Origin of the sequence: Streptomyces sp. NPDC023838 (assembly GCF_040639555.1) — a bacterium.
GTDB lineage: Bacteria > Actinomycetota > Actinomycetes > Streptomycetales > Streptomycetaceae > Streptomyces.
In genome coordinates this window covers 110,365-167,337 of the sequence record NZ_JBFAAD010000007.1, presented here as the reverse complement: position 1 = coordinate 167,337, position 56,973 = coordinate 110,365, and the positions used below count along the sequence as shown (strand labels likewise).

At 71.6% G+C, this 56,973-nt stretch carries 48 protein-coding genes and 1 pseudogene (2 of these 49 cut by a window edge); 19 read left to right on the top strand and 30 right to left on the bottom strand.

The window, feature by feature from the left end; all coding sequences use genetic code 11:
• On the top strand, positions 1 to 1,490 hold the 3' portion of the coding sequence (locus AB0G17_RS11665) for an alpha-L-arabinofuranosidase C-terminal domain-containing protein (RefSeq protein ID WP_361379385.1). 1,159 nt of this gene lie to the left of the window's left edge; 1,490 of the gene's 2,649 nt are visible here — the last part of the coding sequence; its start codon lies off the left edge, out of view; its stop codon occupies positions 1,488 to 1,490.
• Between the two features lie 70 nt (positions 1,491 to 1,560).
• On the opposite strand, the pseudogene AB0G17_RS11660 reads toward AB0G17_RS11665, so the two are convergent.
• Positions 1,561 to 1,932, bottom strand: a pseudogene (locus tag AB0G17_RS11660) (phytanoyl-CoA dioxygenase); the annotation flags it as partial.
• A 177-nt stretch (positions 1,933 to 2,109) separates the two neighbouring features.
• Between AB0G17_RS11660 and AB0G17_RS11655 the strand changes: the two are divergent.
• The 3 genes from AB0G17_RS11655 (at position 2,110) to AB0G17_RS11645 (ending at position 5,858) form a co-directional block, all read left to right on the top strand.
• Complete coding sequence (locus tag AB0G17_RS11655) at positions 2,110 to 3,879, top strand: NlpC/P60 family protein (protein ID WP_361379382.1); 1,770 nt, start codon at positions 2,110 to 2,112, stop codon at positions 3,877 to 3,879.
• Between the two features lie 219 nt (positions 3,880 to 4,098).
• Positions 4,099 to 4,656 (top strand): hemerythrin domain-containing protein, encoded by a 558-nt coding sequence (locus AB0G17_RS11650; protein WP_361379379.1) that lies wholly within the window; start codon positions 4,099 to 4,101, stop codon positions 4,654 to 4,656.
• A 74-nt stretch (positions 4,657 to 4,730) separates the two neighbouring features.
• Complete coding sequence (locus AB0G17_RS11645; RefSeq protein ID WP_361379376.1) at positions 4,731 to 5,858, top strand: enolase C-terminal domain-like protein; 1,128 nt, start codon at positions 4,731 to 4,733, stop codon at positions 5,856 to 5,858.
• Positions 5,859 to 5,927: 69 nt separating this feature from the next.
• On the opposite strand, the gene AB0G17_RS11640 is transcribed toward AB0G17_RS11645, so the two are convergent.
• Complete coding sequence (locus tag AB0G17_RS11640; protein WP_361379373.1) at positions 5,928 to 6,527, bottom strand: cupin domain-containing protein; 600 nt, start codon at positions 6,525 to 6,527, stop codon at positions 5,928 to 5,930.
• A 462-nt stretch (positions 6,528 to 6,989) separates the two neighbouring features.
• Here AB0G17_RS11640 and AB0G17_RS11635 point away from each other — a divergent pair, with 462 nt between their 5' ends.
• Positions 6,990 to 7,979 (top strand): VOC family protein, encoded by a 990-nt coding sequence (locus AB0G17_RS11635; RefSeq protein ID WP_361379370.1) that lies wholly within the window; start codon positions 6,990 to 6,992, stop codon positions 7,977 to 7,979.
• A gap of 30 nt (positions 7,980 to 8,009) precedes the next feature.
• On the opposite strand, the gene AB0G17_RS11630 is transcribed toward AB0G17_RS11635, so the two are convergent.
• From AB0G17_RS11630 to AB0G17_RS11600, 7 genes are all read right to left on the bottom strand, one after another.
• A complete protein-coding gene (locus AB0G17_RS11630) occupies positions 8,010 to 9,161 on the bottom strand; it encodes an MFS transporter (RefSeq protein ID WP_361379824.1) in 1,152 nt (383 codons plus the stop codon).
• Positions 9,162 to 9,415: 254 nt separating this feature from the next.
• Positions 9,416 to 10,264, bottom strand: a complete 849-nt coding sequence (locus tag AB0G17_RS11625) for a cytochrome c oxidase assembly protein (RefSeq protein ID WP_361379367.1) — start codon at positions 10,262 to 10,264, stop codon at positions 9,416 to 9,418.
• 38 nt (positions 10,265 to 10,302) lie between these two features.
• A complete protein-coding gene (locus tag AB0G17_RS11620; RefSeq protein ID WP_361379364.1) occupies positions 10,303 to 10,824 on the bottom strand; it encodes a DUF2243 domain-containing protein in 522 nt (173 codons plus the stop codon).
• Between the two features lie 120 nt (positions 10,825 to 10,944).
• Positions 10,945 to 11,835 carry a hypothetical protein gene (locus tag AB0G17_RS11615; protein WP_361379361.1) on the bottom strand — a complete coding sequence of 297 codons (891 nt, stop codon included), beginning with the start codon at positions 11,833 to 11,835 and terminating at the stop codon, positions 10,945 to 10,947.
• On the bottom strand, positions 11,832 to 13,877 hold the full coding sequence (locus AB0G17_RS11610) for a PEP/pyruvate-binding domain-containing protein (protein ID WP_361379358.1): 2,046 nt from the start codon (positions 13,875 to 13,877) through the stop codon (positions 11,832 to 11,834). The genes AB0G17_RS11615 and AB0G17_RS11610 overlap by 4 nt, the downstream gene beginning before the upstream one ends.
• A gap of 211 nt (positions 13,878 to 14,088) precedes the next feature.
• Positions 14,089 to 14,640: a hypothetical protein gene (locus AB0G17_RS11605; protein ID WP_361379355.1), complete on the bottom strand. Its 552-nt coding sequence runs from the start codon at positions 14,638 to 14,640 to the stop codon at positions 14,089 to 14,091.
• Positions 14,641 to 14,863: 223 nt separating this feature from the next.
• Entirely contained in the window at positions 14,864 to 15,415 is a 552-nt protein-coding gene (locus tag AB0G17_RS11600) for a GNAT family protein (protein WP_361379352.1), read from the bottom strand.
• Positions 15,416 to 15,463: 48 nt separating this feature from the next.
• On the opposite strand from AB0G17_RS11600, the gene AB0G17_RS11595 reads away from it, so the two are divergent.
• Entirely contained in the window at positions 15,464 to 16,084 is a 621-nt protein-coding gene (locus AB0G17_RS11595; protein ID WP_361379349.1) for a TetR/AcrR family transcriptional regulator, read from the top strand.
• Positions 16,085 to 16,221: 137 nt separating this feature from the next.
• Here the strand turns inward: AB0G17_RS11595 and AB0G17_RS11590 are convergent, their stop codons facing one another.
• From AB0G17_RS11590 to AB0G17_RS11555, 8 genes are all read right to left on the bottom strand, one after another.
• Positions 16,222 to 16,680, bottom strand: a complete 459-nt coding sequence (locus AB0G17_RS11590) for an N-acetyltransferase (RefSeq protein ID WP_361379346.1) — start codon at positions 16,678 to 16,680, stop codon at positions 16,222 to 16,224.
• A gap of 53 nt (positions 16,681 to 16,733) precedes the next feature.
• Complete coding sequence (gene ccrA, locus AB0G17_RS11585) at positions 16,734 to 17,960, bottom strand: crotonyl-CoA carboxylase/reductase (RefSeq protein WP_361379343.1); 1,227 nt, start codon at positions 17,958 to 17,960, stop codon at positions 16,734 to 16,736.
• 59 nt (positions 17,961 to 18,019) lie between these two features.
• Entirely contained in the window at positions 18,020 to 22,090 is a 4,071-nt protein-coding gene (locus tag AB0G17_RS11580; protein ID WP_361379340.1) for an acyltransferase domain-containing protein, read from the bottom strand.
• A gap of 196 nt (positions 22,091 to 22,286) precedes the next feature.
• On the bottom strand, positions 22,287 to 23,171 hold the full coding sequence (locus AB0G17_RS11575; protein WP_361379337.1) for a helix-turn-helix transcriptional regulator: 885 nt from the start codon (positions 23,169 to 23,171) through the stop codon (positions 22,287 to 22,289).
• 374 nt (positions 23,172 to 23,545) lie between these two features.
• Entirely contained in the window at positions 23,546 to 24,346 is an 801-nt protein-coding gene (locus AB0G17_RS11570; protein ID WP_361379334.1) for a cyclase family protein, read from the bottom strand.
• Between the two features lie 6 nt (positions 24,347 to 24,352).
• Complete coding sequence (locus tag AB0G17_RS11565; protein ID WP_361379331.1) at positions 24,353 to 26,014, bottom strand: AMP-binding protein; 1,662 nt, start codon at positions 26,012 to 26,014, stop codon at positions 24,353 to 24,355.
• Positions 26,011 to 27,255, bottom strand: a complete 1,245-nt coding sequence (locus tag AB0G17_RS11560) for a thiolase family protein (RefSeq protein WP_361379328.1) — start codon at positions 27,253 to 27,255, stop codon at positions 26,011 to 26,013. Before AB0G17_RS11560 ends, AB0G17_RS11565 begins: the two co-directional genes overlap by 4 nt.
• Positions 27,252 to 28,289 (bottom strand): fumarylacetoacetate hydrolase family protein, encoded by a 1,038-nt coding sequence (locus tag AB0G17_RS11555; protein WP_361379325.1) that lies wholly within the window; start codon positions 28,287 to 28,289, stop codon positions 27,252 to 27,254. Before AB0G17_RS11555 ends, AB0G17_RS11560 begins: the two co-directional genes overlap by 4 nt.
• 219 nt (positions 28,290 to 28,508) lie before the next feature.
• Between AB0G17_RS11555 and AB0G17_RS11550 the strand changes: the two genes are divergently transcribed.
• Together AB0G17_RS11550 and AB0G17_RS11545 are read left to right on the top strand one after the other, a co-directional pair.
• Complete coding sequence (locus AB0G17_RS11550) at positions 28,509 to 29,111, top strand: TetR/AcrR family transcriptional regulator (protein WP_361379322.1); 603 nt, start codon at positions 28,509 to 28,511, stop codon at positions 29,109 to 29,111.
• A 104-nt stretch (positions 29,112 to 29,215) separates the two neighbouring features.
• Complete coding sequence (locus tag AB0G17_RS11545; protein WP_361379319.1) at positions 29,216 to 29,830, top strand: dihydrofolate reductase family protein; 615 nt, start codon at positions 29,216 to 29,218, stop codon at positions 29,828 to 29,830.
• 64 nt (positions 29,831 to 29,894) lie between these two features.
• On the opposite strand, the gene AB0G17_RS11540 is transcribed toward AB0G17_RS11545, so the two are convergent.
• The 3 genes from AB0G17_RS11540 to AB0G17_RS11530 form a co-directional block, all read right to left on the bottom strand.
• Entirely contained in the window at positions 29,895 to 30,056 is a 162-nt protein-coding gene (locus tag AB0G17_RS11540) for a hypothetical protein (protein ID WP_361379316.1), read from the bottom strand.
• Between the two features lie 132 nt (positions 30,057 to 30,188).
• Complete coding sequence (locus tag AB0G17_RS11535; protein WP_361379313.1) at positions 30,189 to 31,196, bottom strand: aldo/keto reductase; 1,008 nt, start codon at positions 31,194 to 31,196, stop codon at positions 30,189 to 30,191.
• 353 nt (positions 31,197 to 31,549) lie between these two features.
• Complete coding sequence (locus tag AB0G17_RS11530; protein WP_361379310.1) at positions 31,550 to 33,301, bottom strand: ricin-type beta-trefoil lectin domain protein; 1,752 nt, start codon at positions 33,299 to 33,301, stop codon at positions 31,550 to 31,552.
• Between the two features lie 281 nt (positions 33,302 to 33,582).
• On the opposite strand from AB0G17_RS11530, the gene AB0G17_RS11525 reads away from it, so the two are divergent.
• Positions 33,583 to 35,907, top strand: coding sequence for a beta-galactosidase (locus tag AB0G17_RS11525; protein WP_361379307.1), 2,325 nt, complete (start codon positions 33,583 to 33,585; stop codon positions 35,905 to 35,907).
• Between the two features lie 36 nt (positions 35,908 to 35,943).
• Here AB0G17_RS11525 and gltX read toward each other — a convergent pair whose 3' ends face one another.
• Both gltX and AB0G17_RS11515 read right to left on the bottom strand, forming a co-directional pair.
• Positions 35,944 to 37,305 (bottom strand): glutamate--tRNA ligase, encoded by a 1,362-nt coding sequence (gene gltX / locus AB0G17_RS11520; protein ID WP_361379821.1) that lies wholly within the window; start codon positions 37,303 to 37,305, stop codon positions 35,944 to 35,946.
• A 165-nt stretch (positions 37,306 to 37,470) separates the two neighbouring features.
• The gene (locus AB0G17_RS11515; protein WP_361379304.1) at positions 37,471 to 38,424 is read right to left on the bottom strand and encodes an RNA polymerase sigma-70 factor; all 954 of its coding nucleotides are present in this window, start codon (positions 38,422 to 38,424) and stop codon (positions 37,471 to 37,473) included.
• Positions 38,425 to 38,597: 173 nt separating this feature from the next.
• Here AB0G17_RS11515 and AB0G17_RS11510 point away from each other — a divergent pair, with 173 nt between their 5' ends.
• Positions 38,598 to 39,083, top strand: a complete 486-nt coding sequence (locus AB0G17_RS11510; RefSeq protein ID WP_361379301.1) for a carboxymuconolactone decarboxylase family protein — start codon at positions 38,598 to 38,600, stop codon at positions 39,081 to 39,083.
• Here the strand turns inward: AB0G17_RS11510 and AB0G17_RS11505 are convergent.
• The 7 genes from AB0G17_RS11505 to AB0G17_RS11475 are packed head-to-tail and all read right to left on the bottom strand — an operon-like array spanning position 39,076 to position 45,552.
• On the bottom strand, positions 39,076 to 39,855 hold the full coding sequence (locus AB0G17_RS11505) for an HAD family phosphatase (RefSeq protein ID WP_361379298.1): 780 nt from the start codon (positions 39,853 to 39,855) through the stop codon (positions 39,076 to 39,078). The genes AB0G17_RS11510 and AB0G17_RS11505 overlap by 8 nt on opposite strands.
• A gap of 2 nt (positions 39,856 to 39,857) precedes the next feature.
• Positions 39,858 to 40,670 carry an ABC transporter permease gene (locus AB0G17_RS11500; RefSeq protein ID WP_361379296.1) on the bottom strand — a complete coding sequence of 271 codons (813 nt, stop codon included), beginning with the start codon at positions 40,668 to 40,670 and terminating at the stop codon, positions 39,858 to 39,860.
• Positions 40,667 to 41,434: an ABC transporter permease gene (locus AB0G17_RS11495; protein ID WP_361379294.1), complete on the bottom strand. Its 768-nt coding sequence runs from the start codon at positions 41,432 to 41,434 to the stop codon at positions 40,667 to 40,669. The genes AB0G17_RS11500 and AB0G17_RS11495 overlap by 4 nt, the downstream gene beginning before the upstream one ends.
• Positions 41,434 to 42,387, bottom strand: a complete 954-nt coding sequence (locus tag AB0G17_RS11490; protein ID WP_361379291.1) for an ABC transporter ATP-binding protein — start codon at positions 42,385 to 42,387, stop codon at positions 41,434 to 41,436. The genes AB0G17_RS11495 and AB0G17_RS11490 overlap by 1 nt, the downstream gene beginning before the upstream one ends.
• The gene (locus AB0G17_RS11485) at positions 42,384 to 43,448 is read right to left on the bottom strand and encodes a nucleotidyltransferase family protein (RefSeq protein WP_361379288.1); all 1,065 of its coding nucleotides are present in this window, start codon (positions 43,446 to 43,448) and stop codon (positions 42,384 to 42,386) included. Before AB0G17_RS11485 ends, AB0G17_RS11490 begins: the two co-directional genes overlap by 4 nt.
• Positions 43,445 to 44,344: a hypothetical protein gene (locus AB0G17_RS11480; RefSeq protein WP_361379285.1), complete on the bottom strand. Its 900-nt coding sequence runs from the start codon at positions 44,342 to 44,344 to the stop codon at positions 43,445 to 43,447. Before AB0G17_RS11480 ends, AB0G17_RS11485 begins: the two co-directional genes overlap by 4 nt.
• Positions 44,341 to 45,552: a pitrilysin family protein gene (locus AB0G17_RS11475; protein ID WP_361379282.1), complete on the bottom strand. Its 1,212-nt coding sequence runs from the start codon at positions 45,550 to 45,552 to the stop codon at positions 44,341 to 44,343. The genes AB0G17_RS11480 and AB0G17_RS11475 overlap by 4 nt, the downstream gene beginning before the upstream one ends.
• A 391-nt stretch (positions 45,553 to 45,943) precedes the next feature.
• Here AB0G17_RS11475 and AB0G17_RS11470 point away from each other — a divergent pair, with 391 nt between their 5' ends.
• From AB0G17_RS11470 to AB0G17_RS11445, 6 genes are all read left to right on the top strand, one after another.
• Positions 45,944 to 46,774 carry a glucose 1-dehydrogenase gene (locus AB0G17_RS11470; RefSeq protein ID WP_361379279.1) on the top strand — a complete coding sequence of 277 codons (831 nt, stop codon included), beginning with the start codon at positions 45,944 to 45,946 and terminating at the stop codon, positions 46,772 to 46,774.
• Positions 46,771 to 48,807: a hypothetical protein gene (locus tag AB0G17_RS11465; protein ID WP_361379276.1), complete on the top strand. Its 2,037-nt coding sequence runs from the start codon at positions 46,771 to 46,773 to the stop codon at positions 48,805 to 48,807. The genes AB0G17_RS11470 and AB0G17_RS11465 overlap by 4 nt, the downstream gene beginning before the upstream one ends.
• 39 nt (positions 48,808 to 48,846) lie before the next feature.
• The gene (locus AB0G17_RS11460; protein WP_361379273.1) at positions 48,847 to 49,611 is read left to right on the top strand and encodes a hypothetical protein; all 765 of its coding nucleotides are present in this window, start codon (positions 48,847 to 48,849) and stop codon (positions 49,609 to 49,611) included.
• Complete coding sequence (locus AB0G17_RS11455; protein WP_361379270.1) at positions 49,608 to 50,822, top strand: hypothetical protein; 1,215 nt, start codon at positions 49,608 to 49,610, stop codon at positions 50,820 to 50,822. The genes AB0G17_RS11460 and AB0G17_RS11455 overlap by 4 nt, the downstream gene beginning before the upstream one ends.
• Complete coding sequence (locus AB0G17_RS11450) at positions 50,819 to 51,220, top strand: NUDIX domain-containing protein (RefSeq protein ID WP_361379267.1); 402 nt, start codon at positions 50,819 to 50,821, stop codon at positions 51,218 to 51,220. The genes AB0G17_RS11455 and AB0G17_RS11450 overlap by 4 nt, the downstream gene beginning before the upstream one ends.
• A gap of 101 nt (positions 51,221 to 51,321) precedes the next feature.
• Positions 51,322 to 54,294, top strand: a complete 2,973-nt coding sequence (locus AB0G17_RS11445) for a BTAD domain-containing putative transcriptional regulator (protein WP_361379264.1) — start codon at positions 51,322 to 51,324, stop codon at positions 54,292 to 54,294.
• Between the two features lie 18 nt (positions 54,295 to 54,312).
• Here AB0G17_RS11445 and AB0G17_RS11440 read toward each other — a convergent pair whose 3' ends face one another.
• Complete coding sequence (locus AB0G17_RS11440; RefSeq protein WP_361379261.1) at positions 54,313 to 54,504, bottom strand: hypothetical protein; 192 nt, start codon at positions 54,502 to 54,504, stop codon at positions 54,313 to 54,315.
• Positions 54,505 to 54,706: 202 nt separating this feature from the next.
• On the opposite strand from AB0G17_RS11440, the gene AB0G17_RS11435 reads away from it, so the two are divergent.
• The 3 genes from AB0G17_RS11435 to AB0G17_RS11425 all read left to right on the top strand — a co-directional run.
• On the top strand, positions 54,707 to 55,330 hold the full coding sequence (locus AB0G17_RS11435) for a TetR/AcrR family transcriptional regulator (RefSeq protein WP_361379258.1): 624 nt from the start codon (positions 54,707 to 54,709) through the stop codon (positions 55,328 to 55,330).
• A 147-nt stretch (positions 55,331 to 55,477) separates the two neighbouring features.
• Positions 55,478 to 56,485: an alpha/beta hydrolase gene (locus AB0G17_RS11430; protein ID WP_361379255.1), complete on the top strand. Its 1,008-nt coding sequence runs from the start codon at positions 55,478 to 55,480 to the stop codon at positions 56,483 to 56,485.
• A 146-nt stretch (positions 56,486 to 56,631) separates the two neighbouring features.
• Positions 56,632 to 56,973, top strand: partial view of a PadR family transcriptional regulator gene (locus AB0G17_RS11425; RefSeq protein WP_361379252.1) — the 5' portion only. The gene runs 240 nt beyond the window's last position; only the first 342 of its 582 coding nucleotides appear in the window; it begins with the start codon at positions 56,632 to 56,634; the stop codon falls past the right edge of the window.

The following is a 56,973-nucleotide window of genomic DNA, read 5'->3' as shown; positions in this document are numbered from 1 at the left end:
CCACCACGTACCGCGCCTCGCTCTACGTCAAGTCGCCGTCCAGGAAGGGCAAGTTGACGGTCTCGATCGTCGGCACGGACGGCAGGGTCCACGCCACCGCGACCACGGGCGCGCTCACCAGCGCCTGGCGCAAGCACGAGCTGACCCTGCGCACGGGACCCGGCGCCCCCACGACCCTCAACGCCCGCCTGGTCGTCACCGCCGGGGCCGCCGGCACGCTCTGGCTGAGCCAGGTCTCCCTCTTCCCGCCGACGTACAAGGGCAGGCGCAACGGCCTGCGGGTGGACCTGATGGAGAAGCTCGCCGCCCTGCGCCCCGCGTTCCTGCGCTTCCCCGGCGGCAACTACCTCGAAGGCAACGTCATCGCCGACCGCTTCGACTGGAAGAAGACGATCGGCCCCGTCGAGCAGCGGCCCGGTCACCACAACTCCGCCTGGGGATACTGGTCCACCGACGGACTGGGCCTGCCCGAATACCTCCAGATGACCGAGGACCTGGGCTGCACCCCGCTGCTGTGTGTGTACGCCGGGTACTCCCTGCAAGGCGCCCACGTCACCGGCGACGCCCTGAAGCCCTTCGTGCAGGACGCCCTCGACCAGATCGAGTACATCACCGGGCCCGCCACCTCCACCTGGGGCGCCAGGCGCGCGGCCGACGGACACGCGGCGCCCTACCCCCTCAAGTACGTGGAGATCGGCAACGAGGACTGGTTCGACAAGTCCGGCTCGTACGAAGAGCGTTATGCTGCCTTTTATGACGCGATCAAGGCCCGGTATCCGGCTCTGAAGCTGATCGCCACGACACCGGTCGCCTCGCGCCCGTACGACCTGATCGACGAGCACTACTACCAGTCGCCGTCCGCGTTCCAGGCGGGCTCGCACAAATACGACGGCCGGGACCGCCACAGCCCCAAGGTCTTCGTCGGGGAGTGGGCCGCGCAGGAGGGCCGCCCCACCCCCAACCTCGACGCGGCGCTCGGCGACGCGTCCTGGGTGGCCGGGATGATCCGCAACTCCGACCAGGTCCTGATGGAGTCGTACGCGCCGCTGTTCAGCCACGTCAACGACAACACCTGGGCCACCAATCTCATCGCGTACTCCGGCCTGACCAGCTACAACTCGCCCAGCTACTACGCACAGCAGATGCTGCGCACCCGCCGGGGCACGGTGGTGCTGCCCACCGAGGTGCGCGCGCTGCCGGGCCTGAACGTCGTCACCACCCATGACCCGGGCAGCCGCCGCGTCTACCTCGCGGTGGTCAACACGAGCGGCACGGCCCGCAAGACGGCCGTCTCCCTGCGGGGGGTCGCCCGCACGGCGTCGACCGGCACCGTCACGGTCCTGACCGCGGCGGACAGGAAGGCCACCAACACCCTCGGCGACCCGGAGGCGGTGGTCCCGCACAGCCGGTCCGTCGGCGGCATCACACCCGCCTTCACGGCGACCTTCGCCCCCTACTCGGTCACGGTCCTGGAGGTGCGGACGGCCTGAGCGGCGCGGGGTGAGGAGCTGCGGCGCGTGGCCCCCGGCAGCGCGTCGCAGCGGTGCCCCGCACCGTCAACTACAACGGGGCCAGGCCGAGCCGCACCGCGCGTTCGACCGGGGAGTAGGCGCCGTCCGGGCGGTCCAGGTCCAGCGGCGCGGTCGCCATGAGGGGCGGCTGAGCCAGGAACCGAGGGACGGTGCCGTGGTGGGCCTGGGCCGCGTGGATCAGGAACGGATGGCAGAGGTAGACGTCACCGGCCCGCCCGGTGGCGAGGGCCAGGGGACGATCGGGTGCGTCGAGCCTGCCCGCCTCGTCCATGGCCGTGCACTGGGCGAACATGTTCATGCCCGCCTCACCGGCGGGCTCAAGGAACGCCGGGACGTCCAGGTGTGAGCCGACCTTGATCCTGGTCGGCGCGGTCTCGGCGTCGACGTCGGAGAAGAGGAACGTCCCGCCAGGGCCGGGTCCGGCGAATCACCTGATCTGACGCGACCAGAACGGATATGGCCTGGTTGCCTCTGGTGTCCGAACTTGGCACGCTGTAAAAGACCGCGAGTCGCTCACAACGGACGCCCCTGGGGCCCGGTGTCACCCGCCACCCGCCACTGGCTCATGATGGCCCGCATGTCCCACACTTCCAGACGCGGCCTGCTCGCCGTTTTCGCGGCCTCTGCCGCCTCCGTTCCGCTCAGCGGCCTGGCCGCAGCCCCGGCACGTGCCGCGGGTTCCACCGTTGCCGCCGGTTCCGCCGGGTCCCTCGCGGCGCCCACCGGTCTGGCCTCGCCGCGCTCCTCGGTGACGCTGCCGCCGCTGAACGCCTCCTATTTCAGCCAGCTGACGCTGAACACCCCGCTCACCGCCGCCGTACTGTCGGGCACCCCGGCCCGCACCGAGGTCACCTCCGGCGGCAAGCGCGTCGCCCTGCTGACGCACGGCGCCCGTACCGTCGTCCTGCCGGGTCCGCAGCGGACGTTCTCGGAGAACAAGAAGTCCTTCGTGGACGACTTCGGGCGCACCCTGCCGGACCTGTCGCTGCCCGTGGCGGACCGCTCGTACTGGGGCACCTCCCCGGGCGGCGGCAGCTGGTCGACCCTGGGGCCCGCCGACACCGACTACTCGGTCGTGCCGGGCGCCGGTGTCATCTCGCTCACCACCGACTTCGCCAGCCGCCACGCCACCCTGCGCGACGGCGAGATCACCGACTTCGACGTGCGGTCCGTGGCGCACTTCGACAAGGTGCCCACCGGCCAGGCGTGCTCCTACGCGCTGTCCTTCGGCTACCAGGACACCAGCAACAACTACCGGGCCCGGCTGTCCTTCCTGACGACCGGCGCGGTCGAGCTGCGCGTGGAGAAGGAGGTCGCCGACACGGTCAGCCTGCTGCCGAACACGACCGCCCTCACCCTCGCCACGGGCGTCACCGCCGGCACGGACTGGACGATCCGGGTACGCCGCGAGGGCACCCGCATCCTGGTGAAGGCCTGGCGCACGGCTTCCACGGAGCCGGCCGCCTGGACCGGCGACACCACCGACGCCACCTTCGGCAAGGGACGGGTCGGCCTGCGCGCCCTGGCCAACAACGGCTGCACCAACCTGCCGGTCAAGCTCGTCGTCAGCCGCTTCCAGATGGACGAGTCCACCTGGGCCACACCGCCGAGCGTCACCCACGGCGACTGGGTGCGGGTGCTGCCCGAGCCCTTCGACGGGAACTGGACGCCGGAGCTGGAGAAGACCATCCGCGCCTGGGCGGGCTCGACGGCGCCCGACGTCCTCGCGTACGCGGCGATGTTCCTCGCCGCCGCGCCCACGGTCGTCAGCGGCTCCGGGCCGGCCAAGGACAAGCAGGTCCTGGGCGAGGCGGGTTACGGCTACCTCGACCCGCAGGGCTACCGCTACGAGGGCGCCGACTTCCACGAGTACATGAACACCGGCTGGACCTTCCCCGACGGCACCTACACCGGCCCGTCGAGCAAGCAGGTCGGCAACCTCGACTGCTCCGGCTTCACGCGCATGGTGTACGGCTACCACATGGGCGTACCGATGGCCGCGGGCGAGGACACCTCCCACACCCGCATCCCGCGCAAGTCCCGGAACATGGTCGACTACACGCCCGGCGTGCGCATCGACCAGACCGACGGGACGAACCCGCCTGCCGCGACCCTGCTCCAGCCCGGTGACCTGGTGCTGTTCAACGCCGACTCCGGCGACGACAACCCGACCGTCACGGTGGACCACGTCGGCATCTACCTGGGCGCGGACGCGGACGGCAAGCGTCGCTTCGTCTCCAGCCGCAAGACGAACAACGGCCCCACCATGTCGGACATGGGCGGCGCATCCCTGCTGGACGGCACGGGCACGTACGCCAAGAAGCTGCACACCGTCCACCGCATCTGACGGCTGGTCCGGATTCCGGATCGAAGTCGTACGCCGGCGCCGGAGCGGAAGCGGCGTTGACGCGCAGGCCCCGCCTCCCGCCGCCGCCACGCCGACGCCGGTGCGGTGGCGGCGGGAGCCACGTGGTGTGGCTACTGTCGAGGCGGGAACCCGTGCATACCGGTCGCTCCAGCGGGCAATCGCCCCGCAACAGGCCACCCTCGCAGGAAAGGGCACCTCATGGGACACGGCGGAAACGTCATCGCGGAACTGGAGACCGACCACCGCGAGGTGGAGGAGATGTTCGACCGGATCCGCGCCCTGCCTCCGCGCGACGAGAAGCGGAAGGACGTCGCTGACGAGTTCACCATCGAACTGGTCCGTCACTCGGTCGCCGAGGAGATGTATCTCTATCCCGCGGTGCGCGAGCACGTCCCCGGCGGCGACGCGATCGCGGACAGGGAGATCAAGGACCATGCCACCGTCGAGAAGCTGCTGAAGGACCTGGAGAAGGCGTCCGTGGGCGACGCCGAGTTCGACACCCTGGTCGCCCAGGTGATCTCCGAGGTCAGTGCGCACATCGCCGACGAGGAGAAGAACCTCTTTCCGGCCCTCGCGGGCGTCTGCTCCGACGAGCAGCTGAACGACCTCGGCGACAAGATCCGTACCGCCAAGAAGGTGGCGCCCACCCGGCCGCACCCCGGCGCCCCCAGCACCCCTCCCGGCAACAAGCTCCTCGCCCCCGGAGCCGGACTCGTCGACCGCGCCCGCGACTTCGTCACCGGACGGGGCAAGTAACCCCGGGCGAACGCACAGGAGATGGAGCCGGGCGGCGGGCCCCGCGACGTCCGGCCGGACCCGAAGGGCGGTGCATGAGCGTGGGGAAGCAGAGCTCGGACGGCCCATGGGTGGACGGCATCGAGACGGCCGTCTACACCGTGCCCACCGATCTGCCCGAGGCCGACGGCACCCTGGCGTGGGACTCCACGACGCTGGTGCTGGTCCGGGCGCGCTCGGGAGACACGACGGGCCTCGGCTACACCTATGGCGCCGCGCAGACCGCCGCGGTCGTGGAGGGTCTGCTGGCCGACGCCGTCACCGGCCGACCCGTCTGGGACGTCCCGGCCGCGAACGAGGCGATGACCCGTGCCGTACGCAACGCGGGCCGCCCGGGGCTGATCGCCGGGGCGGTGTCGGCCGTCGACATCGCCCTGTGGGACCTCAAGGCACGCGTCCTCGGTGTGCCGCTCGGCCGTCTCCTCGGCGCGGCCCGGACCGAGCTCCCCGTCTACGGCAGCGGCGGCTTCACCACGTACGACGAGGAGACCCAGGCCCGTCAGCTGAGCGCCTGGGTGCACGACCAGGGCATCGCACGCGTGAAGATCAAAATCGGCGAGTCGTGGGGGCGGGCCGAAGAGCGCGACCGCGCGCGCGTGGCCCGGGCACGCGCCGTCATCGGCGACAGCGCCGAGCTGTACGTGGACGCCAACGGCGGGTACACGGCCAAGCAGGCCGTGCGCATGGCGGAGCACCTCCACGCCCAGGGCGTGACCTGGTTCGAGGAGCCCGTCTCCTCCGACGACCTGCCAGGCCTCGCCCTCGTCCGGGCGGCCGTCCCGCTGGACGTCACCGCCGGTGAATACGGCTACACGCTCGCCTACTTCGACCGAATGCTGCGCGCCGGCGCCGTGGACTGCCTCCAGGCGGATGTGACCCGGTGTGGCGGCATCACCGTCTGGCTGCGGGCCGCGGCCCTCGCGGAGGCCGCCGGCCTGGAGATCTCCGGCCACTGCGCGCCCCACGCGCACGCCCACGCGGCGGCGGCCGTCCCCAACCTGCGGCACCTGGAATGGTTCCACGACCACGTCCGCATCGAGTCCCTCTTCTTCGAGGGGACGCTCTCCCCGGCCGGGGGGACGATCAGCCCCGGCGGGAGCGACGCCCCCGGCCTCGGGCTGACCCTGAGGGAGAAGCAGGCGGAGCAGTACCGCGTTTCCTGACCTGACATGCGGTCAGGACGGCGGTGCGGCACGCCTGCACGTGCCTGATCGTGTGCGCGGTGTCGTCGGCTACGCGGGCTGGTTGGTGACGTAGAAGCCGGGGTCGTGAATGGGGGTGATCTCGGCGCTCTCGCCCTGAGCGGCCAGCCATTCCTGGCGGAGGCGGGCGGCCTCGTCGTCGGCCTGGGAAGCGGGGACGAGGCGGCCGTCGGGGGTGAGGCGCATCGGCGTGTCACCGGCGGGGCGCCAGTCGAAGCGGGCGGCGATCTTGAAAAGGTCTTCCTGAGTGAGGGGGCCGCCGTTGTCCTTCTCGGCCTGGAGGGCGGTCGGGTGGTAGTCCTCGTAACCGCCGGGCATGTGAAGGGTGAGGAAGTGGGCGCCCTCGCCGGGCGGAGTGGCCCAGGTGTGGCGCGTGCCACTGGTGATGTGGGCGAGGGCGCGCGGACGCAGCTCCACGACCTCGTCGTCGACCTGGACCAAGAGAGTGCCGGAGACGACGTAGTACGTCTCCGTGGACTCGGCGTGGGTGTGCAGCGGAGGGCCCGACCAGGCCGGTCCCTGGCGGGTTTCCACCCAGGAGGCCGCCTGGCCCGTCATCTTGCTGGAGAGGACGATCTCGAATCCACGGCGGCCTTCGGGGCGCTGGCCGGGGAGGACGATGTGCGTCATAAGAGGGCTTCTCTTTCCGCTTGATAATGGCTTGAGTTCTGATCTACCTCACAGCGGGCCTGTTCGTCTGCGGGCCCCCGTCCGCAGTCGAACGCGGACGCCCCTCCCGCCCCGGGCTGCCACCCCGGCGGCTGAGACTCCCGTCACCTGCTGGGGTTTCCCCGGGCGGCCCGGGTGATCGTTCACAGAATTCGCTCGGTGGCGAACACTCCTGTGGTGAGGTGGCCTTCCTGGCCGTTGTCCCTCTCCCAGGAGCCCGCCGCGCCCGTTTGCCGGCGGGAAATCTTCGGGGACTGCGTTTACGCCGATGCTCTGACGCGTCACGCTGATGGCCTTGCCGAACTGTTTACCGAGGAGGGCGTCTTCGAGGCACCGCTCGTGCCCGCCGACGCGGCTTGCCCGGGGGGGACTTGGCCGGGCGTGGTTGCCTGCTCGGTCACGCCACGACTATAACTCGTGACTATGACTGACGGCCGTGGAACCGCACCCTCCTGGTCACGAGCGGAAGCCTTCCTGCACGGCCGGGGAGCAGCGCGGATGCCCCATCCGGGCGGCACGCTTCTGGAACATCTCGGCCGTGTGCGCGACCTGTTGGCCGAGTGGGGAGCCGATCCCTCGACCCAGATCGCGGGGCTGTGCCACGCGACGTACGGAACCGACGGCTTCGACGAGTCCTTGTTGCCCGTCACCGAACGAGCCGTACTCGCCGAGGTGATCGGCGACAGGGCCGAGGCGCTCGTCTATCTGTACGCCAGTTGTGACCGCGGCGTGGTCTATCCGCAGCTCGGAGGCGTGGAGCCGGTGGTCTTCCGGGACCGCTTCACCGGCACGGAGCACGCGCCGGAGGAGGCCGATCTGCGCGCCTTCATGGAGATCACCGCCGCCAACGAGCTCGATGTGATGGCCCACAACGCCGAACTCGCCGCACGCCACGGGGCCCAGCTCCACCGGCTGTTCACCCGCTCGGGCGACCTGCTCTCCCGCGCCGCCCAGGAAGCCGGCGACAGGCAGCTGGGCCAGTACGCCTCCGTACCTTCCGGACCGCCGGTACGGATCACGGGAATCGACCACGTGGTGCTGACCGTCGCGGACGTGGAACGGACGGTCGCCTTCTACCAGCGCGTCCTCGGCATGCAGCCCGTCTCCTTCGGACAGGGGCGCCGCGCGCTCACCTTCGGAAGCAGCAAGATCAACCTGCACGAAGCCGGTCGCGAGCCGCTGCCGCGCGCCGCCCGCCCCACTCCCGGGAGCGCGGACGTCTGTCTGGTCACCGAGCTGCCGCAGAAGCAGGTTCTCGACCACCTGGCCGCCTGTGGCGTCCCCGTGGAAGAGGGCCCCGTTCCGCGCACCGGCGCCACCGGCCCGATCACCAGCACGTATGTGCGCGATCCCGACGGCAACTTGATCGAGATCAGTACGTACGACACGAGCGCGGCCGAACCCTGTGACTGAACGGGCTCGATCCAGCCGCAGGGGTCCCCCTCAAGCGTTCTGTCGCACCGTTCGCAGCCACAACAGCACCGCCGTGGCAGCCGCCAGCAGCGCGACGCAGCCGCTGAAGATCAGGCCCGACTGCCGCAGTCCCAGCGTGACGGCCATGATCCCCACGCCGACGACGGGGATCGAGATCGCCACGTACAGCACGACGAACAGCGCGGAGGTGATCTCCGCGCGCCGTTCGGGCGGGCTGTGCCGGCTCACGTCGGTGACACCGGCCCTGAACGACAGCCCTTGCCCCGCGCCCGCGGTCAGCGCCCCCGCCACCAGCAGGGGCAGGGAGGACGTCAGCAGCGCGGACGAGATCAGCGCCATGCCCACCACCAGGATCACGCAGCCCCAGGGCAGCGCCCGCTGGACCCCCACCCGGCCCATCAGCAACTGACCGGCCGTCGACGCCGCGAAGACCGTGAAGACCACCGTGCCGGACACCGCGGGTTCACTCACCCCCACCACCTCGCTCAGGAAGCTCGGCGCCACCGAGGTGAAGAGCCCCAAGGTGGCGAACCCCGCGAAGCCCGCCATGGCCGCCGGGACGAAGGCGGGGCGCACCGACGGCGGCACGTGCAGGGGCCGGGGGCGGCGCGACGTGCCGTCCCGGTCCCGTACCGTCTCCGGGATCAGCAGGACGCCGACGACGGCCGCCGCCACGAGTGCCAGGTCCGCGATGAACACCTGGTGGAGCGGGTCCGACGCGTACTGCGCGATCAGGCCCGCCAGCAGCGGTCCGCTGCCCAGGCCGCCCATGTTGGCCGCGGTGGCGATCAGCGTGGCGGACGCGGCCCACCGCCGGGGCGCGAGCTCCACCACGGCGGCGGTCGCGGTTCCCGTGAACAGGCCCGCGGACAGCCCCGACAGGACCCGGCCCGCGAACAGCTCCGGCAGCCCGCGCTCGAAGAGGAAGGACACCGCGCTCAGCGCCGACAACACCAGCCCGGCCAGCAGAACCGGCCGCCGGCCCACCGAGTCCGACAGCTGTCCCAACAGGAGTAGCGCCACGATGACCCCGACGGCGTACACCGCGTAGATCACCGTCACCAGGAACGAGGAGAAGCCCAACTCCCGCTGGTACATGCGGTACAGGGGAGTGGGGAGCGTCGTGCCGCACATCGCGACGACGAAGGCGTAGGCCGCCACGGCGAAGGGCCAGCCGCGCCCGGTGCCGTGCCGGTGGCCGCCGTCCGTGCCGGGGCCGGCCTCGTCCGCTCCGCGCGCGGATCCGTGGTTGTTCACCGCGACTGCCTATCAGGAACACTCCGGCGGAAGGCCGCGCGCCCCGCGCGTCGAGGGTGATGACCCACCGGCTGGGCGAAGGCGGAGCGACGACGGGGCGTCGGTCGGACCGCGTCGGCCCCGAGTTCGTGCTGGGCGCCGATACCCGTCAGGTCAGTTCACGCCTGTTCAGCAGCACGAGCGCCAACCCACCCGGTTTTCTTCTCGCGTGGGCCGTCGCGGGGGCCGTCGCAGGAGCCGGAGAGGTTCCGGCCGGTGACGGCGTACCACTGCCGGGCCAGGACGGCGGCCAGGGCGAACTCCACCACGTCGCCGCCGTAGTACATCGCCTCCGCGGCTCGCGCCAGGTCGTGGCCGGTGAAAGCCGTGCCGGGCGGGGACGTGCTGTAGAGCGTCTTGGCCAGTACCGAGTGCGCGGTGGCGGCGGCGACCAGGGTGGCGGCGCGCAGCGGCAGGCCGTAGCGGTGGCGTACGGGGTCGACTTGGCAGATGGCGAGGCTGAACAGCAGACCGGCGGCCAGGACATGGGCGTAGACGGCGGCGTGCACCCAGGGTTGGTCGTGGAGGTGGGCGAACAACCGGGTGCGATACAGCAGCCACAGACCGCCCACGTCGAGCACAGCGGCCACCGGCGGCACGACCAGCCGGCGGATCGTGCGGGAGCGGACCACCGCCCGCAGGCCGCGCCGGGCGGGGCCCGCGGGCAGGGCGCGCAGGGCCAGGCTCACCGGCCGCCCCAGCACCAGCAGCAGCGGGGCGGCCATGCCGATGACCAGATGCTGGACCATATGTGCGGTGAACTCCCCGCCCGGCATGGGCGCCAGCGCCACCACGGCCAGGCCCGCTTGGCCGGTTGTGAAGGAGACATCCCGTAACCGTGGCCACGCGTCCCCGCGACGCCGCAGCCGCCGCGCCGCCAGGAGATACCCCACTCCCGCGCTCAGGGCGCTCAGGGCGAGAACGACGGCCAGCGCCGCTGGAGCGCCCGTGCCCTGCTCAGAGGGCATCGGCATCGGCATCGGCACAGGCGTGGGCGCGGGCGCCATCAGCTCGGCTCCCGGGCCGCCGCCGCGTCGGCTGTACGCCTTTCGCGGGCACCGGCGGCCCGCACCATCACCGCGCCGACGATCAGGAAGACCACCGCCAGCACGTTCCACGTCCAGTCGTAGGGGACCAGGTCGACGTGGTAGCGGATCTGGTGCAGCTTGAGGAGTTTGTGCTGGACCGTTCCGTCGTAGAGCTGGAAGAACCCCGCGCCCAGGAGGATCCCGCCGGTCAGGCCCCGGCCGGTCAGCGCGCCGCGCCGCCGCAGGTCCGCCACCAGCACCAGGCCGATGACCACGGCGAACCAGCCGAAGGCGTGGAAGAGACCGTCGGAGACCAGGCCCACGCCCGGGGTGGACTTGTCGTAGAAGTGGTGCCAGTGCAGGAGCTGATGGAACACCGTCTCGTCGACGAACGCGGCGATCCCGACCCCGAAGAGCACCCCCGACCACGCGGATCGCTTCGGAAGGACCGTCCCGTACTCCGGGGGCGGAGTGCGACGAGGTGTCGAAGTGGTAGGCACAAGCGGCCTCCTGACGGGAAGGGGAACCGTGCTTCCTTTCCTGCGGATACCCTCCGGGCCCGCGCCCACCGCCTCCCGCCGCAGTGTGGCGCACTTCGGTCCCTGCGGCCGCGCCCTGCGTCAGTGCGTCTCCCTCCTGGTCTGATCCATGCCGACGACCTTGAAGTACGCGCGGTCGGTCGCCGTGTCCTCCAGACAGCCGCGCAGCCGCATCCGGTCGTGGTCGGCGAGAGCCGGGTGGACGACGCCCGCGTAGAGGTCGTCGCCGAGGCTGCCGAGCGGTGCGTCGTACAGCGGAACGGCGGTGGAGTGACGGCAGCGGTTCCAGATCTCGTGGGCCAGCAGCGCCTGGTACTCCTGGCCGGATACGCCCCGGGTGGCGAGGCGGACCACCACCGAGGTCGCGACGGTGTCCGGGGCGCGCTCCTCGGGGCGGGTCTCGGTCAGTTCGCCCAGGCCGAGAACGAGTGCCGACAGTGCGGTGGTTCCGGCGACGACACTGGTGATCCGGTGCCGGGTGCGGCGCCGGTCCTGGCCGGTCGTGGGCAGGGTGTCGAGGTCGGCGCCGAGGGGCGGCGCGGCGAGGACGGCGAGACGGCCGGCGACGCGGCGGTCGGCGGCCGGGCGGACCGTGCTCTGCGCGACCTTCTGTACGATCCGGGCGAGCCCCGAGAGCACGGCGCCCGCGGCCATCAGAACGGGTACGAAGACATGCGTGCGCTCCACGCGGATGTCGTCCAGCCACCGGAAACGCGTCCCGGGATCTTCCGCGCGGGGTTGTTCCAGCCGGGCCAGGACGTCCGCCTGACGCCGGTCGCCCTCGCTGATGCGTTGCTCGATTCGGCCGAGACGGCCCAGGACGACCATGCCGAGCAGCAGCACTTCTGCGACCAGCAGCAGAACCCCGCACATGATCGCGCGCTGCCACTGCCAGCGGTAGAGGTAGATCACGACGTACGAGCCCGCCCCGAGCCCGGCCGCGCCCGCGAAGAGGTGTGCCAGTCGCTTCACCGGTCGGCTGCCTCTCGCGTCAGGGTGTCTTCCACTCGGGTAGGGGGGTCCTCCAGGCGTATGTCGCCACTCGTGCCGTCGACAGCCAGGCGCGTCCCTGGAGTGAAGCGCTGTACGGCGTCGGCGGCGCCGACCACGGCGGGCACCTTGAACTCCCGTGCCAGCACGGCCAGATGGGACAGGGGGCTGCCGGTCTGGGCGACCAGAGCGGTCACGTACGGCAGCAGGGGAGCGAGGGCCGGGTCGAGGGTCCGGACGACCAGTACGGCGTCGTCGGGGCGTTCACCCCGGCCGTCCCAGGCGGTCCCGGTGGCGCGGCCGCCGGAGACGCCCTGGGCCGGGGCGGCTTCGTCGCGCGGGCGTTCGGCGACGACCACCGAGTCGTCCGCCAGACGGAAGGCGTCGGGCAGTGGCGGTGCGTCGCGGCGGGGGAGCCGCCGGGTGACGTCGGCGGGCAGGGAGTCGCCGTCCAGGGTGCTCAGCAACTCGTGCCAGCGCAGCGACGCGACGGCGCGGTGCGACAGGGTGACACGGCGTGCGGCGTCGTGGACGAGGTGCACCTGCAGTTGGTGGATCCAGCGGATGCGCAGCCGCAGTGACTCGCGTGTCGGCAGGGTGAGGTGGTTCGCATCCCTTGTCGTGCCCATGCGTCTGTGACCGTCCGCCGCGGTCGGCGGCAGTCGCAGCGGAGTCGTGAGACTCGGTGGGGTGAGCGCCAGGACGACCGGTGTGCCCGCCACGATCTCGGTGTCCGTGAGCCTCTGACCTCGGCATTCGGTCAGTGCGGCGAGCGCCGCGCCCGCGGCCGTGCGGTTGCCGCTCTCGTGCAACAACGCGCCCGCGAGGGCCTCCTGCGCGTGCAGGGCCGCCAGGGCGGAGCGGGTCCAGCGCAGCAGATCGGCCAGGTCGGTGCGCGAGAGCTCGGCCGGTGCCGGGGTTGCGGCCAACCGGCGGTCGATGTCCGCCGTGAGGTCGAGGGCGAGGTCGGGCAGGGCGCGGGTCAGCCGTCCCGTCCGCCACGCGGCCGCCAGACGGCGGGCGCCCGGCAGCGGGTTGACCCGGGCGAGCAGACGGTGGCGGGGCGGCGCGATGCCCAGCAGACGCAGGTCCGCCGCGGCCCGTCCGGCGACCGTCGTCACCACGGGGTGGGTGCGCAGCAGGCGGCGCGGTGCGCTGCCGCCGATGTCCAGCGCGGCGCGGAGCCCCCGGGCCATCGGGGCCACCCATAAGTCCTCCTCCAGCGGTTGCAGGGTGCCGGGGAGGGTTTCGGCGACGGGGCCGGGGCCGAGCAGCCGTGCGCCGCGTGCGGGCCGCGCGGTCATGGCCGTGATGGGGCGGGCCTGGAACAGCCACAGACGTCCTGCCCCGTCGAAGCCGAACTCCATGTCCTGCGGTCCACCGAAGATCTTTTCCACCCGCCGAGCGAGGCGGGCGAGGCGGTACAGCTCGGTACGGGTCAGCAGTCGCTCGCCGGTGGTGTACGGGGTCGTGGGACTCAGCAGCCGACCCGATCGGGTCAAGTGGTAGCTGGTGCCGTCCTGTTCACCGCTGACCAGTGTGTCGGGCCCGCCGCTCACGGCGCTGACCAGCATCCGGTCCATACGGCCCTCGACGGGGTCGGCGCCGAAGAGCACACCGCCCACGCGCGCGTCGAGCATGGGCTGGACGAGGACGGCCATGGGGGCGCGGGTGCCGTCGGGCCGGTCAGCGGAGTCGAGGACCGTACGTACCGCCGCGCGGAAGGCGGGCCAGTCGCGGACGTCCAGCACGGACGCGAACTGCCCCGCCAGGGAGGACTCCTGGGTGTCCTCCTGCGGCGACGAGGAGCGTACGACCAGAGGGACCGCCCCGTCGTGGGACAGCTCGCGCCAGGCGTGCCGCAGGGCCTCGGCGTCGTCACCGGCGCCGTGCGGGATGACGAACCCGGGCAGGACCGGCAGTCCGGCGGCTGTGGCACGAGCCAGGTTCGCTGCCTTGGAGCCTGCGGAGAGGGGTAGTCGGGCGGCGGGTTGGTCCAGTTCGACCCACGACAGTGCGAGCACGTTTCTCCCCCTCGGCCCGAGGCTCTTCGGAACGACCCCGTTGCTCTGTCGTTCATGTCAGTTTCCGCTTGAGTCTGCCTTGCCTGGTGGAGGAGGTGACGGCAGAGCAGTGCGGAACAAGCCACGGGGCACGACGACGTCCGCGCCGAGGTCGCGGGGTCGCGACCCGGCGCGGTGCGGGCGTCGGTCTTCGCCTCGGGGGCGGTTGGTTCTACTCCTCTTCGAAGTACGCGTTCAGCACTTCTTCGAGCTGCTCGGACCACTGCGCGAGGCTCGCCCGGTCCTCGGCCTGGACGTCGGTGCGGAACCAGCGGGGCCGGGGCAGGTGCACGGTGATCGTGAACCGCCGGCTCCAGCGCGACGTCGCGTACTCGACGGCGCTGAGCTCGTCCCACCCGAAGTCGGCCTCCTCGTCGTCGAGGCGCAGCCGGATGCCCGAGCGGTCGGCGGTGATGGACCCCCGCCGGTCGGACGCGAAGAGGACGGGCCCGCCCTCGGGGTTGGCGTCGTCGTCCACCTCCGGCGCGGCGGCCGGGCCGCGATCTTCGACCGCCGCGTCTTCCGTTTCCGTTTCCGCCTCCGTCTGCGTCTCCGCATCGGGCTGGTGCTCGGACGTGGGCTCGGGCTCAGGCGTGGGCTCGGACTTGGCCTCGGGCTTGAGCTCTGGCTCGGCCGCCGACGCGGGCATGAGCCCCGGGATGTGCGCCGGGTTCAGGGCGGCGGCGTTGAGGGCGGCGTGCTGGTCATCTGTTCGCTGGTCCACGGCGCGAAGTATGACGAACGGAGCTGTGTGAGAGCCATAAGGGGGCGTCACATCCCCCACATTCCCCACATCTCCGAGGCGGACGAGCACATGGACGAGCGCCTCGACGAGTAACGACTACCTGATCTTGTCCGGGAGTAGTCATTCCGGGGGCTTCGTGGGGGCGGTCAGTGTGCTCGCCCACGGGCCGCACGGGAGCCCGGGCAGTGGGGCGGCGCGCTCGTCACTGACGACGGACTCGCCACTCCGGGGCCAGGACCGCCCAGATCTGCTTGTCGTGGCGGGTGCCGCCGTAGAGCCACGACTCGCGCCGCAGGCCCTCCAGGGTCATGCCGAGCCGCTCGGCCACCGCGGCACTCCGCTCGTTGTCGGACCGGCAGTGCCACTCGGCGCGGTGCAGCCCGCGGGAGGTGAACGCCCAGTCCAGCAGGGCGCCGCAGGCCTGGGTGACCAGGCCGTGCCCCTCGGCGGCCGGCTCCAGCCAGCAGCCGACCTCGCAGGAGCCCGAGGCGGCGCTGAAGTCCGTGAACATCACGCCGCCGACCAGCGTGCCGTCGAGCCACAGGCCGTAGAGGCGGGCGCCGTCGGCGGCCTGGCGCTCGGCGTAGCGGTTCAGTGTGGCGCGTGCCCCCTCGACGTCGTCGGTGACGAACCCGGCCCCGACCCAGGGACGGATGTGCTCACGGGCCCGGTCCAGGTGGGCGGCGAACTCCTCGGCATGCCACACCTCCAGCGGGCGGAGGTGTGCGTTGTCCCGCAGCGGGAGGGAGAACATGCTGACCCCATTCACATAACAAGCGTTACGGTTATGTACGGTAGCAGCATGCCACGCACCAAGGGTGACCACGAAGCCCGTCGTCGCGAGGTCTCCGAAGCGGTCTGGCGGGTGCTCGCCGCGCAGGGCTTCGGCGGCCTGACCCTGCGCGCCGTCGCCGCCGAGCTCGGCGCGACCACCGGCCTGCTCACCCACTACTTCCCCGCCAAGCGCGACCTGGTCGCGCACGCCCTCGAACTGCTCGACCAGCGCACCGCCGCCCGCCCCCGGCCCGCCGGAGGCACGGGCCTGTCCGCCGTGCGGACCGCCCTGCTCGGCATCCTGCCGCTGACCGCGGAGGCCGCCGCCACCAATCGGATCTGGGTGTCCTCCTGGGACGCGGCCCTGGCCGACCCGGCGCTGAGTGGCGAGTACGCGCTCAAGTACGGGCGAAGCCGCGACAGACTGCGCGACCTGGTCGCCGCGGCCCAGGAGCTCGGCGAACTGCCACCCGGCGACCCGGCGCGCATCGCGGCCGGCGCCCAGTCGTTCGTACTCGGGCTGGTGGTACAGGCCCTCTTCGCCCCCGAGGCGTTCCCGCCCCCTCGCCAGACCGAGCTCCTCGACGACTACCTCGCGGCACTGGCCCACCGCCCGTCACCCCGCGCCGGTGGTACGGTCGCGAGGTGATGGGCGGCGGGCGCGCTCGGCGTGGCGACGACGGCTCGCTGTGGCCGTACAAGAGCCGCCGTACAAGAGCCGCCGTACCAGAGCCGCCGTACAAGAGTCGCCGTACAAGAGCGGCCCTACAAGAGCCGCCGGTCCGGTTACGTACCCGACCGGTAGTCGACGTGCTCGAACGGCCACGTCGAGGAGAGCCACGCCGACACCGCGTCGCGCAGCGGCCCGTCCAGCTCCCGGCGGTCGGCTCGTACCCAGGAACTCACCTGGGTGGCCTGGTCTTCCGTGCGCGGCGGATAGATGTATACGCAGCCGATCACCTGGTCCCCGTCGTCGAGGACGGAGTAGGTGAAGCTGGACCGCTTCGCGAAGTCGTCCGCGTGCCGGTTCAGGTCCCGGAGGTTCTCCTCCAGGCTCATTCCGGACGACGGCGGCCAACTGCTGCCCTGGAAGCCGGGGGTGGCCTGGATGTGTTCGATGCTCGACATCCAGGCCGCGTGATCGGCCTCGTTGTGGCGCGCGTTGAGGGGCTCCAGACGGAATCCCTCACCCGACAAACCCTGAGGAACGACGAAGTCGTGCGGGACGAAGGCACTGGCAGACATGCTTCGGAGCCTACCCGGGCCCTGCCGCCGCCCTCTTGGTGTTTTTTTCGGGGTCAGCCGCTCACGGCGTTGACACGGACCGCCATGTTGCCGGACGGGTGCTTGTTCTCGTACATCAACTGGTGCGCCAGGCCGGTCTCCTCGAAATCGCCGGTCCAGGACAGACACGGGTCGAGCTTCTTGCTCGCGGCGAGCTCGATGACCTGGCGGCACTGCCGGATGTTCGCGAAGTGCGATCCCTGGAGGCGCTTCTGACGCATCCACAGGAAGCGCAGGTCCACATCGCCGTTGTAACCGCTGGTACCGCCGCAGATGACCACCATGCCCGCCGTGTCACACAGATACATCGAGGTGGGAATGGTGTTCTGGCCGCTGTGCTCCAGCACAATCTTGGGCGCCCGGCGCTCGCCGAGGATGTCCCAGAACTTGGCGCCGAACGCGCGGGCGCCCTTGAGCCACTTGGCCATCGCCGCGTCGTCCGTGGTGTCCGGCAGCCGGCCCCAGTGGTCGAAGTCACTGCGGTTGATGAACCCCTCCGCACCGAGGTCGAGGCAGTGCTTGCCGCGCTCCTCGTCGGAGACCACCGCGATGGGGACACCGCCCCGGATGCGGGTGATCTGGATCGCCATCGAGCCGAGGCCGCCCGCGCCGCCCCAGATGAGCACCGGGTCGCCGGGCTCCACGGTGTGCGGGGCCCAGCCGCACAGCTGCCGGTAGGCGGTCGCACCCGTCAGGAGGAAGCAGGCGGCCTCCTCCCAGGAGAGGTTGGCCGGCTTGGGGTGGCACTGGTAGTCGCCGACGAGCGCGTACTGGGCGAAGGAACCGTAGTTCGTCTCGTAGCCCCAGGCGTTCTGGGTGGCCGAGGTCATCGGATCGGCGCCCAGACGTATGTCCGCGGCGGTCTCGTCCCAGCTGCAGCCCGAGAGCATCACCTCGTCGCCCACCTTCACGGAGGTGACGCCGTCACCCACCGCCCAGACGATGCCCGACCCCTCGGAGCCGCCGATGTGGAAGTCCTCGGGCTCACCCCGCTTCTGGCGCCCGGCGATGACGTCGTACGGGTAGCCGAGGGAGGCCCAGACGTTGTTGTAGTTGATGCCCGCCGCCATCACATAGACGAGGACCTGGCCGCGCCCCACGCGCGGTACGTCCACGACCTCCATGGCGAAACCCTGCTCCGGCGGACCGTAGCGGTCCGGGCGGATGACCGACGCGTGCATGCGTGCGGGTACCTCGCCCAACGGAGGCATCTGGCCGATGTCGTACAGGTCCTTGCTCAACTGTTCCTCCACCTTGTGGTGCTGCTGGTGCCTTGTGGTCCGGTCCGGCCGCGCGCCGGTCAGCCGGTGAACTCCGCCTCCAGCTCCCGGGCCAGGGAGGCGGTCGTGGTCTCGCGCACCAGCCGGGTCATGGGCAGGGCGACGCCCAGCTCCTTCTCCAGCCGCTTGCGCAGCTCGGTCGCCATGAGCGAGTCCATGCCGAGCTGGTTGAAGCGCTTGTTCACGTCGAGCCGGGCGACGCGCATCTTGAGCACCGCGGCGACGTGTGCCGCCACGCGGTCGACGACCGGGCGGTCGGCGGGCGGGGCGTCCTCGACGGTCTGCCCGGCCTCGGGTTGCGCCACGGCCGCGGCGCTCACCGCCACGACGGGCGCGGGGGCGGCAGCGGGCTGCGCGCCGGGGGCGACCGTACGAGCGGACGCGGCTGTACGAGTGGGTGGGGCGAGCGTGTGGGAGGGGCTCGCCGCACCGGCCTGCGAGATCCGCAGGCTGCCGCGCAGCTCGACGACGAAACCGCTGGACGGGTCGGTCAGCCGCAACTCGCCGGTCAGTTCGATGCCGCCGTCCACGCTCCGGCCGGTGACCGTGCCCCGCTCATGGACGGGTTCGGGCTCGGTGCTCATGACCTCGTCCTCCGCGCTCGCTTCGGCACCGGCGCCGACTTCCGTACCACCGCCCTGCTGGCGCATCCGCATCCGCCTGGCCTCGACCACGACGTTCTCGGCTTCGTCCAGGAGGGCCATGTCCAGGAAGAGCAGCCCGTCGGGGGTGACTTCGGAGATCCAGCACTTGCTCCACATCACGTCCGTCTGCGCCCCGAGCACGGTGACGTGGCCGACGTGCTCGGTGACGTACGACATGTCCGGCAGCAGTGCCAGAGCCGGCTGGGCGGCCGCGGCCAGCAGGGCCGGGTGCACCGGGTGGTCGGGGTGCGGCTCCAGCGCGGCGGGGCGGCGCAGCCTGCCGACGACCTCGCCCTGCCCGAGCCAGAGCTCGTCCACGACCGGGTAGAGCTCCTTGGTCCCGGCCATCCGGGCGTGGAAGGCCTCACCGTCCAAGCGCTGCGGACAGCGCTCCAGCGCGCGTGCGAGGGGTTCGTGCGCGGTGGCGGCGGCGCCGGGTGTCACGGTCGCCGTGCCGGAGGCGTGCTCGCTCTCGCGGTCGTCCTGCTCCCCGGTGACCGAGAAGCTCCAACTGCCCTCCGTGTCCGTGGGGGTGAGGGTGACGCGCAGTACGGGGGTGGGCCCGGCGTGCACCGCCAGGGCGTCCTTGACGGTCACGTCCGTGAGCAGCAGCGCGTCGGTACCCGCGCTCCGGACAGCCGCGACTCGGGCCGCTTCGGCGAACGCCGGGCCGTGCAGCAGAGCGGGGCCGTGCGCCGGGGCGTCCGCGAGGAACGGTGAATCCGACTCCAGGAGGAAGGTGTGGGAGTGGGGGAGGGATTCCAGGTCCTCCACCCAGTAGCTCTCGCGCTGCCAGGGGTAGGTCGGCAGGGGGACCAGGCGGCCGCCGTTGTAGAGGCCGTCCCAGTCGACGCGGGCGCCGCTCTCGTACACCCTGCCGAGGTGGTTCAGCAGGGTCTGGCGCTCGGGTTCGTCGCGGATGAGGGAGCCGACGGCCGTGCCGGGCAGGCCCGCGTCATCGAGGGAGTCCTGCACGGCGCTCGACAGGATCGGGTGCGGGCTGATCTCGATGAACACGGTCTCGGCGGCGCGGGCGGTGCTGAGCACGGCCTCGTGGAAGTGGACGCGGCCGCGGATGTTGCGGGTCCAGTACGAGGCGTCGAGGTCGCTGCCGTCCTCCAGCTCGCCGGTGACGGTGGAGCGCATCGGTATGCGCCCGGCCCGGGGTGCTATCTCACTCAGTTCGGCGCCGAGTTCATCGAGGAGCGGGTCCATCTGGGCGCAGTGCGAGGCGGCTTCGGCCTTCATGACGCGGCAGAACACGTCGCGGGCGTCCAGCTCTGCCTTGATCTTCTCGATGCCCTCGATCTCGCCGGCGAGCACCGTGGTGCGCGGGCCGTTGCTGGCCGCGACCGAGACGTTGACCGCGAGCTCCGCGATGAGCCGTTCGGCGTCGGCGGCGGGCAGCGCGGCCACCGACATGGTGCCGCGACCGGCGACGCGGTCGCGGATCAGCCGGGCGCGGCGGCAGACCACGGCCGCCGCGTCGGCCAGGCTCAGGGCGCCCGCGACGCACGCGGCCGCCGACTCGCCCATGCTGTGCCCGATGACCACGTCCGGTTCGACGCCCCACGCCCGCCAGGTCTCGGCGAGCGAGACCTGGACCGCCCAGAGCACCGGGTGCACGACGGCGACCGTCTCGCCCACCAGGTCACTGCCGTCGGTGAGCCGGCCGATGACGGACCAGCCGGTCTCGTTGCGGACGACGTCGTCACAGCGGATCAGTGCCGCGCTGAACGCCGGTGAGGTGTCCATGAGTTCACGGGCCATCCCGATCCACTGGGAGCCGTGGCCGGAGAAGACGAACGCGACCTGCGGGCGGCCCGCGTAGGGCGTGGCACCGTCCTCGGCCAGGGCGTCCCGCAGCCGCTCGGCCAGCGCGTCGTGGCTGTCGCCGACGACGGCGACCCGGCAGTCGTGGTGCGCGCGGCGGATCGCGGCGGTGTGGCAGATGTCCGCGATCGCGGCGCCACGGCCCGCACCGCCGGGGGAGAGGTGGTGGGCCATGTCCTGCAGCCGCTGCCGCAGGGCCTGGGGGGAGGCGGCGGAGAGGGGGAGGACGTGCGTGGTGCCGCGCTCCGGGGAGGCGGGGGTGCGGATGCCGGCGCCGTAGGACTTGGCGTCGGCATGCGCTTCAGCACGCGCTTCGGCATCGGGTTCGGCTTCGGGTTCGGCTTCGGTGAGCACGAGGTGCACGTTGGTGCCGGAGACGCCGAAGCCGCTCACCCCGGCGGTCAGCGGTCGCCCCTCCGCTTCGAGGGGTACGGCCGCGAGGTGCGGGATGTCGAGCCCCGTGGCGTCCCAGTCGATCGCGGAGGTGCGTTCGGTGACGTGGAGGCTGCGCGGGGCGGTGCGGTGCTGGAGGGCCAGTACGGTCTTGATCAGCCCGAGCACGCCCGCGGCCGAGCCGGTGTGGCCGATGTTGCTCTTCACGGAGCCCACGAGCAGCGGCCTGGCCTTGTCGCGCCCGCCCAGGACGGAGGCGATGGCGCCGAGTTCGACGGGGTCGCCCGCGCCGGTGCCGGTGCCGTGGGTCTCGATGTAGTCGACGTCGGACACCGGGATCCCGGCGTGCTCGTAGGCGAGCTGGAGCATCTGGCGCTGGCCGCTCAGCGCGGGGTTGATCATCGTGTCGCTGCCCGCGCCGTCGTTGTTCATGCCCCAGCCGCGGATGACGGCGCGGATGGGGTCGCCGTCGGCGACGGCGCGGTCGAGGGGCTTGAGCAGGACCACACCCACGCCCTCGCTGAAGACGAAGCCGTCGGCGGCGGCGTCGCCGAAGCGGCAGTTGGTCCCGAACACCCCGGCGTCCACGAACCCGTGGTTCTCGGTGTTGGCGAGCAGCAGCTGCGAGCCGCCCGCGATGGCGAGCGTGGACTCGCCCGCCCGCAGGCTCTGGCAGGCGAGCGCGATGGCCGTCAGCGAGGACGAGCAGGCGGTGTCCACGGAGAGGCCGGGCCCGGTGACGCCGAGGGCGAAGGAGACCCGCCCGGTCGTGGTGGAGCGGGAGCCGGCGCCGAGCGAGGCGTGGATGTCGGGGTGCTCGACGCGCTGCTGGAGATCCCAGTAGTGGACGTTGGTGGTGCCCACGTAGACGCCGGTGCGGGTGCCCGCGAGCCGCGCCGGGTCCTGGCCCGCGTCCTCCAGGGCCTCCCAGACGGTCTCCATGAAGAGCCGCTGCTGCGGGTCCATGCCCGCGGCCTCCCTCGGCGAGATCCCGAAGTGCTCCGCGTCGAAGCGGTCCACGTCCTTCAGGAGCCCCGACCGCACGCGCGCCCCGGGAATCTCGTACGGCCGCCCGAACCGCGTCGGCGGGACCTCGTCCACCGAGCAGACCTCGTCCATCAGGAGCTGCCAGAAAGCGTCCGGGCCGTCGGCGCCGGGAACCCGGCAGGCCATTCCGACGATCGCGATCGGTGCGGGCCGCACCGGGGTTTCTTCACCCATGGTGTACGTGACTTCCTTAACTCGGGAAGGCCGCGCGGCAGTCGGCTGCGCGGGCTCGACTCCGAGTCTCGCCAGAAGATGCGGCCATGTTCAACGGGCGGTCAGTAAATTGCCATTCACCGCGGGGAATTCCTGTCCCGCTGACATGTTGTTGCCTGCGCGCTTCCACTCGAATAGCCCGGGACACGCTCCTGACTTACGCCTGTAACAACCCCATGCTCGATGCGTAGACCCCGGCCTGGAATCGTGAACGCGCCCCGAGGAGACGCATGATGTCGGCGACTCTTCTGCGATAGGTCCGTACGGACATGTCGAGTTCCCGGGCGGCCGCCTCGTCCGTACAGCCGTCGCTCAGCAGTCGCAGGATCCGGGTCCCGGAGTCTCCGTTGAGGCATTCCTGGAGCTGTTGGTACTTCACCAGCGGGGCGGCCTGGTGCCATGCGGTCATCATGATGTCGTGGAGGGCCGAGACCACGCCGGGGGCCCGGATGACGGAGGCTTCGGCGCCGGCCGTGACCACGCCGGGCGAGCGCACGAGTGCCACCTGCCCGTCCACCACCACGGCGGCGTGCCGCACATCGGCGGCCAGTCGGACCTCGACGCCCTCGGTGCGCGCGCCGAGCTGTGCGAGGCGGCGGTCCGTGGCCACTTCCGGCGCCGCGAGGATCTGCACCCGGGCACCACCCGGACGCCGTGCGGCCAGGCGCCGTAACGCCGTTTCCAGTACGGGTAACGCGTCGCGGGAATGGGGTACGAGCATGTTCACCGAGAACTCCGCCCGTTCCACCAGAGTGTCGAGTGTGGTGGCGGCGACACTTCTGTCGCCGATGACGGCGAGAGTCGAATCCTCAAGTGCGTGGATCTGGACATCGTTGACGACGGATTCGATCAGCGGACGAATCTGCGACAGCACTTCATCAGAAAGGGAGTAGGGATTGCTCATGCGCGCCTCATTGAGTTGCTGTGTCGCCATGGAAAGGCAGCTGCGCGCAACCGTCGAGGGAGTGACAGAAAAGCCGGGCCAGTGATGCGCGGAGCCCACGAATTCGTGCCCTGGAAACTCACGCCTTTCTGCGTTCACCACCCCTACCGATAAGTAACGCTACAGTTCGTAGCGGAACACCGTCAACGCGTCACCGGTACAAGAGAGTTGACATCCGGCCAGGTGACCGGCACCACATCCGGTCCGTCGTCCGGGTGCGGCGCAGGAGAGGGTGAACGGCGGGTGCCCGTGGCACCGCTGGGGCGGCCCGCGTGCCACACGGCCCCCGGCCGGTACGAAAACCGCCACGGCGCGCGGTTTTCTTACCGGCCGGGCCGTACGAGGCCGTTCGGAAGTGACGCTTTTTGCGTGGTGACGCCCTGCGGGGCGCGCATCTTCTGTACGCTGCCCGGTTCCCCGATAGATTGTTCGCCGAGGCCGTGCAGGGTGCGGGCCGCACGGCCTGGGCGCCGCTACTCCGGGAGGAAGGCGACTGCTCGGGTGGGCGAGGCGCTCGTACCGGTGAGCTTGAGCGGGAAGAAACCGACCATGAAGCCGGTTGAGGGGAGCGCGCCCAGATTCACCAACTGCTGGACGATCAGCGCTTCCTTGTCCTGGATGGCATAGTGGCCGTCCCAGATGTGCCCGGCGTCGCCGGTCTCCTGGAACGCCCGGCGCATCCTCGGGATCGGACGGTCCCAGCCGATGGCGTCCGTGCCCAGGATCGTCGCTCCCTTGCCGGTGAGGTAGCGGGTGCCGGCGCCGGACATGCCGGGGTAGTCGAAGTACTCCGGCTCGCCCAGCCGGTAGCGCTCCTGCCCGGTACGGATCAGCACCGCGTCGCCGTCCTGGATGTCCCGGCCGTTGGCCTTCACGGCCCGCTCCAGTGCCTCGACGGGGATGGCCTCCCCGGGTCTGGCCCACGGGCGCACGTCGAGCACCATGCCCGGGCGGTACAGCTCGTCGAGCGTGATGTCACTGATGGTGCGCGACGGGCGACCCTCGCACAGGCGTCCGCTGTGCAGGGGCGCGTCCACATGCGTACCGCAGTGCGTGCTGATCTCGTGCATGACCTCGCCCGCCGGTCCCTCGCGGGCCGGGAGGTCGTCGGGGTCGCAGCCGAAGGACGCGACCATGAACTCGCGGCCCCAGACGTCATGGGTGTGGTAGTCGATCTTGGGCGCGATCACCAGCGCCAGGTCGGGCATGCCGGGTGGTACGAGGTCGAGGTCCTGGGGATCGAGGGGGGAGGTCAGGTCGACGATGCGGCTCATCTCAGCTCAGCCTCTTCCGTGTTCGGCGTCCGGGGATCGGGCGATCAGTCCCCTGAGTTCGGTCTTGAGCACCTTTCCGTAGGAGTTCTTGGGCAGGGCGGCCACGAAGCGGAAGCCGCGCGGCCGCTTGAAGCGTGCGATCTGCGCCAGGCAGTGGCGGTCGAGGTCGTCGGCCGTAGCCGTACGTCCGTGGGCGAGGACGACGAAGGCGACGGGCAGTTCGCCCCATTCCGGGTCGGGAGCGCCCACCACGGCCGCCTCGGTGACCGCCGGGTGGCGCAGGAGGGCTTCCTCCACCTCGCGCGGATAGATGTTGGAACCCCCGGCGATGATCAGGTCCTTGGCGCGGTCGACGAGGGTGAGGAAGCCCTGTGCGTCGAACCGTCCGAGGTCGCCTGTGTGCAGCCAGCCGCCGCGCAGCGTACGTGCGGTGGCCTCGGGGTTGTTCCAGTAGCCCGCCATCACGGTCTCGCCCCGGACGATCACCTCGCCGGTGGTTCCGGGCGGCAGGTCCCGCCCCGCCGCGTCCACCACACGCACCTCGACACCGGTGCGCGCGCGGCCGACGCTTGCCAGCCGGCGTCCGAGCGCCTCGGGGTCGTCCCCCCGGTGGTCATCGGGCCGCAGATGGGTGATCGTGGCGGGGGACTCGCCCTGCCCGTACCCCTGCCACAGCCGCTCGGGCCCGAAGCGGGCGATGACCTGCCGCAGGTCCTCGGCGTACATCGGAGCGCCGCCGTAGAGGACGTGGTGGACCTGGCCGATCAGTTCGTCCGGCAGCGACGCGGGGTCGAGCAGCCGGCGCAGGATGGTCGGCACCGCGAAGAACACCGCCGGGCCGAAGGCGCGCAGGGCCTCGCCCAGGGTCCCCGCGTCCACCGCGCCGCCCCGGGGGAACACCTGCGGACGGGAGCGGGCGACGGCGGCCAGGCCGAAGAGGCCGCCCGCGTGGGAGAGCGGCGCGAGGTGGAGCAGGGCCGCGTCCAGGCCGGGGCCGATGTCGGTGAGCGCGCTCTCCGTCGCCGCCGCCACATTGCGGTGGGTGAGTGTCGCGCCCTTGGGGTGGCCGGTGGTACCGCTCGTGTAGAACAGCCACGCCGGATCGTCGGGGAGTACGGGCGCCGGAGGCCCGGATGCTCCCTGCGGCGGGGCCGTACGCGCCAGCTCGGACGCGTCGGCCAACGCGACGTCGCCCAAACCCTGTTCGCGCAGGGAACCGGCCACCTCGTCCGTGGCGACGCACACCCGGGCCGAGCAGTCCTCGATCTGCTGGGCGAACTCCTTCGGGTGCAGCCGCGCGTTCATCGGCGTCGCCACCAGCCCGGCCCACCAGACGCCGAACAGGATCTCCGGATAGTACGGAGTGTTGCGCATCGCCAGCGCGACGCGGTCGCCGGGGAGCAGACCGTACGTCCGCACCAGCGCGGCCCCGATCGCCCGTGCGCGCTCGGCCAGTTGGCGATAGTCGCGCAGTACGGTGGCGCCCTCGCACACGGCGGGGGCGCGCGGGGTCGCGGTGGCCGCGCGGTGGAGCAGGTCGGCGACGTTCACGCGGGTGCTCGCGGGGGCGGGGTCGCTGGAGGCTCGACCGCTCGCCGGGCCGTTCCTCCGGCCGTCGGCCGGGCCGTCCGCCGGGCCGTTCGCAGCCGGGTCCACCGACGCGTTCATGGCCGCCTCCCCGCCCGTGAGGGCGCCTCCAGGACCACGACCGCGGCGGCCGCCTCCTCGAAGCCCAGGAATCCGCCGCCGTTCTCGGCCAGCCCGATCCGTGCGCCGGGCACCTGACGCGCACCGGCCTCGCCGCGCAACTGCGTGGTCAGCTCGGCGATCTGGCCGATCCCGGTGGCTCCGACGGGATGGCCGTTGCACTCCAGACCGCCGGAGGTGTTCACCGGAAGGCGGCTGCCGAGTGCCGTCTCGCCGCGCTCGGCCGCGAGCGCGCCCTCGCCGGGGCCGACCAGGCGGAGGGCTTCCAACTGGAGCACCTCACCGATCGCCGTCGCGTCGTGGACCTCGGCGAGTGACACCTCGGCGGGCCCGATTCCCGCGCGCTCGTAGGCGGTGGCCGAGGCGCGACGGGTGATCTGCCGCTCCTCGTCGTCCAGGGACCGGCCCGAGCCGGAGGCGACCACGCTCGCCCGGATCCCCACGGCGCGCCGGACGCCGAGGCGGCGTGCCGCAGCCGGTGAGCAGACCAGGGCCGCCGCCGCGCCGTCGCCGATCGACGCGCACATGGGGAGCGTCAGCGGCGCCACGATCTCGCGTGCGGCAAGGATGTCGTCGACCGTGAGCGGGGTGCGGTGGGCGGCATCGCGGTTGAGGGAGCCGTGCCGCCGGTTCTTGGCGGTGACCGCGGCGAGCCGGCGGGCGGTGCAGGAGGGGAAGCGGCGCCGGTAGTGGGCGGCGAGCGCCGCGTAGACGTCCATGAACACCGAACGCCGCCCGGGCGGAGCCGCCTCGGCCCCCGCGGCATCCCGCAGCGCTTTGAGCTCGGCCTCCCAGCGGGCCACGTCCAGACCACCGTGGAACGCCTCGTCGGTGCGGGTCGCGTCGGCCCCGTACATCTTCTCGGCGCCGAGCGCGAGGGCGACATCCATCTCCCCGGCCCGTACGGCGGTGGCCGCGAGGTGGAAGGCGGTGGCACCGCCGGCGCAGGCGTTCTCGACGTTGAAGACCGGCACGCCTTGGAGAGCGCTGCCGCGCAGGGCGACCTGACCTCGTATCAGATGCTGCCCTTCCAGGGCCCCTTGGGTGGCGTTGGCGAAGAACACGCCGTCGATCACCGAGGGTCCGGCGGCGGCGTCGGCGAGGCACAGCGCGAGGGCCTCGCGGGCCAGCGCGCCGACACCGAGCTCGGGGAACCTGCCGTACCGGGTGCGGCCCACGGCGAGGACGTACGCCTCGGTCATGAGGCGTTCGAGGGGAGCGCGGGCACGCGGACGGTGTTGCGCAGCACGCCGATCCCCTCGACCTCGAGCTCGACCACGTCGCCGTCCTTGAGCGACCGTGCCAGGTCGAACCCGGTGCCGGAGGGGACCGTGCCGGAGCCGATGACGTCGCCGGGGTGCACCGCCCGGTCCCGGCTGAGGTGCACGATCGCGTCCTCGAAGCTGTGATGCATGCCGTCGGTGCCGCCGCGCGACCACTCCTGGCCGTTGACCCGGGCGGTCATCGTCAGCGCGTACGGATCGGGGAGCTCGTCGCGGGTGACGATGCAGGGCCCGAGCGTGTTGGAACCGGCGAAGTCCTTGCCCTCGCAGGGGCCCACGCCCGCCGGCATCAGCAGCATCTGGAGGTCGCGGGCGCTCCAGTCGTTGAAGACGGTGTAGCCGAAGATGTGCTCGCGCGCCGCGCCGGGCTTCACCTCGCGGCCGGTCCGGCCCACGACGGCGGCGAACTCCAGCTCGTAGTCGAGCTCCTTCGCCCCGGCGGGCGCGGTGATGACGTCCTCGGGCCCGCTCACCGAGAGGTGGTCGGCCGTGTAGTACATGACCCGCTCGCGGAAGAGCGGGTTGAGGTCGAACCGCCCGCTGGCCATGAGCCGTTCGAACTCGGCGGCGGGATCCTCCGCCCCGACCGAGGAGCGCCGGGCCAGCTCGCGCAGCCCCGACTCCAGATGGGCGATGAACAGCCCGCAGTCGCGCAGCCGGGCGGGGCGCGGCAGGGGCGCCCGCAGAACGATGTCGTCCCTGGCCAACAGGGCCTGGCCGGACCGGAGTTCGCACAGCTCCCGCGCCCGGCGCAGCCCGTCGTCACCGGCGTCGATCAGGGCCCGCATCGACCCGAAGGCCGCTTCTCCGGGCGCGGCGGCGGCGAGGTCGAGGACGGTGGTGTCCCCGTCGAGCAGTGCCCCGACGAACTCCCGGGCCGGTTGGCCCGGTTGGCGGCCCTGCTGGTCCTGCGGCTCCTGCTGGTTCTTTTTCACGAACGTGACCAGGCGCATGACGTCTCCCCATCGTGCGGTCGGTGGTTCGGAACGAGTGCGGCGAGAACGCGGTCCGCGGGGCGACTCACCCGCGAATACTGGACAGCGGTCCAATCGTTGAACGGCCGACACAGACCGTCAAGACTCCACACATGATCGGTGTCGGGCGCGTGCGCGTGCGCGGGCGTCGGGTGGAGGGGCTGGGGAGGCCGCGCCCCTTGTGCGACAATCCGCCGCATGACCGGTCGTCGTGAGGAGTCCGCGCGCGAGAGCCGTCGCCGTCTGCTTCAGGCCGCGACGGAACTGGTGGCCGAAGCCGGCCCGAGGGCCGCGTCCGTCCAGGCGGTCGCCGACCGGGCGGGCATCAGCCGGGGCTCGGTCGCCTGGCACTTCGGCTCGAAGGACGGCCTGATCGTCGAAGTGATCGAGCTCGCCTTCCGTACGGCCGAGGCGGAGTACGGCCGACGGCTCCCCCCGTCCGGCCCGCTGTCGTTCGACCTTCTCGTGGACGCGCATCTGGCCGTGGCCGACGCCCCGTGCGGCCGGGTGTTCGCGACGGTCCTGCCGGAGGTCCTGCGGGGCGGGGGCCCGCTGCGGGACGCGTACGTCGAGGGGTACGAACGCACGCGGCAGGTGTGGATCGGCTACCTGGAGCGGATCATCCGGGACACCCCGGGCCTGCCCGACGCGAAGAGCCTGGCCTCGATCGTCTTCGGCACCGGCATCGGCCTGCACACGCTCCACAACCTCGACGGCCTGGTGGACCGTGAGGCGGCGTTCGCCGCTCTCAAGCAGCTGTTCGCGGCGGCCGCGGGAGCTGCGGGAGAGCGGCGAGGCTGACACCGGGGCGGTGGCCCGGGCTGGCAGTATGGGCAGGTCCAGGCCCCTCGGCATGGAATCCGGTCAGCCTGACCGGAGTTGAGGAATTTTTCTGGGAGGACATCATGAGGAAGATCACGGCCGGCCTCTTCATCTCGCTCGACGGGGTCGTGGAGGCGCCCGACCAGTGGCACTTCCCCTACTTCAACGATGAGATGGGCGCGGCCGTCGGCGCGATGCTCGGCACGGCCGACACCGTTCTCTTCGGCCGCAAGACGTACGAGAGCTTCGCCGGGGCGTGGCCGGAGCGCGAGGCGGCCGGCGGCGAGGACGCCGGCTTCGCCAAGACGCTCGGCGACGCACGCAAGATCGTCGCTTCCACCCGGAAGCTGGACTTCACCTGGCGGAACTCCGAGCAGTTGGAGGGCGACCTCATCGACACCGTCACCGCCTTGAAGAACGAGCCGGGCGGGGACATCGCGCTGAGCGGCTCGATCTCCGTCGTCCGCCAGCTGCTGGCGGCCGGGCTCCTGGACGAGCTGCACCTGCTGGTCCACCCGCTCGCCGTACGCAAGGGCATGCGGCTGTTCGACGAGGGCGAGCCCGCGATCCCGCTGAAGCTGATGTCGTCGGAGGCCTTCCGGACCGGAGTGCTGCACTTGGTGTACGGCCCGGCCGGGTCGACGGGCGAGGGCACGTACGACGAGGCCAAGGCGCATCTGCCCCAGGCCGACGAGTAGCGGCTCCGCCGACGCCCCGCGCCCCGGCCCCTGACCATGTCGGCCGCCTCGCCAGACCTGAGCGTCAGGACTTCAGCGCGATGGCGTAGGCAACGTACAGGACGATGGCGCCGAGCAGCATCAGCGCCAGCAGGCCTCCCACGACGTAGAGGATCGCGCCGACGGCCCTTTCGGTGCCACGGCGGTAATCCTGCGGCTTCCAGCCCTGGTCTTCCGTATTCTCCATGCCGCCAGCCTGCCCGTTCGCCGGGGAGGTTCCTTGAGCACGGCGCACTACGGCGCGCGGGTACGGATACTCAGATGCTGCCGTCGCATGCCGCCGCACGCCGACCGGCCGGGCGTCCAGCCTTGAGGTTTGTCAGGCCGTCGTAGAGGACCCGTTGTCGACGAAAGTCAGGCTGGTGGCGTCGTAGCGGGTGCCGGCGATCTGCTCCGGCGGGGCCGCGGCCTCGATGTCGGCGAGGTCCTGCGGGGACAGCTCGATGGTCAGGGCCGCGAGGTTTTCCTCCAGGTAACGCTGACGGCGGGTGCCGGGGATCGGGACCACGTCGTTGCCCCGGTGCTGCATCCAGGCCAGGGCGAGTTGCCCGGCGGTCACGCCCTTGGCCGCCGCCAGCTCGTTGAGCTTCGCCACGATCGCCAGGTTGCGTTCGAGGTTGCCGTCGGCGAAGCGCGGCTGGGTGCGCCGGATGTCGGTGGCGTCCATCTTCTCGACCGAGCTGTACTGGCCGGTCAGGAAGCCACGGCCGAGCGGCGAGAACGGGACGAGGCCGATGCCGAGTTCGCGGCAGACCGGGGCGATTTCCGCCTCCAAGTCGCGGGTCCACAGCGACCACTCGCTCTGCAGCGCCGCGATCGGGTGCACCGCGTGCGCGCGCCGGATGGTCTGCGCGCCGGCCTCGGACAGCCCGAGGTGGCGCACCTTCCCCTCCCGTACCAGCTCAGCCATCGCGCCGACGGTCTCCTCGATCGGCACCGTGGGATCGACCCGGTGCTGGTAGTAGAGGTCGATGTGGTCGACCCCGAGGCGGCGCAGCGACGCCTCGCACGCCTGCCGCACATAGGCGGCGTCGCCGCGGATGCGGGTGGGCTCGCCCAGCGCGTTGGCGAAGCCGAACTTCGTGGCCAGCACCACCTCGTCACGGGGCCGCCCGGCGATGGCCCGGCCGATCAGCTCCTCGTTGTGTCCGGAGCCGTAGAAGTCGGAGGTGTCCAGCAAGGTCACCCCGAGGTCGAGAGCATGGTGCAGGGTCGCTGTCGACTGGGTGTCGTCCGTGGCGCCGTAGCCGTGGCTCATGCCCATGCACCCCAGGCCCTGCGCGGAAACCGTCAGGCTGCCCAGATTCCGGGTGGGAACGGTAGTCATGCTGCTGCCTCCTGAACTGGAAACGATCTGTTCAGGACGCTATGTGTTGGAGTGCGCTCCAAGTCAACTGATTATGAGGACGTCAGGACGTGAGGAGGGGGGAGGGGGCACGCGGCTACCGCACAATCTCACCTCGTGGTCACACAGTCCCACTCCGGCGCCTCTCACGCCGTCCGACGATCCGACGACGCGACGAGCCGACGAAGCGTGCCGCTCGTGTCGCCCGGTGTGTCGTTGTGTGAGTGAAGCACTTCCGCTTCGTCGTCCGTTGTCCAACAGGGGATCCTGCGGTTCGGCTGACAGCGACGTCGGCTCGCGGTACGCGCCGACGCGGCTGTCAGCCCGCCCGGCCGTCAGTTGGGCAGCGCCCAGACCTGGTTGGACTGGAGGTGCCCGCACGTCCAGGTGTCGAGCTTGGTCGCATCGGCCGTACCACCCCCGTACACATCCAGGCACAACATGCTCGCGGCATTGCGGAGCGTGCCGTCGGGGTTGGCCGTCCACTGCTGGGCGGTGCTGCCCGTGCAGGTGGACAGGGTGACGGGGCTGCCTGCGGCGGTGTTGCTCGCGGTCAGGCACTTGCCGAGTGACCGCTGGGTGCGGTCGGCGCCCGTGGTCCAGCGCTGGTTCGGGTTGCCGGTGCAGGTGTAGAGGATCACCTGGGTGCCGTCGGCGGTGCCGCTGCCCGCGACGTCCGCGCACTTGGCGCCGTTGCCGGTGAGCTGGCCGGTGGGGACGGCGGCGCCGCAGCCGCTGCCAGGGGTGAGGCGCCAGACCGCCGTGCCGTGCGCGGGGACGGTCGCGGTCAGGCTGCCGCCGACGGTCGAGGTGGCACCGGTCCACAGATCCCTGGCGGTCACCGCGCAGCCCGGCAGGCCGACGTCGGCGAGCGCGGTGGAGACGGTACGGGCGGTCGCGCCCCGGTTGAGTACGGCGACGGCGCGGTCCCCGTTGGCCAGCGGCCGGGCGAGTACGTCCGTGCCGCCGTCGGTGGACACCACACCCGCCTGCCGCCCCAGGCTGTCCTGGTCCACCCTGATCAGGTCGGTGTTGCCCAGCGCGGACCGGGCCGCGGGAGTGAGTCTGGCGACGTCCGAGGAGAGGATGAGCGGCGCGGCCATCATCGACCAGAGCGCGACCTGGCTGCGGGACTCCTCGTCGGTGAGCCCGCCCGCGCCCGCGATCAGGAAGTCCGGGTCGTTCCAGTTGCCCGGCGCGGCATAGCGGCCGATCCAGCGGTTGTAGCCGTAGTTGGCGAGCACGCTGGACCAGCGGCCGGCGTTCGGCCGCGCGGGATCGTAGGTGGCGATGTCCCACCCCTCGCGCCAGAGCTGGCCGTCCGAGCCGACCCAGGACAGTACGTCGAACCAGGTGGGGTTGCCCCATTCGCCGCTCTGGAAGTACGCGGGCGCGGACTCGGAGAACACGATGTCGCGGCCCGAGTTCCGCAGCGCCGCCGCCTGGGCGTCGTACGCCTGCCGGTACGCCTGCTCCTGCGTCTGACCCGGGGCCACGTACACGTTGCAGCCGTCGAGTTTCAGGTAGTCCACGCCCCAGGAGGCGTACGCGGCGGCGTCCTTGGCGAAGTGGTCCGCGCCGCCGCCCTGCGGTCGGCCGCTGCCGGGGTAGCCGCCGCACGTCGACGAGCCCGCGTCCTCGTAGATCCCGAACCGGAGTCCGCGGGCGTGGAGGTACGAGCCGAGCCAGGCCATGCCGTGCGGGAACTTCACGGGGTCGGCGACGAGGTTCCCGTTGGCGTCCCGGGACTTGGTCGTCCAGCAGTCGTCCACGGTCACCGTCGTGTATCCCTTGGCCGCCAAGCCGGTGGAGACGAGCGCGTCGGCGTTGGCGGTGACGGTCTGCTCGGTGACGCCGCACTGGTAGTGAGCCCAGTCGTTCCAGCCCATCGGCGGGGTGGCGGCGGGCACTTGGGCTGCTGGGGCGGCCCCGGATGACGCGGAGGCATCGGCCGCCGTGGCGAGCGGCAGGCACAGCAGGGCCGCGGCGAGTGCGGTCAGGGCGGTGCGGGGGCGTGGTGAACGCGGTGATCGTGGGGGGCGTGGCACGGGGTGCTCCTCGGTGGTGAGAAGGGGACGTGCGGCCATGGCGTGATCGATGGTGCATCGTAGCGCGGAGTTTGAAGCATCTTCAATCACCGTGCAGGGAGGTTGAGTCGATCACGGCCGTGCCTGGGGAGGGGGCCGGAGGCGCGGCTTCCCGAGGCGGGCTGTTTGATTACGTGCACTCTTGACGCTTCTTGATCGATTAATTACGTTGCGGCGCAGCGCGACACCGAGACGCGTGCCGTTCCGCTCGCCTCATGTGCCGCCGAGTGCCTCATGACCGCACATCCGGACCGTCGCCCTGCCGCCCCCCGGGAGTACGTATGCACCGACGCACCCTGCTGGTCGCCGCCGCCCTGAGCCCGGCGGCCGCGATGGCCGTCTCCGGCAGTCGCGCGGCCGCCGCCGGTCACACCTTCGGCTTCTCGCCCGACGGCTCCCAATTCCTCCTCGACGGAACCGAGTTCCAGATCCGCAGCGGTGAGATGCACCCCGCCCGCATCCCCGTCCAGTGCTGGCGTCACCGCATCCGGATGGCCAAGGCCATGGGCCTCAACACCATCGCGCTCTACATCATGTGGAACTACCTCGAAGAGCGGCCCGGAGTCTTCGACCTCACCACCGACCGGCGCGACTTCGCCGCCTTCCTCCGGCTCTGCGGGCAGGAGGGCATGTACGTACTGCTGCGCCCGGGCCCGTATGTGTGCGGTGAATGGGACCTGGGCGGGCTGCCCGCCTACCTCCTGAAGAAGCCGTCGGTCCGGCTGCGGGTCAACTCGGGCCAGGACCCCGACTACATGGCGGCCGTGGCCCGCTACGTGAACACGATCGCCCCCGTCGTCCGGCCGCTCATGGCCGCCAACGGCGGGCCGGTCCTGATGGTGCAGATCGAGAACGAGTACGGCTCGTACGGCAGCGACAGCACCTACCTGGAGCAGCTGCGCCAACTGTGGCTCAGGGCCGGTGTGGAGGGGCCGTTCTACACCCAGGACGGCCTCGGCCAGGTCGTGGCGAACCACACGAACGTCACCGGCGGGGCGATCGGTCTCAGCGGCGGGACCTCCTCGGACATCAGAGCCTGCCGCACCGCATACCCTCGGGTCCCGGCCATGTCGGGAGAGCTCTACCCCGGGTGGCTCACCCACTGGGGCGAGGGTGCCTTCGCCGGGCAGGACACCGACCTCTCCACGCCGCTGCGGGACCTGATGAACGCGCGGCAGTCGTTCAACGTCTACGTGGTGCACGGCGGCACCAACTTCGGCTACTGGGCCGGTGCCAACGCGAACGACGACGGAAGCGGCTACACCCCCGACATCACCACCTACGACTACGGGGCGCCGATCACCGAGCAGGGGCGGCCCGCCCCGCACTACACCGCGTACCGCTCCCTCATCGGAAGTTATCCGGGCGCCTCACTGCCGCCGGTCCCGGATCCCGTCCCCACGATCACGCGCACCGGAGCCGAGGCCCCGATCCCGAGCGCGTTCGCCTCGCTGTGGGACAACCTGCCCGCCGCGCTGCCGCCCGCGCAGACCGTCGCACCGCAGCCCATGGAGAGCTACGGTCAGAACTCCGGGTTCATGCTCTACCGCAAGGTCCTCTCCGGATACGCGGGAGCCACACTCGACGTCACCGCCGTCCACGACTACGCCACGGTCTTCCTCGACGGCGTCTACCAGGGCGGCATCTCCCGCCCGGCGGTCCCCTACGGATACGCGACGCCGCTGAAGGTGACCACGGGTTCGCGTCTCGCGCTGGGGCCGGCGGGCTCACGTCCCACACTGGACATCCTGGTCGAGGGCATGGGCCGTACCAACTTCGGCCACGGCCTCGTCGACCGCAAAGGCATCACACAGCAGGTCTCCCTCTCCGGTGCGGGCCCGCTGAACGGCACGGTCAGCGACTGGCAGACGTACGCCCTGCCGATCGACGAGGCCTTCGTCGCCGCGCTGCGCCCGAAGATCAGCGACCCCGGCCGAGCCGGTCTCTTCTTCCGCGCCACGGTCAGGCTCACCAGCACCGGCGACACCTACCTCGACATGTCCGGCTGGACCAAGGGTGTCGTCTGGGTCAACGGCCACAACCTCGGCCGGTACTGGTCGATCGGCCCCCAACAGCGCCTGTACTGCCCCGCACCGTGGCTCACCGTCGGCCAGAACGAGATCCTCGTCCTCGACCTGCATCAACTCCACCCGCAGCCCATCCCGTTCAGGCCGACTCTCGCCGAAACCCCCTGCCTCCTCACCAACCGTCGCAGCGGCAAAGCCCTCGACGTCCCGGACTGGTCCACCACATCCGGCGTCCAGCTGAACCAGTGGACCCGCAACGCCGGCGCCAACCAGCAATGGCGCCTCACCACGACCGCGGACCGGACACACACGTTGACCAACGTGAACTCGGGCCAGCTCGTCGACGTCCAGGGCAACGCGTCCGCCGACAACACACCGATCATCCAGTGGCCCGCCAACGGCGCCGCCAACCAACGCTGGCGCCAGGTCCCCACCACCGACGGATACGTGAAACTCGTCAGCGTCAGCACCGGCAAGGTCCTCGGCGTGGCCGGCGACGCGACCACCGACGGCGCGAAGATCGTCGAACAGACCGACACGGGGGATCCCAGCCAGCAGTGGCTGATCACCCCACTGTGAGCCGTGGCCCGGTGCGGCAGCCGCCGGGCAAGCTGGTCAGGCGAGCTTCTGGAGGGCCGCGTCGAGGCGAGTGAGGGTCCGGTCCCGGCCCAGGACTTCCAGGGACTCGAAGAGCGGAAGGCCCACGGTCCTGCCTGTTACCGCGACACGTACCGGAGCCTGAGCCTTGCCCAGTTTGAGGCCGTGGGCTGCCGCCACCTCTTCCAGGGCCGTCTTCAGGGACTCGGCGTCCCATGCGGTCGTGGCGTAACGCTCCCGCGTGTTCTTGACGATCGCCTCGGCGCCCGGCTTCATGCCCTTCGCCCACGACGCCTCGTCGTCCACCGGCTCGTCGAGGAACAGCCAGTCGACATACTTCGTGATCTCGCTGAGAACGGTGATACGCGTCTGCGCCAGCGGCGCCAGGCTGGCGAAGGCGGCGGCGTCGAACGAGCCGGGTGCCCAGGTCGCGTACGGCTCGGTCAGCCACGAGCCGCACGCCTCGATGAACTCGGCGGCCGTCAGATCCCGTACGTACGCGCCGTTGAAGGCGGACAGCTTCTTGACGTCGAAGAACGCCGAGGAGCCGTTGACGTCCTTGACCCGGAACAGGCGCTCCAGCTCTTCCTGCGGCCGGATCTCCATGTCACCGCCGGGACCCCAGCCCAGCAGCATCAGATAGTTCACCATGGCCCGCGGCAGATAGCCCTCGGCGAGGTAGTCCTCAAGGGCGACCTTGTCGCGCCGCTTGGAGAGCTTCTGCCGCTTCTCGTTGACGATCACGGGCAGATGCGCCCACACCGGCGGCGTCGCACCGAGCGCCTCCCACAGCAACTGCTGCTTCGGCGCGTTCGACAGATGTTCCTCGCCCCGGATGACGTGAGTGATCCCCTCGGCCAGGTCGTCCACCACGTTCGCGATCAGGAAGACCGGCGATCCGTCGCCGCGGGCGACGACGAAGTCCTCGATGGCGGAGTTCGGGAAGGCCGGCGCGCCCCGGACCAGATCCACGACGACGGTCGCGCCCTCGTCGGGCGTACGGAACCGCAGCGCCCGCCCCTCCGCCTGCCGCAGGGCGCGTTCCCGGCAGAACCCGTCGTACCCGAGCTGCTGCGAGCCGGTCCGCTCCTGGATCTGCTCGCGGGTGCAGTCGCAGTAGTACGCCCGCCCGGCCGCGTACAAACGCTGCGCGGCCTCGCGGTGACGGTCGGCGTTGTGCGACTGGAAGTACGGTCCCTCGAAGGCGGGGTCGGCGTCGGAGATCCCGATCGACGCGAGTGCGCCGATGATCCCGTCCGTCCACTCGGGCTTGTTCCGCGTCGCGTCGGTGTCTTCGATGCGCAGGACGAACGTGCCGCCGGACTGTCGCGCGACGGCCCAGTTGTAGAGAGCGGACCGGGCCCCGCCGACGTGGAACATACCTGTCGGGGAGGGAGCGAAGCGCACACGAACCGGGGTGGGAGGCATGGGGGCGAGGCTACCGATCCACCGGGTGGCGCGGCTCGCCAATAACCGTCCAACGGGCCCGGGGACGGCGGCCCCCTGCCCCCGGCGGCCTCGCGTCTTGGGTGTCTTGCGTCGTGGTCAGCGGCGCAGCGCGGTTTCCCGGTGCATGTGCGACAGCTTCGCCGGATTGCGTACCGAGTAGAGCCCGGTGATCAGGCCGTCGTCGATGCGCACCGCCACCACCGTGTCGACCTCGCCGTCGAGCCGGAGGACCAGCGCGGGGTAGGCGTTGACCTGGGCGGGTCGCAGCGATGACGCGGTGATCCTGCCCAGGCCGGCCACCAGCAGACGGGCCACCCTGTCGGCCCCCATGACGGGCTGCGGGGCGGCCTGCTTGACTCCTCCGCCGTCGCCCAGGAACACGACGTCCGGCGCGAGGATGTCGAGCAGGCCCTGCAGATCGCCCGTCGCGGCGGCCCGTTGGAACGCGTCGAGGGCGTCTTGCGTCTCGCTCGGGGAGACGGTGCCGCGGGGTCGGCGCGCCGAGACGTGGGCCCGGGCCCGGTGGGCGATCTGGCGGACCGCGGCAGGGCTCTTGTCGACGGCTTCGGCGATCTCGTCGTACTCGATGGCGAACACCTCGCGCAGCACGAACACCGCCCGCTCGGTCGGCGTGAGCGTCTCAAGCACCAGCATCATCGCCATCGAGACGCTGTCGGCCAGCTCGATGTCCTCGGCCACGTCGGGCGTGGTGAGCAGCGGCTCGGGCAGCCAGGTGCCGACGTAGGACTCCTTGCGGCGGCCGAGCGTACGCAGCCGGACCAGCGCCTGGCGCGTGGTGATCCGGACCAGATACGCGCGCCGGTCCCGCACCGACGCGAGGTCGACCCCGGCCCACCGCAGCCAGGTCTCCTGCAGCACGTCCTCCGCGTCGGCGGCCGAGCCGAGCATCTCGTAGGCGACGGTGAACAGCAGGTTGCGATGGGCGACGAACGTCTCGGTGGCGGCGTCCGCGTATCCGTCGTCCGCGCGTCCGTCATCGGCCGGTCGCCCGGCCGCGTCCTGTGTGCGCTCGCTGCTCTCGCTCTTCACCCGCTGCTCCTGCCTGTTCGTACCCGACGGCCCACGCGCACAAGACACCGGTCGCCGCCGCTCTGTGACACCCGTGAGCCGTGGCACTCGTCACACCACCACCCCGTCACAGGGAGCGCGTCGCCGGCATCTCTTGTGCGTCCAGCGCAACACCACGAGTGAGGAACGAAGTCATGGACTCCCGATTCAACGTGTTCGAGAACGAGCTCGGCTCCAAGTTCGGCAAGCGGTTCGCCAACGCCTCCCTGGTGATCCAGCAGTCGTCGCTGCCGGCGGTCACGCAGGAGCTGGTGGCACTGCGCGCCAGCCAGATCAACGGCTGCGGGTGGTGCATCGACCTGCACACCAAGGAAGCGGCGGCCGCCGGTGAGAGCGCGGTCCGGCTCAATCTCGTCGCCGCCTGGCGCGAGACCACCGTGTTCACCGAGGCCGAGCAGGCCGCGCTGGCGTTCGCCGAGGAGGGCACCCGGCTCGCGGACGCCCACCAGGGGGTGTCCGACGAGACCTGGGCCCAGGTGCGCAAGCACTACGACGATGACCAGATCGCCGCGCTCGTCGCCCTGACCGCCGTGATCAACGCGGCCAACCGGCTCGCCGTGACGGTGCACCAGAAGGGCGGCTCGTACGAGGTGGGCATGTTCGCGGCCGCGGTCAACTGACCGGCAGCCGGACCCGGTCCGGCCCGGGATCGTGCGATCCGGGCCGGGTTTGCGGGCGCCCGGCCGCCACCACGGCGCGGACGGGGTGCCCGTGCTCGCCCGCGCGGGGCCGGGTCAGGCTCCGGAGCAGTTCCGGATCGGCCAAGGTGGTGTAGAAGGCGTCGCCGGTCAGGGCCGGACCGGGGAGGGCGGAGACGGCGACCGCGTACAAGCCCGCGGCCCGGGCGGAACGGATACCGACCGCCGAGTCCTCCACCGCCACCGCGCGGCCGGGTGCGACGCGGAGCCGTTCGCAGGCGGCGCGGTAGAGGTCCGGGGCCGGTTTGGGGTGGTCGACGTCGTCGCTGCCGAGGACCAGCTCGAACGCGTCGGTGAGCCCGACGTGTGCGAGGTGCTGGAGGACGGCCCGGCGCGGCGAGTTGGAGACCACCGCGAGTGGGCGGGTCGTGGACAGCCGGGCCACGAACTCGGCCGCGCCCGGCATGGCGGTGACGCCTTCGTCGAGACCGCCGGCGACGAGTTCGCGGACCTGTCCGGCGAGCGCTTCGTGCTCGGCCGGCCGGCCCAGCAGCCGGCCGAGCGCCCGGCCCAGCTCCGTGAGGTGCAGCCCGACCAGGGCGAGCCGGTCCGTATCGCCCAGCGACACGCCGTGCCGGGCACAGACGGCCGCGCAGGCCCGGTCCCAGTGCGCCTGGGTGTCGACGAGGGTGCCGTCGCAGTCCAGGACCACGGCGTCGGTCGGTGGTACGCGGGTGGCGCGGGTACGCGTCATCGTCAGGCACCCGTTCCCATCGAGCCCGAGCGGCGGCCCCGACGGGCCATCAGCTGGAACGTCCAGGTGGCGGCGGTGAGCCAGCCGACCCCCAGCAGGACGGCCCAGCAGGCCGGGATCAGGGCGTGGGCGGGGCCGTCGCCGCCCACCACGGAACGGATCGCCTTGAGCGTGTGGGTGAGGGGGATCGCCTGCGCCACCGCCCGTACCCAGTCGGGCCAGTACGACGTCGGCACCTGGACTCCGCAGACCGCCATCATGAGCAGATAGGCGGCGTTGGAGATGATGTTGCGGGCGCCGTCGGCGTTGAAGGCGGCCGCCGCGACGAACAGGCCGAAGCAGTAGGTGGTCGCCGCGGTCAGGACGACCAGCGCCGCAACGGGCAGGATCTGCCCGGGCTGCCAGTGCACCCCGAACGCGGGTCCCAGGCCGAACAGCGCGACCAGCGACGTGGCCGTCCCGCTGACCGGCCACTGCAGGCTGCGGCCGATGAACACCCAGGAGAGCGGGGCCGGGGCCGCGCTCAGCAGGGTGAGCGTGCCGACCCGCCGCTCCCAGGTGGTGGAGACGACGACCATCATCGATTCGATGACGCAGGTCATGACGGCGTTGCCGACGAGAAGGTAACGCGTCTGCTCGGCGGAGCCGATGACGTGGCCGAAGACGGCGAAGAAGGTGACCTGGGCCAGCATCCGGCCCAGCCAGCCGAACGTCCAGGTCTTCCAGGTGTACATGGCGCGCATGTCGGCCAGCGCGTTGGCGGCGCTGTAGCGGATGATGCGCGCGGGCGCGGTGATCGATGTCGTGAGGCTCATGAGTGGGACAGCGTTCCTAGTCGGCGGACTCGGCGCAGCACGCGGTGCAGCAGCGCCATGCCGATCAGATAGCTCGCGGCGCCCAGCGCCAGGACGGCAGCCAGCCGGGCGACGACGTCGTGCGGGGCCGGCCCGGCCAGGCTGTCGCGCAGCAGGTCGCCGCTCCAGGAGAGGAAGATCAGGTGGGATGCGGGCCGGAGCCAGAACGGCAGCATCGCCACGGGGATGAGGACACCGCTGAGCAGGTAGAACGGGTAGGTGAGGGTGTTCTGGACCGTTCGGGCCGAGGGCATCAGGATGAACAGCGGGGAGAAGACGGTCGCGGTGGCGGCCATCGCGAGCGCGGTCGCCACCAGGCACAGGACGAACGGGAGCGGGTGGCGCACCGCCAGCCACCGGTCGAAGACGAGCCCGGCGACGAGCCACGCCTCCGCGAAGGAGAGCAGACCGAGCGTGGTGACCGCGCAGATCCGCCCGATCACCAGGGTGGAGAGCCGGGCCGGTACGGCGATCAGCGCCTCCAGGGTGCCGGACCTGCGCTCGTCGCCGATCAGCTCGCCCGCGATGAACAGGGCCAGCGTCCACAGCGACATGAGGGTGGGGGACACGATGGCGAACGGGGCGAGGTCGGGCCGCTCCGCGTGTTCCGAGATGGCCATGAAGACCAGCGTGAACAGCGGGGCGGTGACGCAGATCTGCAAGGTGTCCGGGGCGCCCCAGGCGACCCTGAGCTGGAACCGGAAGCCGGTGAGGAAGATCCGCATCAGCCGACCGTCATCCCTCGGTCGCCGATGAGGTGGAGGTAGGCGTCCTCCAAGTTCGGCCGCTGGGTGGTCAGTTCGGACACTCCGGCCTCCACGAGCAGTCGCAGGACGACACGGGTCACCGACGAGTCGGCGGTCTCCACGCCGAGCCGGCCGGACGGCTCCTGCTCGACCGAGACGACGCCCGGCAGCGCGGCGAGCGCCTCGCGCGTCGCCTCCGTTACCGCGCCGGCGACCACGCGCTCGTACCGGGGCACCACCCGGCCGATGGCGGAGGGCGTGTCGGTGAGGAGCACCCGCCCCCGGTCGATCATGGTCACCAGGTCGCAGACCGCCTCGGCCTCGGCCATGTCGTGCGTGGTCATCAACACGGTCCTGCGCTCCGCGCGGAGCTCGCCGACGAGGGAGCGGAAGTCGCGGGCGGCCACCGGGTCCATGCCCACGGTGGGCTCGTCGAGGAGCAGCACGCGTGGGTCACCGACCAGGCCACGGGCCAGGTGCAGCCGCTGTTTCATGCCGCGCGAGAAGGTGTCGACGCGGTCGCCCGCCCGGTCGGCCAGGCCGAGGCGCTCCAGCAGTTCGTCGACCCGCAGGCGCAGCGCGGCGCCGTGCAGCCCGTACATGGCGGCCCAGAAGCGCAGGTTCTGCCGGGCGTTGAGGCGTCCGTAGAGCCCCCGGTCGCCGCCGAAGACGATCCCGATGTGGCGGCGGACGGCCGCCGGGTCCGTGGTGACGTCGTGACCCAGCACGCCGGCGGTGCCGGAGGTGGCTTCCAGTACGGTCGAGAGGATCTTGCACAGGGTGGTCTTGCCCGCGCCGTTGGGGCCGACCAGGCCGTGCACCTCGCCGAGTTCGACGGTCAGGTCCACAGCGCTGAGGGCCTGGGTCCGCTTGGCGCCGGCCCGGCCTTCGCCGTAGTCGCGGCACAGCGCGCGTATCTCGATGGCACTCATCGGGGTCCTTCGGGGAGGTGGGGGAGGGCGGAGAGCGCCTTCTCGTAGCGGTCGGGTGCGACCAGCTCGGACTCGACCAGCAGGTAGTCGCCCACCGGGGTCAGCATCAGGGTGTCGCCGCCCGCGTGGTGCTCCACCGCGCGCCGCCAGTCGGGGCGGTGGGCCCGGCGCAGTTCCATGCCGTAGCGGACGCGGACGGCCGGCGCGGTTCCCCGGGCGGCGGTCTCGGAGCGCCGCTCGCGCTCCAGCGCGGCGGCCGGTTCCAGGCGTCGGCGGAGCTCCTCGAACGGGCCGAGCGGCGCGCACCGGCCCGCGTGGGCGAGCAGTTCCGACACCTCGGGGGCCAGCCGGAACTCGCGGACCGCCGCCTCGGCGTCCGCCACCGAGTCCGGGCCGACCTGGGACAGGACGATCACGTCGATCGCGTCGACGGCGTGGAAGGCGCGCTGGAAGCGTTCCTCCGCGATCGCCAGGAGGCTGGTGAGCACCTCGTCCGACGGGGGCCGGGAGCGCACGGGCAGCACCGCGCCGTCCCCGAAGTAGGCGGCGGTGCCCACGTCGACCTTGGCGTCGCGGTCCAGCAGGGGATCCAGCGGGGCCCAGGAGAGGGTGGCCATCATGTGCCGCTGCTCGCCGTCGACCAGGGAGTAGTCCAGGTGCTCGACGGCCTGGTGGCCGAGCACCACCCGGACGACGCTCCAGAGTTCCCTCTCGTCGGCGACGACCAGATCGAGGTCGCCCGTCGGTCGCAGGACGCCTTCGGGGTAGTGCTGGGCGATCGCCGGTCCCTTGAGTACGTGGACGGAGTGGGCGGCCGAGACGGCGGTGTGCAGGCGGCGGTAGCCGTCGGCGCGGGCCCGGGCGCGGCGCAGTTCGTCGGCGGATCCGGTGCCGAGCCGGTGTCCGGCCCGCTCGGCGACCGAGAAGACCAGTTGCACGAGTGCTTCGCGGGTGGCCCGGGCACGGCGGACCAGGACGCGCAGGTCGTCGTCGGGCGAGAGGTCGAACAGCCGGTAGAGCAGCGGCAGATCGACCGAGTCGGCGCGTACGGACGTGCTCATACGGAGGGCTCCTCCTCGGGGCGGGGGCGGCGCCAGAAACGGTGGTCGAGGAGCCAGCCGCGCTCCAGCAGGGAGGCCACGACCCGGGCGCCGCTGTCGGGGCCGGTGTCGTCGTGCACGACGTTGCCGAACAGCGGCCGTCGCCGCTCGGCGGCGAGCGCGGCGCACGCGGCGACCAGTGCGGTGGTGCCGGGCCGTACCACATCGCTCTCCTCGACCAGCAGGTCGAACAGGTCGATGAACTCGGTGCCGGTGACCTCGTCCTGGGCCTCGGTCAGCACCGACGCGTGACCGACCGGGCGGCCGTCCCGGGTCAGCAGGAAGGAGACCCGGTCGGAGGCGTCGAGCACCTCCGCGGCCGCGGCCTCGATCAGCTCCGTGCTCGGGGAGTTGCCGGACGCCTGCCCGTAGCCGTCCGCGATCGCGCGGGCCAGCCATCCGGCGATCAGCGCGTCGTGCTCCGGCGCGGCCGCCTCGATGCCGAGGCCGGCCGGGAGCTCAGGGGCTTGCGTCACGGATCCGGTGTGGCGTACATAGCTGATCGACGGACGCCAGGGCGCGGGCAGCGTGAGGTGGCCGGGCGCGCGCAGCAGCAGCTCACCGGCCTCGGGGTGGGCGTCGGCGAGCCGCCGCTCCAGCTCGGCCAGGGCGGCGGGAGCCGCCAGCAGCTCCGGTGCGGCGTACTCCACCAGACAGGCCTGTTCCTGGGTGACGGGGTCGGTCTGCGCTCCTGCCACATAGAGGTGGTGGGCGATCTGGGCCCGGATCCCCTGCTCGTGGGCCCGGGCCAGATAGGCGGGCGAGACGACAGCGGGGGCGGTGACGGGGGCGGGAGCGGTGACGGTGACGGTGGCGGGGGTGGGGGTGGGGGTGGGGGTGGGGGTGGAGGTGCTCATGATGCCTCCGGTCGTACGACGACGGTCAGCTCGCTCAGGACCTCGGCCGCCGCGGCCCGGACCTGTTCCGCGTCCACGGCGTCCAGGGCCGCCAACTCGGCGGCCAGTGACCAGTCGGTGGTGCCCGCGCGGGTGCGCTGGGCCACCATCCGCAGATGGTCCAGTGGTGATTCGCTGTCCAGGATCAGCCGCATCCGGGCCTGTCGGCGGGCGGCCGCCAAGTCGTCCGGGTCGGGTCCGGCACTCGCCAGCTCGGCCAGGATCCCGCGTACGACGGCCACGACCGTCTCGCCGTTGCCGGGCTCGACGCCGACCAGGACGCGCCACGCGCCCGCTTCCTGATAGCCGCGGTCCCAGCACGCGAACGAGTAGGCCAGCCCGGCCTCCGTACGCAGTCGGCGGTAGAGCGGGGACGACGGGCTGTCCCCGAGGAGTTGGGCCAGGATCGCGAAGCGGCGGCGCCGGGGGTCGTCGGCCGGGGCGGAGCGGGCGCCGACGCAGACCCAGCCGTATTCGTCGGGCCAGGTCACGGCGGTGTCTGTGGTCGCGGCGAGCGGGGGCAGGGCCTGGGCGGGCCGCGGCACGGCGGCGGCCGGCACGGTCCGGCCGAGGCCGTCGAGCCGCGGCAGCCGGGGGCCCGTCACGACCAGCGTCATGGCGCTGGTGAGGAACCTGGTGCGGTATCCCTCCCGTACGTCGGGGAGGGTGATCCGGCGGATCCGCTCCACGTCGCCGCCTACCGGCCGGCCCAGCGGGTGGGCGGGGAAGAGCCGGGCCAGGAAGGCGTCCTGGACGACGTCGCCCGGGTCGGCCTGCGCCGCGGCGAGTTCCTGCAGGACCGCGTCGCGTTCGGTGTCCAGCACCTCTTCGGTCAACTCCGGCCGGAGCACGGCCTGGTGCAGCAGCCGGGCCACCGCGTCGGCGTCGTCGGCGTGCACCTGGGCGTAGAAGAGCATGATGTCGAGACCGGTCTCGGCGTTGGCGTGGCCGCCGAGCCGTTCCACCTGCTCGCAGAACGAGGGGCGCCCGTCCAGCGGCGCCGACATCAACGTGTGCTCCAGCAGGTGGGCGAGGCCGCCGTGGTCCGCCGGGTCGTCGCGGGAGCCGTAGCGGACGGCGAGGCAGATGCTGGTCGTGCGCAACCGCTCGTCCAGCAGTGCGATCGTCGGCAGTGCGGAAGGTTCGACGACGGTGGGCGAGCTGGGCATCTCGGCCTTTCCCTGGGAGTGCTCGGACGGTGAGAGCGGAGAGACTTCAAGCGGAGAGACTTCAAGCGGAGAGACAAAGCAGGGCGGAGCAAGTGCTCCGCCCTGCTTTTATGAGCGGAAATTACCGCTGCTTCGTCGACGTCTTGTCCAGACGCGGACGGAGCGACACCTTGTGAGCTCGCATTTTCATTCCCTCCCTTCTGTTTCTCGGTCCGTCGGGGGTGCCCCAGAAACATAGGACCGTTCAAAACTCCCCGTCAAGCCCGGATCCAAAGCCGTCGGTCGTTTTTCTCGCGTATAGATAATTCGTTGATGAGCCGTATATGCGCGACCGCTTCGCCGTAGATCAGGGATATATGGAAGCTTGCCAGGCTGAGCTGCTCACCAGTAGATGAGAGGGGTTCGGCCAGCCATGACCGACCAGCTGCCGATGGCAGGCAAAAGTGCCCTGATAACCGGTGCGGGTTCCGGAATCGGCCGATCGATAGCCTGGGGCCTGGCCCGGTCCGGCGCCCGTGTGGTGCTCAACGACCGGGACTGGAGCAGTACGGAAGGCCGGCGCCGGGAAAGGGAAACCCGGAAACACCTGGAGGGGCTCGGAGCCGACTACCGGCTCATCGAAGCGGATGTCTCATCGGAAGGTGCGGTGAAGGACATGTACCAGCTTGCGCTGAGCGGGACCAACTCCCTCGATTTTCTGGTGAACAATGCCGGTGAGCAGCTCCCCTCGGCCACTCACCTGCATTCTCTGGCGGATTTCTCCCGTGTGCTGGACACCAATTTGGTCGGGGCTTTCCTGTGCGCCAGGACTGCTCTCGACCACTTCGTGCGCAGCGGGGTCCGCGGCGCGGTCCTGAACATCACGAGCGTCCACGAGACCGTCCCCAAGCCCGGGTTCGCCAGCTACGCGGCGAGCAAGGCGGCCCTGCGGATGCTCACCACCACCCTGGCCCTTGAGTACGCGGGGTACGGGATCCGGGTCAACGCCATCGCGCCGGGTGCCATCGACACGGAGATGAACCAGGACTGGGTGTCGGACCGCGACAAGAAGGCCCGGGCCGAGGCACGCATCCCGCTGGGCCGGATCGGACAGCCGGACGAGGTGGCCGCTCTCGCCCTCTTCCTGCTGTCGGACGCGGCCCGCTACATCACCGGGCAGTCCGTCCTCATCGACGGCGGACTGAGCCTGCACACCGACTTCCAGCAGGACTGGGCCTCGTGAAGGGCCCCCAGCCCTCCCAGGCGCCGACGACGAGGGGCGAGGACCGGCCCCAGCCTCGTGTCATCGCTCTCGACGGCGCCGACAACGCCGGCAAGACCACCCAGTTGAGGCTGCTGAGTCGGGCGACCGGCGACGAGGTGCGCATCGGCGGAGGTGTCCACCACTACCTCCCGCAGTGGCCGAAGCTCCGCGGCGCGGGGCTGGCCCACTGGTGGTTCACCGAATCCCGGAGCGAGGAGCTGGTCAGGCTGCTCCTGGAAGGCTACCGCCGACGGCTGGACACGCTCACCGACCAGCGCGGCGACCAGTCCGGCGATCAGCCCGGCGACCAGTCCGGCTGGGTGATCCTCGACCGCGGTCTGGCCACCGTCGAGGCGAGCTGCGTCGCCTCCGTCATGCTCAAGGACGGCCGTTCGGCGCCGGACGCGGAGGCCATGGTCGCCGAGATACGGGCCGAAGTCGTGGGGGACGCGGCCCCCGAGGCGTACAGCGTGCTGCTGTCCCTGGGCCCGGCGGCCGAGGGGGCCGCGCTCAGCGTCGGACGCGAGCGCGTCGCGGACGAGCGGTACGCCCGCTACCAGTACCTGCTGCACACCGCCCTCGAAACTCGGCGCTGTCTCCACCATGCGGTGATCGAGGCGAACCGGGCCGACATCGTCGGGGTGCAGAATCAGCTACGGTCCCACCTGGCTCAAATCGGGCTCCAGGCACGGCCGTTGCTGGGCGATGTCCGGCGGGTCGTCGGCCTTGGTGGCCTGTCGGAGAGCGGCAAGAGCAGCGCCGGAGAGTATCTGCGCCGCCGGTTCGGCACCACCCGGCTGAAGCTGGGCTACCTCGTCGAGCTCGCCGCCACCCGGCACGGCCTCGCGGCCCCGTACGACGAAGAGCCCCACCTGCTGGCCGAGTTGGTGGTCGAGGAGCTGGACCGGTACGCCCGCGCGCACTACTACCTGCTCGACTACACCATCGAGAGCCTGCACCGCCCCGAGCTCACCCGGGAGCTGAAGCGCCTGCTCGGCGAGCGTCTCAGTGTGGTCTACCTGGACGCCGCCCCGCCGGTGCGTGCCCGGCGCTCGCTCGTCGACCCCGCGGCCCTGGCCCGTAACGACGAGGTCAAGCTGGCGCGGGGAGCCGACCGGATCGCCGGCTTCTGCGACCTGCGCATCGACAACAGCGGCCCGCGCCCGGACCTGGAGCTCGCGCTGGACCGGCTGATGACCGGCGCCACCGCGCGACCGGCCGCGGCCTCCCTGCGGATGACCGGGCCGCTGGAACTGGCGGCCCCGACCGGGCTGCGCCGCGCGGCGGCCACCACGTTGCGGGGGATCCGGACCGCGCTGGGCGAGCGGCTGCTGCTGTTCACCGTGGCCGGCAGCGTCGGCTTCGGCACCGCCGACCCCGACCTCAGCGACCTCGACGTCCTGGTGGGCGTAGAGGCGGGCTGCACCGTCGACCTGGCCGCCGAACTCGCGCGGCTGCGGGGCGAGTTGGACGTCAAACTCGGCATCACCGTACTGACCCGCCACGAGCTGCTGCTGCAACGCTGCGACTCGCGCACCTTCAGCACGCTGCACTCGCTCCAGCAGGGCCGGATCGGCTGCCAGTACGTCAGCGCGGACCTGCGACTGCCCAACTTCGCGGCGCCCCAGCGCCACCAGCAGACCATCCAGTACCTGGCCAGGACCCTGCACGAGATCCGGCGCCCCCTGCTGGGCGTCGAGATGAGCCGTTACGGCCTGTACAAGTCGGTGCTGAACGCCGCCAAGATGCTGCTGCGGCTCGCCGGTGCCGAGGAGACCGACCCGACCGCCATCTCCACCCTCTTCGACGAGATGTTCCCCGCCGCGGACAGGGCCCGCATCCCGAGCCGGGCGGAGTACCGGGCGATGGGGCGGGACGAGGTCGTGGCGGTCGCGGCGTCCGTCCTGAACTGGTTCGAGCAGTACCTGGCCGCAGTCCCAGCCTTGCCAGCCCCGGCGCCCGTCGACGCGGCTCCGTTGCCCGTCGACGCGGCTCCGCTGCCCGTCGGCTGATCCTCAGATTTCCCGCATGATCCGTAGGAGTACCGCACTGTGAAGATCGACGACGACGTTCCCGGCCCGGCCGAGGTGATCCGTCCCTACCCCCGCCTGGCCCCGGTGCGCAACATCGGCCCGGCGGCCGCCGAGGCGGTGTCGCCGTACCGGCTCATCGCGGTGGAGGGGCCCGACGGCGCGGGCAAGACCACGCAGATCGGGCTGCTGAAGGCGGCGCTGACCGCCGACGGCTGGTCCGTCCGGGTCTGTGCGTTCATCCGGAACCCGCTGATCTGGCACGCCAAGGCGCGCGGCAAGTACGACAACTGGGATCCCTACACCATGGCGCTCATGTACGCCGCCTCGCTCGTCGACCTCGTCAACCGGGAGGTGCTCCCGCACCTCGCCGCAGGAGGCGTCGTCATCATGGACCGCTACCTGTACTCCGTCATGGGCCGCTCGGAGGCACGCGGCTGCGACCGGGAGTGGCTGACCGGGCTGCTGGCCCCGGCCGCCCTGCCGCACCGCACCCTCCATCTGCGCACACCCGTGGCGGAGTGCTTCGACCGCAAGGCCGCACTGGCGCCGACCTTCTCGTACTGGGAGTGCGGGGTGGACGTGCACGGCGACGACGCGCTGCGCGTCGCGGGCCCCAAGGAGGCCTACCGCGACAGCTTCATCGCCTACCAGCAGCGCGTCCAGGACATCGTCGAGGACCTGCTGAAGGACGCCGACGCACTCGGTCTGCCGGGCGCGGAGCGGGAGACGACGGCGGCCCGCGCGGCCGAGTGGGTGCGCACCGGCCTGGCCGGGGCCCCGTGACCGCGCCGGCGGCCGCGGTCTCCCTGCGGCAGTTGTTGGCCGACCGGGCCGACGCGCGGGACTGGGCCGGTGTGGAGGCGCTCAGCGGCGTCGAGATCCTCGGCCCCGTGCCGTCGGCCGTCGGCCCCGCCTGGCGGCACGCGCTGGCCTCCCTGGGCTACCGGATCACCGACGTGAGCGAGTTGAAGAACTCGACCTGCGGTTTCGCCCAGCGGAACGGGCGGCCGTACTTCTTCAAATACGTACGCGCCGGAGCGGCCATCGCCGAACTCGCCGGGTATCTCGAGTTCGGGGCGGCGGGCAACCGGGTGCCGGCCTTGCTGTCCTTGCTGCGCACGGACGCGGGGACGGTCATGGTGTACGAGTACCTTCCCTCGATGGGGCTCGGGCGGGGCACCCTGTTCGACCTGCTGTGCCGGGCAGAGCGGGCCGGCACCCTGGTGCCGGAGCGGGAGGTGGAGCCGCTGCTCGACCGGATCCGCGCCAATTGCGCCCGGCGTACGGTGTGTTCGGAGTCGCCCATCGACGCCTTCTTCGCCCGCCGCGTCACCGAACGGCTCGTGCCGTGGTACTTCGAGCGCCATCGGCCGTGGCTGGACCAGCGGGTGGTGGTCAACTCGGTGCCGCAGCCGGTGGCGATGCGGGACGCCATGGAAGGCACCGCTGCCTTCTTCCGCGATCTCGGCGCGCGGGAATGCATGTTGTCCCAGGGCGACTTCAGCGAGACCAACGTGGGCAGGGGAGCGGTCTTCGTCGACCTGAGCAACGCCGGACACAACGACGTGCGCGGGGAGTTGGCGACCGCCTTCTGGTCGCTCTTCCTCGGCGGCGGCTACCTGTTCCCCAAATACCATCCGGCCGCCTACCGGTGGCGGGAGGCTCCCTACGCCGACGCGGCCCCGCTGTGCGCAGCACGCCCGGACCCCCGCACCGCGACCCTCCACATCGACTTCGCCCACCGGCTCTCACCTGCCAGGGCCGACCTGCTGAGCCGTCTGCTGGAGGTCTTCCACGACGCCTTCGGCCCCCAGCTCCTCGGCCGCGAACTGGCTCCTTACCTGGTCATGCGGGCGGTCGGTGTCCTCGACCTCGACACGCTTGAGCCCGCCGACCGGGCCGCGTGCACCGCTTTGGTCCTGCGCTTCTGGAACGAGCGCGACGACCTCGGTAACGTCCTGCGCACACTTGTCGATCATGGGAGAACCCGATGAAATCCCGGGCCGTGGCCATCGTCCGCAAGGACGGCGCCGTGCTGCTGATCCACCGCCGCAAGGCCGGCGCGGAGTACTACACCCTGCCGGGCGGAGGGGTCGAGGAGGGGGAGGCACCCGAGCAGGCGTGCGTGCGTGAACTGGCCGAGGAGACGGGGCTGACCGCCACCGTGGAGTCACTGCTGCACACCCTCGACAACGCGGGCCGCACCGAGCACTACTTCGTGATGGGCCCGGCCACCGGCACACCGCGCCTCGGCGGCCCGGAGAGCGAGCGCGACTGCGGCGACAACCAGTACCGCCTCGTGTGGGTGCCGTTGGCCGACGTACCGTCCATCGGGGTGAAGCCGGACGCCATCGCAGCGCATCTGGTCGCCATCCCCCACCCCGTAAGATGATCCTCCGTTTACCGGTTTGCGCCAGATCGCTGGAGACCAGCAGCCGGTGAGAGTTGTGCGCGCACGCCGGGGGAACTGTGGAATTCTTCGTGCTCGGATCCATGGGCATTCAGCTCGGCGGGACCGTCGTGCCCGGTGGCCCGCCCCAGCAGCAGGCGACCCTCGCCGCACTGGCGCTCCGCTCCGGCCACGTCGTCCCCCTGCACGAGCTGATGAGCGCCGTATGGGGCGAGGCGGCACCCGGCTCAGCCGTCATGATCCTGCGGACCTATGTGTGGCGGCTGCGCAAGATCCTGGAGAGTGGCGGCCGCGATCCGCAGGTGCTGGCCTCCGTCAACGACGGCTACCGCCTCGCGGTCCCGCCCGCCTCGGTCGACGCCTTCCGCGCCGAGCAGTTGGCCGCGGACGCGGCCCGGGCCCGCGAGGCCGGACGGTACGACGAGGGGGCCGCGCTGCTCGCCGAGGCCGTGGGGCTGTGGCGCGGCGAACCGCTGGCGGGGGTGCCCGGGCCGTTCGCCGAACAGCAGCGCTCCCGTCTGTCCGAGCTGCGCCGGCAACTGCTGGAGGAACGGTTCGCCCTCGACATCCTGCTGGGCCGGCACACCCAGGTCATCCCCGAACTGACCGCGTTCATCGGCGAACAGCCGCTGCGCGAGCGCCCCTACGGCTTTCTGATGCGCGCGCTGTACGCCGCCGGGCGCCAGGGCGACGCGCTGGCCGTGTTCGGCACGGCGCGCGAGGTGCTCGCGGCGGAGCTGGGTCTTGACCCCGGGCCGGAGCTGCGCACGCTGCGCCAGCGGATTCTGGCCGGGGACGCCGAGCTGGTCACGCCGGCCCCCGCCGCGTCGCCGTCCACCCGGGACGAGACCGCCGACGCCCAGGGCACGGGACCGGCACCCCTGCCGCGACCGGCCCAACTCCCCGCCGACATCGCTGACTTCAGCGGCCGGGCCGAAACGCTCTCCGCGCTGTGCGAGGCCCTCACCGATCAGGAGCGCACCGCCCTTGCCGTCGCCACCGTCAGCGGCATGGGCGGCATAGGCAAGAGCGCGCTGGCCCTGCGGGTGGCCCATCGCGTCAAGGAGGAGTTCCCCGACGGCCAGCTCTACGCGGACCTGCGCGGCACCGGCGCGGACGCGGCCGACCCCGGCGCCGTCCTGGCCAGCTTCCTGTCCGCCCTGGGTGTGGCACGCCAGGAGGTACCCGGCTCCGTGGAGGACCGCGCCCGGCTCTTCCGTACGGTCCTCGACGGCCGCCGGGTCCTCCTGCTGCTCGACGACGCCCGCGACACCGCACAGGTCAAGCCGCTGCTGCCGGGCGCCGTGCACTGCGCGGTCGTGGTGACGAGCCGGGCCCACCTCTCCGGTGTGCCGTCCGGCACCCATGTCCAGCTCACGGAGTTCAGCCCGACGGAGGCCCTGTCCCTGCTGCGGCACATCGTCGGCGCACAGCGGGTGGACCAGGAGGAGACCGCCGCGGTCGCCCTGGCCGGCGCCTGCGCCCATCTGCCGCTGGCGGTACGCATCGTGGCCGCCCGCCTGGCCGCCCGGCCCGGCTGGACCGTGGCGTACCTGCTCGCCCGGCTGGCCGACGAACGACGGCGGCTGAGCGAACTGCGGGCCGACGACCTGGCCGTCTCCGCCGTCTTCGAGCTCGGCTACCGCCAGTTGACCGCGCCGCAGGCCATGGTGTTCCGTTCGCTCGCCCCGGTGGCGTGGCCGAGCATCGGTCTGCCCGCCGCGGCGGCGGCACTGGGTCTGGGCGAGCCGGAGACGGAGACCCTCCTGGAAGCGCTGGTGGACGCCGCGCTGCTGGAATCGCCGGAAGCGGGGCGGTACCGCTACCACGAGCTCGGCCGGGACTTCGCCCTGCACCTGCCGCATCCGGAGACCGATCCGTCCGACGCGGACTTCGCGGTAGAGCGCCGGCTGCTCACCCATCTGCTACGCATGGCGGCCGAAGCGTTCCAGCGGATGGTGCCGGGAGACCCGGTGCACAGCACCATCTCCGTCGTGAGCGGGGAGCCGGCGGAGCACCGGCTCGCGACCTTGGCGCAGGCACGGGCCTGGGTCGTGACGGAGTTCGACTGCGCTCTCCACGCCGTCCAGCTCCTGGTCGCGCGGGGGGACGGCGCCGAACCGGAGCTGCTGACGGTGGCAGCGGACCTCCTGGTGGCCCTCAGCTCCTTCGGCCACGACGTTCCGTACGGGCAGATGGCCCTGACGGCAAGGGCGCTGGCCCGCCTCTCGGCGCAGCACGGCAACCACCGCGCGGCCGGGCGTGCCCACTTCATCTGCGGCAACGCGGCCCTCCAGGCGACCCAGCTGACCCAGGCCCGGGCCGAGTCCGAACGGGCCGCCGAGGCATGCCGCCGGGCCGGGGACCGCGCCATCCTGCAACAGGCCTACAACGACCTCGGTGTCATCGCCCAGTTCGAGCAGCGCTACGACGACGCGGCGGACCACTTCGACCAGGCGCTCGCCCTGGCCCGGGAGCTGGGCAACCGGTCGGGCGGACTGACCACCACCCTCAACGCCGCGCTCGCCAGGATCCGCGGGGGCAGGGCCGACGAGGCGCTGCCCGCCTGCGACGAGGCGTTGAGCGCCCTGCGCGCGATGGCGGACCACCACGGCATCGCCCACGCGCTGTGCGTGCGCGGCCAGGCCCTGCACGAGCTGGACCGCCTGCCGGAGGCTCTGGCCGACTACACGCAGTGCCTCGATGTCTGCGAGGCCGAGCGGATCCCGGGGCGCCGGGCGCAGGCCCTGTACCGGTACGCCGAGACGCTGAACGCCCTGGGCCGCGTCGAGCCGGCACTGGACGCGGCCGCCCGTGCGGTGGCGTACTTCCGGACCGTGCCCGACCGTGACCGCGACCGGGGCTACGCGCTGCTGATCCACGCCCGGATCGCCGCCGGCGCCGGTCACCACGGACAGGCGCTGGCCCACTCCCGGGAGGCGCTGGAAGTCTTCACCCGGGCGGGCCTGCCCGAGGCCGCGCAGGCGAGGCTGCTCGTGGACGCCACCGGGGTCATGGCGGTGCAGGGCAGGGGGGTCCGCCCTACACCGGCATGACCCCGGTGACAGCCGCCGTCACGCCTTGGTGTTGAACTCCTCGGTGTCTCCCTTTCCGGGGTGGGCGGGGCCGTCGGCCAGGGAGGGCCGTGCCGTGTCACCGGAGTGGGCCGCGGAGAGGACCGGCCCCGAGACGGCGACGAGGGCAGCGAGGAGCGCCGGGACGAGAACGGTCATACGGCGGGCGCCGGACTTCAGGTTGTGCTGCACGGGAATTCCCTGTCTTTCGAGGAAGCCGAGGAGACCGAGGAGGCCTGCGCTACGGCCTGGCCTGCGGGTTGTTCTGCGTCCGAGTCTCCCAGCGGCGCATCTATGTTTCATATACGGGCGATCGCGGGCGTGATCGCGGCCCGGCCGCACAGGGACGCCCGTACGTTCGCGGAGCGCGTACGCGATCGTGGAAGCTGTCCGCATGGACACTTCCGCCTACGACGGCACACCGAAGCAAGCGGGCTACCGCCGGTCGGCGGGCTCGCCGCGCGGCGAGGCCAGGCGCCGCGAGCTGCTCGACCGCGTCACCGACGACCTCGCCGTCAACGGCCTCGTCGACTTCTCGCTACGGCGTGCCGCGCGGGCGGCGGGCACGACGCACAAGGTGCTCCTCTACCACTTCGACGGAGCCGACGACCTGCTCAAGCAGGCGATCCACCAACTGCGCGAGAAGCGCATCGGGCAGGCGTGGGCGGCCGCCACCGAGGGGGCGGACCGGCGCACGCTCGCGGGTTGGGTGCGCGCGGTGTGGCCCGACCTGGTCGGCGCGGAGGCGCGCGTGCTCGAGCAGGCCATCGGCCTGGCGATGTACGACCCCGAGCGTTACGCGGAACTCGGCCGGGGGGCGTCGGAGCAGTACCTGCCCGTGCTGCTGTCCGTATGCCCGGAGCACTGGCCCGTACAGCGCAAGCACGAGGTGGCGGCGATGATCCTCGCGACGTTGCGGGGCTTCTTGGTGGACGCGCGGACCAGCGGCGACGCCGCGGGGACAGCGGCGGGGTTCGAGGCCCTGGCCCGTGCGCTGGAGCGGGAGGAGGCGGTGTGACCTGAGTGAGAACGACGATTTGCCGGCGCCGCCCCGTCCTGAGGCGGATGGCGGCGCGTACGCGTGGGCCCAGGCAGCCCCCGACCGGCCTCGTCAAGTCGCTCGACTCGCCTCCCAGCGAGGCCCGTTGATCCTCATGGACAGTATGTGAACCACGTGGTTCACTTCTTCGTGGGGTTGAGCCTCAACCACTCGGAGGTCGGCATGGGTATGTCCGTGGAGCGGCAGAAGGTCCGATTCATCAGTGGTGGCGAGGAATGCGTCGCCTGGCACTATCCGGGTACCAATCGGGCATGCGTGATCATGGCCGCCGGTGGCGCGGTGACCAAGGAGCCCGGCACCGACCCGTTCGCCAGGCGGTTCCACGAGGCCGGGTTCAGCGTCCTCGCCTTCGACTACCGGCACTTGGGGGAGAGCGGCGGTCACCCGCGCCAGGTGCTGCCCATCGGTGAGCAACTGGCCGACTGGCAGGCCGCGATCGCCTGTGCCGCGACCCTGCCGGGGGTCGACCCGGCCAGAGTCGTGGCCTGGGGTTTCTCCCTGTCGGGCGGCCACGTCTTCCCCGTCGCGGCGCGCAACCCGCAGCTGGCGGCGGCGATCGCGCAGACGCCGCTCGCCGACGGACCGGCGGCCACCCGCGCCGCGGCCCGCCACCAGAAGCCGCTCGCGGCACTGCGCACGATGGGCAGGGCCCTGCTCGACGTACTCGGCCAACCGGTCGGCCTGCGGCCCCTGTTGGTGCCGCTCGCGGGCGAACCCGGGACCGTCGCGCTGCTCACCACACCCGACGGGATCGACGGCGACAGGGCGCTCAACCCGGGCAACGCCTACCCGGAATGGCAGCAGACAGTCGCCGCCCGCACCGCCCTGCGTCTGATGGTCTACCGGCCCGGCCGCCACGCCTCCCGGATCGCGTGCCCGCTGCTGGTCCTCGTGTGCGACCAGGACCAGTCGGCGCTCGCCGGGCCCGCCGCCGGCGCCGCCCGGCAGGCACCGCGCGGGGAACTCGTCCGTATGCCGGGCGGCCACTACGAACCCTTCCTCGACGGCCACGAGCGAGCCGTCCAGGCCGAGATCGCGTTCCTGTACCGGCATCTGCCCGCCAACCCGGCGACGGACCGCGCCGCGACCGGCACCGAGGGTGCCTCGCTCTGACGGCGCCGCAGCCCCCCACCGCCGTCCCATCCGCCGCGCGAACCCCGGCCCCGACGAGCCGCACCGCCCCGCGGTCCCGGGTGATCCGGGTCTCACTCGGGCGGTGCGGCTTGGCTATGCAACGAGTTGCATAGAAGGATCGCGGTATGGCGCTCGAACACGCGATCCTCGTCTCCCTGCTGGAGAGGCCCGGCTCAGGCTATGAGCTGGCCCGGCGTTTCGAGCGGTCCATCGGCTACTTCTGGACGGCGACGCACCAGCAGATCTACCGCGTCCTCAAGCGTATGGAGAGCGACGGCCTGCTCGCCGTCCGCGAGGTGGCCCAAGAGGGCCGGCCGGACAAGAAGGAGTACTCCGTCGCCGGCCCCGGCCACGCCGCCCTCTCCCAGTGGCTGCACGAGCCGATCGAACCCGAGAGCCTGCGGCACGACCTCGCCGTGAAGATCCGCGGCGCGGCCTTCGACGACCCGGCCGCGGTGATCCACGAG

Excerpts from the sequence above, each read along its gene's own strand:
- AB0G17_RS11655 (WP_361379382.1), top strand. The coding sequence starts at position 2,110 with ATGTCCCACACTTCCAGACGCGGCCTGCTCGCCGTTTTCGCGGCCTCT.
- AB0G17_RS11650 (WP_361379379.1), top strand. The coding sequence starts at position 4,099 with ATGGGACACGGCGGAAACGTCATCGCGGAACTGGAGACCGACCACCGC.
- AB0G17_RS11645 (WP_361379376.1), top strand. The coding sequence starts at position 4,731 with ATGAGCGTGGGGAAGCAGAGCTCGGACGGCCCATGGGTGGACGGCATC.
- AB0G17_RS11640 (WP_361379373.1), bottom strand. The coding sequence starts at position 6,527 with ATGACGCACATCGTCCTCCCCGGCCAGCGCCCCGAAGGCCGCCGTGGA.
- AB0G17_RS11635 (WP_361379370.1), top strand. The coding sequence starts at position 6,990 with ATGACTGACGGCCGTGGAACCGCACCCTCCTGGTCACGAGCGGAAGCC.
- AB0G17_RS11625 (WP_361379367.1), bottom strand. The coding sequence starts at position 10,264 with ATGCCCTCTGAGCAGGGCACGGGCGCTCCAGCGGCGCTGGCCGTCGTT.
- AB0G17_RS11600 (WP_361379352.1), bottom strand. The coding sequence starts at position 15,415 with ATGTTCTCCCTCCCGCTGCGGGACAACGCACACCTCCGCCCGCTGGAG.
- AB0G17_RS11595 (WP_361379349.1), top strand. The coding sequence starts at position 15,464 with ATGCCACGCACCAAGGGTGACCACGAAGCCCGTCGTCGCGAGGTCTCC.
- AB0G17_RS11590 (WP_361379346.1), bottom strand. The coding sequence starts at position 16,680 with ATGTCTGCCAGTGCCTTCGTCCCGCACGACTTCGTCGTTCCTCAGGGT.
- AB0G17_RS11580 (WP_361379340.1), bottom strand. The coding sequence starts at position 22,090 with ATGGGTGAAGAAACCCCGGTGCGGCCCGCACCGATCGCGATCGTCGGA.
- AB0G17_RS11570 (WP_361379334.1), bottom strand. The coding sequence starts at position 24,346 with ATGAGCCGCATCGTCGACCTGACCTCCCCCCTCGATCCCCAGGACCTC.
- AB0G17_RS11565 (WP_361379331.1), bottom strand. The coding sequence starts at position 26,014 with ATGAACGCGTCGGTGGACCCGGCTGCGAACGGCCCGGCGGACGGCCCG.
- AB0G17_RS11560 (WP_361379328.1), bottom strand. The coding sequence starts at position 27,255 with ATGACCGAGGCGTACGTCCTCGCCGTGGGCCGCACCCGGTACGGCAGG.
- AB0G17_RS11555 (WP_361379325.1), bottom strand. The coding sequence starts at position 28,289 with ATGCGCCTGGTCACGTTCGTGAAAAAGAACCAGCAGGAGCCGCAGGAC.
- AB0G17_RS11550 (WP_361379322.1), top strand. The coding sequence starts at position 28,509 with ATGACCGGTCGTCGTGAGGAGTCCGCGCGCGAGAGCCGTCGCCGTCTG.
- AB0G17_RS11545 (WP_361379319.1), top strand. The coding sequence starts at position 29,216 with ATGAGGAAGATCACGGCCGGCCTCTTCATCTCGCTCGACGGGGTCGTG.
- AB0G17_RS11540 (WP_361379316.1), bottom strand. The coding sequence starts at position 30,056 with ATGGAGAATACGGAAGACCAGGGCTGGAAGCCGCAGGATTACCGCCGT.
- AB0G17_RS11535 (WP_361379313.1), bottom strand. The coding sequence starts at position 31,196 with ATGACTACCGTTCCCACCCGGAATCTGGGCAGCCTGACGGTTTCCGCG.
- AB0G17_RS11530 (WP_361379310.1), bottom strand. The coding sequence starts at position 33,301 with ATGGCCGCACGTCCCCTTCTCACCACCGAGGAGCACCCCGTGCCACGC.
- AB0G17_RS11525 (WP_361379307.1), top strand. The coding sequence starts at position 33,583 with ATGCACCGACGCACCCTGCTGGTCGCCGCCGCCCTGAGCCCGGCGGCC.
- gltX (WP_361379821.1), bottom strand. The coding sequence starts at position 37,305 with ATGTTCCACGTCGGCGGGGCCCGGTCCGCTCTCTACAACTGGGCCGTC.
- AB0G17_RS11510 (WP_361379301.1), top strand. The coding sequence starts at position 38,598 with ATGGACTCCCGATTCAACGTGTTCGAGAACGAGCTCGGCTCCAAGTTC.
- AB0G17_RS11505 (WP_361379298.1), bottom strand. The coding sequence starts at position 39,855 with ATGACGCGTACCCGCGCCACCCGCGTACCACCGACCGACGCCGTGGTC.
- AB0G17_RS11500 (WP_361379296.1), bottom strand. The coding sequence starts at position 40,670 with ATGAGCCTCACGACATCGATCACCGCGCCCGCGCGCATCATCCGCTAC.
- AB0G17_RS11495 (WP_361379294.1), bottom strand. The coding sequence starts at position 41,434 with ATGCGGATCTTCCTCACCGGCTTCCGGTTCCAGCTCAGGGTCGCCTGG.
- AB0G17_RS11490 (WP_361379291.1), bottom strand. The coding sequence starts at position 42,387 with ATGAGTGCCATCGAGATACGCGCGCTGTGCCGCGACTACGGCGAAGGC.
- AB0G17_RS11485 (WP_361379288.1), bottom strand. The coding sequence starts at position 43,448 with ATGAGCACGTCCGTACGCGCCGACTCGGTCGATCTGCCGCTGCTCTAC.
- AB0G17_RS11480 (WP_361379285.1), bottom strand. The coding sequence starts at position 44,344 with ATGAGCACCTCCACCCCCACCCCCACCCCCACCCCCACCCCCGCCACC.
- AB0G17_RS11475 (WP_361379282.1), bottom strand. The coding sequence starts at position 45,552 with ATGCCCAGCTCGCCCACCGTCGTCGAACCTTCCGCACTGCCGACGATC.
- AB0G17_RS11470 (WP_361379279.1), top strand. The coding sequence starts at position 45,944 with ATGAGAGGGGTTCGGCCAGCCATGACCGACCAGCTGCCGATGGCAGGC.
- AB0G17_RS11450 (WP_361379267.1), top strand. The coding sequence starts at position 50,819 with ATGAAATCCCGGGCCGTGGCCATCGTCCGCAAGGACGGCGCCGTGCTG.
- AB0G17_RS11445 (WP_361379264.1), top strand. The coding sequence starts at position 51,322 with ATGGGCATTCAGCTCGGCGGGACCGTCGTGCCCGGTGGCCCGCCCCAG.
- AB0G17_RS11435 (WP_361379258.1), top strand. The coding sequence starts at position 54,707 with ATGGACACTTCCGCCTACGACGGCACACCGAAGCAAGCGGGCTACCGC.